This window comes from Flavobacterium bomense (assembly GCF_003970355.1).
Genome location: NZ_RYDJ01000009.1, coordinates 57,672 through 115,006 on the forward strand (window position 1 = coordinate 57,672; position 57,335 = coordinate 115,006).

Genomic DNA, 57,335 nt, shown 5'->3' on the forward strand with positions numbered 1-57,335 from the left:
AAAGCATAGCACCCTCAAAAACAGCGGCTTTAATTCTGGTATTTCCCACATCAACTACTAAAATCATAATTTCTTTTTTGATGGGACAAAGGTACGAATTGATTTTTTTTTAAAATTGTTTTGGATAAACTAAAAATCATACTATATTTGCACCCGCAAACAAGTTCATCGAACTCCTACTAAAATAAGAGCAAAGTGAGATAATAGCGAGGTACCTTAGCTCAGATGGTAGAGCAATGGACTGAAAATCCATGTGTCCCTGGTTCGATCCCTGGAGGTACCACAAAACCCACTCAAACGAGTGGGTTTTTTGTTTTTATACAAAATCAAAAACAACTTTGTTCAAGACTTGATCTAAAACACATTCCTTTCGTCCTTGCTCAAAGCAGTATTGCAAGAAACAAAATACTCGTACAGCAATAAAATTCCCTTCAAAAGACCTCAAAAAGCGCCTTCGTTTCTGGAATCAGTAGTTCCCTCTTGTTCCCAAAAAAATATTTTATTCCGTGTACAAACTCCATAAAAACAGCCCGCACTCTCGTTTAATGCATTGCCTTCATATTCTTTATAATTAAAAACAAATAGGCCTAATTGCAAAAAAAACAATCGCACACGAACCCTTTCCTATATTTTTAATAATTTTCATATAAAAACATTCCGCTTCTATGTTTGCAAAAAACACTTTTTAAATAAGTAGGAAAACCAGGCTCATAAAAGGAATAACACATACCCCTGAAAAATAAAGACAGAGTAAAAAGAGGTCCTTTTACAATTTAGCTTTGCATTTTTTTTTCCGGCAGCAACAGCTCCCACAGTCGCTTTATCTCCCACATTTGTATTGAAAGAAAAAACAGGTATTCCAATACGGATTTCAAAAATCATACCGAGCATCGCCCAGTGGCCATGATACAACTACAACTGGTCTTGGCGTCTTGTAAAGATTTATTTCTTGCTTTCCTTACAAAAAAGGTTCTCAGAATTATCAAAGAGTACTGACAACAAGGAGAAGAATACTCTTATTTTGATGTTTTTATCGGACTACACTGTTCTTTTTTCCTATATTTACTAAAAACCAAACTTCCTCTTTTGCCGGAACAAGCAAATTATGACCAATTGTAACACCAAGAATTAGTTGCCTGTATGCCTTTTCTCTTGAATTAAATAAAAATTAGCGATACCATTACACTATGAAAAAAATTTCCCTGTTACTGCTTTTTATTGCCACGCTGCAAGCCACTATTGCTCAAAACGGAACAGAACCCGTACACCTTACAGATCTGCTAAAAATTAAAACCATCAACAACGTCACACTAACTAAAGACGGAACAAAAGTGGCCTTTACCCTGACCACTATCGAGCCTGACCAGACTAGTACGCTGGATTATAAGTATCGAACCCAGATATATAGCGCATCCACGGCAAACACAGCCACTCCGTTGCAGTTGACCACTAGCAAAGAAGGTGCTGCAAAACCCGCATGGAGTCCAGACGGAAAGCAGCTTGCTTTTACGCGCTCCGTAGAAGACAAATCTCAAGTTTTTATTTTATCCCTAGATGGAGGAGAATCCATGCAATTGACCAGCCATAAGTACGGCGCAAACAACCCAAAATGGTCTCCAGATGGCAAAAAAATACTTTTTTCATCAAGTCTTTCTCTACAAGAATTAATTGCAGACTCTACCCTAAACAAATCACATGACATACCAACTTGGGCCATGGAAAAACCTGGTTTTACCAATAATGAACATTTGTTACCCAATAGCGACAAACCTAACCCAAATGGGAGCTTATCCCAGATAAGAGCCTATCTTGAAAAAAATGCCGTGGATAAAAAAGCAATCGTCCTAAACAAATTAAACTTTCAAAGTGAGTCGGCTATCTCATCCGAAATGACTTATAACCATTTCTTTGATATCAATGTGACTAAAGATGCTGCGCCACGACTGCTCACAAAAGGATTTTATAGTTTTACCAATGCTGACTATACTCCAGACGGCAAACAACTCATTTTCTCGGGCGATATGGACACCGCAGAAAATCCGGATCGCTCTTTAGAAAGCGAAATTTATTTAGCGGATAGTGATGGGACTAATTTAAAAATGATCTTAGGCGAAAAGGACAAAAGATACAGCAATGCCTCCGTATCGCATTCCGGAAAATGGCTTGCCTTTCTTTTTAGTTCTACTTCTTTCGTCTCAGTCCCTACCTTAGCAATAATGCCAATAAACGGAACCGAAAAAGACATTATAACGATCCCATTTGATCGCAATAAAACAAATCTCATTTGGAGTACTGATGACAAACACCTCTACTTCACTGGACAAAGCAATGGTGGAAATGTCCTGAACAAAGTCACTATAGCTACAAGAAAAGTAGATTCTTTATCGAGCAGTGAGATTGGCATTACCAGTTTTGACATTGCTAACAAAACTCTTGTTTATTCTAAAACAGCGATTTCAAATCCATCCGAACTGTATTTTTCCACTACGGATTTCAAAAAAGAAAGAAAAGCCAGTACTTTTAATGATTGGGTGCAAACTAAAAAATTATCCTTCCCTGAAAAGAAAACGTTTGTCAACGATTTAGGGATGACCATTGAGTATTGGGTAATGAAGCCTGCCAACTACCAAGCAGGAGAAAAATACCCTTTGTTGCTGGAAATTCATGGAGGGCCATCTGCTATGTGGGGACCAGGTGAAGAAAGCATGTGGCACGAATACCAATATTTTTGTAGCAAAGGATATGGTGTCGTATATAGCAATCCTAGGGGTTCCGGCGGTTATGGTTTAGATTTTTTACGGGGTAACATCAATGACTGGGGCAAAGGTCCTGCAAGCGATGTGCTGACCGCTTTAGATAAAACTATCGATCAAGGCTGGGCTGATCCCGATAAACTATTGATAACCGGAGGTTCTTATGCTGGTTACCTGACGGCTTGGATTATCAGCCATGACAATCGATTCAAAGCCGCCTGCGCACAACGTGGCGTATACGACCTGAACACCTTTTTTGGCGAAGGGAATGCCTGGAGACTGGTTCCTAATTATTTTGGTGGCTATCCGTGGGAAACCAAAGTAAAAGAAATTCTGGCGAGAGAATCCCCTTTGACATACGTTGAAAACATCAAGACCCCTTTTATTATTTTTCACGGGGGCAATGACCGTCGTACGGGATTCGTTCAGGGAGAAATGATGTATCGCAGTCTCAAGGTTCTGGGGCGTCCTGTTGAATATGTAGTCCATCCGGGAGCAACACACGAAATCACTCGCAATGGCGACAACAGACAGCGAATGGATCAAATGTTGCGAACCTATGAATTCTTTGAAAGATGGATTGCTAAAAAATAAAAAACTAAATTTTAAAATTACGTAGAATAAAAAAATTAAATTAAGTACGTTTATATAAGTATTAATACTTGTATTTACGTAACAATACTTAATTAATTGGATTATGATTAAAGTAACAGTAGTCGGAAACGGCATGCTAGGATACAAGTTTTGCGAAAAATTTATTGCAAAACCCGGACAGGAAAAACATCAAATTACCGTATTTGGAGAAGAGCCCAGACGCGCGTATGATAGCGTTGACTTATGTAAAAACTTGGTTCAAGGCCAGAAAAACAAGCGGTTTTCCAAGCAATAGAGGCGGTTGCCTCAAATACAAAGACAAGCAAATTGCCATCATCAACTTTGAATGCAAAAAAGAATGGTATGCTTGTCAAAACGCCTGCCCTAATAAAATGAAAATGGCTCTTTCCAGAGGAATGTTGAGTTCTATGGGAGATATTCCCAAAATAGCCTGCCCTTTGCACAAAAAAACTTTTTCACTTGTGGACGGTACCAATTTAAATGGAGACGATCTAAAAATTGCGACTTATCCTGAAAAAATTATAGGTAACGAGGTATTCGTTGGCTTTTTGGATTAATTATGTATCTTTGATTTTAAACCTTTCAAATGACAATCTTACAATTCCAAAATGCCAGCGCATGGATTGATGCAGAAAATGCACAAGATCCAAATCATGAAATAGACCACTCTGTTTCGCAGCCAAAGGAACTATTGTACTCTAATCGAATGTACGAAAGGCTGATGGATTTTTATCCAAATGCATCCGAAGCTGTTCAAATTTCGGCCAAAGCACAACACATTTGCCGATGGAAAATGCCCCGAGAATCCTATCCAATGGATCGAGTGGGCTATTTAAAATGGCGCGAAGATTTGAAAAAATTTCACGCTAAAACCACTGCTGAAATTTTAGAAAAAGCAGGATATTCCACAGCATTTATTGCACGGGTTTCTTTCCTTATCGAAAAAAAATTACTCAAAAAAGATATCGAAACACAACTCCTTGAAGATGTAATTTGTTTGGTGTTTATGGAATTTTATTTGGATCCTTTTGTTCAAAAACACGACCGAGAGAAAATGAAAAATATTATCTTGAAAACCTGGAATAAAATGTCTGAAAAAGGACAACAGGAAGCCCTAAAAATAAAATTTAGCGCTGAAAATTTCGATTTGATAAAAGAAGCGCTTGGTTTGTAAATCGACATGCTTATGAAAAACAGAGCCACAGCATCTGTTGACAAAGACACCTTCAAAAATCTAAGACGATTCTATCTATTTGCCTTATTGACTATTGTGGTTACGGTTCTGTTAAGTCAACTTCTAATTCAGTCCAACCTCAACCGTCAGTTGAGCGATTCTAAAATAATCAATATTTCGGGTAAACAAAGAATGCTGAGCCAGAAATTGACAAAATAAATTTTAATTTTGGGATTTATTGCTGATCCCAATACTAAAACCACGAACATTTAGCAGAAGTTGGATTGATACACATGAACGGTCGTTTGTACGATCCTGTTTTACGTTCTTTTTTAATGCCCGATAATTTTATCCAGCAACCGGAGAATACCCAAAACTACAACCGCTATGCGTATGTGTTGAACAACCCACTAATGTATACCGATCCTAGTGGGGAATTAGGAATTGAAATAGGTATTTTGGGATTAATAACCGGAAATCCAGTGGCATTAGGAGCTGGTATAGCAATTATGGTAGGCTCTGTACTTGCTGCTAAGTGGGATGATTGGAAGATTAAAGATTTCTTCAATGACAAAGTTAGTAATGCCGTTAAAGACACAACAAAGTGGCTTAGCAAACAAGGAAAATCAATTGGGAAATTTGTCTCTAATATGTTTAAAAAGTCATCTAAATTTGATGAGTCAAAAGTAACATCTTTAAATTATGCATCCGTAAACACAACCAATACTATTAGTAATAGCTTTACTGCTGGTAGTACGGTTGCCTCTGGAGGGTTTCAAAGTAATTATAGGGGAAATGGTGCTGCTACCGGTCTTGTCGTTAGTGGGCTCAATCACGCGATGCATCAGATGGATAGTTATGAGGGTCGTAGAGATAGTGAAGATGGGATTGATACGCCTAGAAAAAAGAGCACTTCGACTTTAAAAGATTTACCTACAGTAGAGCCCACAGAATTTGGAATGGGGCTTATGGAGTATATAGAAGGTGGAGCTCCTCTCAAAGGTGTTAATTGGCTTAATAAGATGGTTGGAAAATATGGCCCTGAAACAATAGCAACAGTTGAAAAAGTTGGTTCAAAATATTATAAATATTCTGCGGAAGTTGCTGGAAGAAATGGCAGAACTATTTATACAAAATATTTAAATATGGAAGGAAAGACAATGAAGTTTTTTCATGATTCATACAATAGTTCAAATAAATTTACGCATAGGGGATGGACAGAAGGTTCCACAAAAGTACATCAATGGTGGAGCGGAGTAAAACAGCATGGTCAACATTATTTTCCAAACAGATAGCGTATGAAATATAATTTTGAAACATTAGAAGAAGTCCTTACAGCTGTAATGAATAGTAATTTTAATCGTAATTTCACATCGATAATTGCAATGGCTTATATCTTTGAAGAAGATGATAGTATTCTTTTTAATGAAGAAAATTTTAAGGGATTAGGTTTCTTATTTGATTTTTTTAATCTTGAACAATTTGATTTATCTGACCAAGAATTTAAAGAAATAATAACTAATTTATTGAGCTTAAAAGGGAAAATCAATATAGTTGAAATAAAAAAAATTCTGTATCATAAACAATTGAAATTATATGAAGAAAAGTTTAATGGAAATTTAATTTCTAATGAAACTTATAAAATTTTACTTGGTAAAATCTTAGAATAAAAAAGAATCTAACTAACACCTTTTTTAGGGTAGTGTTAAAAAAAACAGGCAAATTGCCTGTTTTTTTGTTTTATAAAGTTGCTACATTTTTAGCGAAGAAGTCTTTAAATTTTTTATTGGTAAGCATTTTATCAATGAGTTTAAAAATCGTTTGTTTGTCTTCTTCTTCAAGTTGTTGTATTAATCTAATTTGTTCAACGGCTGTTTTATCTTCCATCACGACTTCGGTTGGAATTTTACCATCGTAATTAATAATTTGGTCAGTAGTTAAATTAAAAAGTTGTGACATTTTTTGGAGTTTATCGACTGTTAAGGCTCGTAATCCTTTTTCAATCTTACTATACGCAGATTTATCTGCGCCAATATGTGTAGCTACTTCAATTTGCTAGAGGTTATTCAAACTGGCTCTCGTTTGAAACGAGTGCCTACTTACCTTATAAAAACAAGTCGAAGCGTTTGCAACGCGCCTAGCTATAAAAAGTGTAATAAAAAAAGCACTTGCTCAAGCCAAAATGGACTAGCCATAGAACGCCGTCATTTTGATGCTTGGGGAAATTTAGCTAAATTGCAACAAAATGGAGTAGCAATAGTTTTACCTACAGATGGTACCGCTGCAAAATTGCTTTTCTTTGATCGTGGTTATACGAGTCATGAACACCTTTCTGAGGTAGGCTTAATTCATATGAACGGTCGTTTATATGATCCTGTTTTACGTTCTTTTTTAATGCCAGATAATTTTATCCAGCAACCGGAGAATACCCAAAATTACAACCGCTATGCCTATGTGTTGAACAACCCATTAATGTATACCGATCCTAGTGGGGAAATAATTCCTTTTTTGGTTGCAGTTGCTATTGGTGCAGCTGTTTCTGCTACCGTTTATACTTTAACTGCTCTAATGAGCGATGTACCTTTTAGTGTTGGTGGCTTGCTAAAAGCCACTTTTATAGGAGCAGCTAGTGCAGCAGTAACTTTTGGTATAGGTAGTGCTTCTACAGCATTGTTTACTAATTTCTTTTCAAAAGCAGCTTTTCAAGCTGTTGCTCATGGCACTTTTCAAGGAACAGTGACGGCTATAAGTGGTGGAAAGTTTTGGTCTGGTTTTGCAGCCGGAGCACTTAGTAGTATCGCGAGTAGTTTGTATAGCGGTGGACAAAGTATGGATGGACTAGGTAAAAATGCAAGCGCTATTGCTGGCACAGGGTTTAATAGCATTGGAGATAACCTAGGAGATGTTGGAATGATTGCTTTTGGAACAGTTGCTGGCGGTGCTGGTGCAGCATTAACTGGAGGAAACTTTTGGCAAGGCGCAGTTACGGGTTTAGTGGTTAGTGGGTTGAATCATGCGGCGCATGAGATGGATGACAGCCAACAACCTGATCCTAATGATAATGGGGAATTGGCAAAAAGGATTGCAAATCAATATGGTGGGGATGTAAGTGAAATTCGTGAATGGTTAAACAATCATCCGTTTGAACTAGTGAAAGGAAGTAGTGTTAGATTTAAAAGGATTAGATATAGAAGCAAAATATAAGAATCCTTCAGGGACAAATGTGAGAAATTTAATTGGTAAATTACCTCAGATGGCAGGAGAAGAGTCGGGAACTTGGTTGCTAGAACTTATATTTAAAGGAGGTCCTGTTGGACAGCTTTTGGGTGATGGTGGTCTAGCAAATGCTCCGTCACCTTCAGATAGAGCTCAACAACAAATGAGAATAGTAGGAGCTAAAAATGCTTTAATTGAACATGTTTTTATGCCACGAGGACCACAATATCCAAGTAGGTATAATTTGTTTTATAAAGCTAAATAGACATTAAAATGAGAAAGTTTTATTTGTATATTATTTGCACAATGATTGTTTCGTATTTTGATGTGAAGTACAATTTGAAAAGTATTTTTCTTTTTACGTTTTTTGTAATTTCAGTACCATTTTTTAATGATGTAAAAAATTATTTCAAGATTTCAATTTTAAAAATAAATAAGATATTTGCCATATATGTAATAATATTTTCTTTAAGTTTTACCATTCTCTTTAGTTTATTGCCACACTTGATTTTTAGAGATTACAGTATTAATAAGATAGAAGATTTTACTAATTATGGTATTTTAAAAGTTTTTTTATTATCTCCAATATTAGAAGAGTTAATTTTTAGAGGAAGTTTATTGTCTTTATTGGTAAAAACAGAATCCCCAAAAAAAGCGATTTTTTTATCATCGTTGGGATTCTCTTTGGCTCATTATCTTTCTGATTCAAGTTTATTTGCAGTTTTTGTATTAGGAGTTTTTCTTGCTTATGTTTATTTAAAAACTGAAAATATTTTTTTATGTATCATTGTTCATGCTTTAAACAATTTTTTAGCTTTAGTTTTCTCCCCTTTTTTAATATCTATATTAAAAATTAAAGAGACTGGTTGTTATCTGTTAGAAATTATCGTTATGAGTAGCGTAATAATGTCGTTATCATTGTTTAAGATTTATAAACAAAGTAAAAATTGAATTATAAAAATGGATATAAATAAGGAATCTCGAAACAAAAATTGGCTGAAAATATTAGTTCATTTTTTGTTTAGGTTATTTCTAAGGCTTTGAAAATACCCAATAGCTTAGAATTGCATTCTATTCCCACAGACATGAGCATTTTTTAGTTAATAAGTATTACGGTGGATTCAAGTAGCTAAATTTTAAATACCATCTGACTCAAGCAGAAATTTTTTCAAATGTTAGCATGATGTTTACCCTAGTGTAGAGAGCAGATATAATCAAATCGGTTAATATGATCATCCATATCAAAAATATCTTAAACTAAATAATTTTTTATATTGGGATTTTTCCAAAAGTCTTTTGTAAAATTATTTGTGTAAAATTCAAAAGTAATGTTACATTTTAGTCGTTTTCCTAACACGACTTTCTAACGTGTTAAATTTTTTCAATTTTTCTAACACGTTTACATAACGTGTTAAATTTTTAGCATTTTTCTAACACGTTGTTTTTATGCGGTAAATTTTCAATGGTTTTTTACCATATTTAACTATAGCAATCGATTCTGTAAAGTCTTTAGGCGGTAAGGATTGCAAAGTAAAATTTTCTGTCATTGTATGTGATTGATTCACAAAGTTAGAAAACTTATTTTGATATTGTAGTGATTTCAAAAAATACAATTTCTTGAAAAAAATTAAATTCATACCCCCACAAGAACCACCAAAAAGAAAAGTTACCGAGGTAAAATATTTTTTTTGAGGTACTCCCCATCTTTTATTTAAGAACGGAAACCACCATAATAAAGTGATTTACACAGAAAACGAAACAAAGACATTTATTTACGGACAAAAAAACAAACTGCTAAACTTTGATTATTTCAAGTTAAGACTATAGAAACAGACAAAATAATGTTATAAAGATACTGTTTAACAGTTTTTAACTTATTGTATCAATCTAATTCAATTACATTAAAATACATTCATTTTAGTCCCACAATATAAAACGGGGTTGTTTTTAGGGGAATATACAAAATAAAAAGACTTAAAAAACTGATTAACAGCTATTTAAGTCTTAATGTTTGTGCGGATAATAGGACTCGAACCTACACGCCTTGCGGCACCAGATCCTAAGTCTGGCATGTCTACCAATTTCACCATATCCGCGAAATTCTGAGTGCAAATATAAGCATTACTTCTTAAGTTCAAAGGAATTTCTTAAAAAATTATTTACTCAGTTTTTTGTACTTTTGAGATTATAAAATAATTAAATAATGGAAAATATTAAAGCATACATTCAAGAACACAAAGACCGCTTTATCAACGAGTTAATCGAATTATTAAAAATGCCCTCCGTGAGCGCAAATCCTGCTTTCTCACTAGATATCATCAATACTGCTGCTGCCGTAAAAGCAAGTTTGGAAAAAGCAGGCTGCGATTTCGTTGAAATCTGTGATACCCCAGGCAACCCAATCGTGTATGGCGAAAAAATAATCGACCCAAATTTACCAACCATTTTAGTGTATGGCCATTATGACGTACAACCCGCAGATCCTATTGAATTATGGACTTCGCCGCCATTTGAACCCGTAATTAAGAAAACCGAAACTCATCCCGACGGCGCTATTTTTGCCCGTGGATCCTGTGATGACAAAGGCCAAATGTACATGCACGTAAAAGCATTGGAATATATGATTCAATCGAATACTTTGCCGTGTAATGTGAAGTTTATGATTGAAGGTGAAGAGGAAATTGGCTCCAAAAGCTTGAGTTGGTTCGTAGAACGCAATCAGGAAAAACTAAAAAATGACGTGATTTTAATTTCGGACACCGGAATGATTTCTAATCAACAACCGTCAATTACAACAGGATTACGTGGATTGAGTTACGTAGAAGTCGAAGTAACGGGACCAAACCGTGATTTACATTCCGGATTATACGGTGGAGCGGTTGCCAACCCAATCAATATTTTAGCCAAAATGATTGCTTCGCTTCATGATGAAAACAACCACATTAACATTCCTGGTTTTTATGATAATGTAGCAGAATTATCCTTGGAAGAAAGAGCCGAAATGGCCAAAGCGCCTTTCAACTTAGACAATTACAAAAAAGCATTAGACTTAAATGACATTTACGGCGAAAAAGGCTATAACACAAACGAAAGAAACTCCATTCGCCCTACACTGGACGTCAACGGAATCTGGGGTGGTTACACCGGTGAAGGTGCCAAAACCGTTATTGCAAGCAAGGCTTTCGCTAAAATTTCCATGCGTTTGGTTCCTAATCAGGATTGGGAACAAATCACGGAACTATTTACAAAACATTTCATAAGCATTGCTCCTGCCGGCGTTACCGTAAAAGTAAAACCACATCATGGCGGACAAGGTTATGTAACGCCAACAGACAGTATTGGCTACAAAGCCGCGAATATGGCGTATACAGAAACCTTTGGCGTTCCCGCAATTCCCGTGCGCTCCGGAGGAAGTATTCCTATCGTGGCGTTATTCGAAAAAGAGCTGAAAAGCAAAACTATTTTGATGGGATTTGGTCTGGACAGTGATGCCATTCACTCGCCAAACGAACATTTCGGAATCTTCAATTACCTGAAAGGGATTGAAACCATTCCGTTGTTTTACAAATATTTTGTAGAACTTTCTAAATAATAGTTGGCGATACCGTCCGTTCGAGTTTTTTTGTAAAGAGAAACGGAAAAAAAAAGTATCGAGAACCTACATCCGCTCTAAACAGGGCGGATTTTTTTTGGGCGTTCCCACGCTTCCACTATCGTTCCAGCGTGGTCAGGCTGTCCGTTCTCAATCTTTTTATTTTTTGAAACAAAAAAATAAAAAGGATTTCCACTCCCATCCTTAACGCAAACCGCTGACTACCACAATATTTTTCATAAAAATTTGTTTATTTCAATTTATATTCTACATTTGTAGAGCTAACTCTATTTTCGTAGAACAAAATCATTTTATGCGACAAACTGTTATTGTAATCGGCTTGTTATTTTTGGTTCTTGGTTGCAAAACCAATCAAATGAAAAATAAACTTAGAGAAGGACTTTGGATTGAACAATACTCACAGGATAGTTCCCATTATAAATCAATTGGAAAATACAGAAAAGGTGATCCCGTAAAAAAATGGAGTTATTTTTTAAATGGCAAAATTATTAAAAGAGAAAAATACAAAGACAACATCTGCAACACTACTTTTTATCATGAAAATGGAAAAATACAGTCCAAAGGAAAAACAAAAATGGAAACGAGCGATAAGTACGCACATTGGTTTTATTTTGGTGACTGGAAGTTCTTTAATGAACATGGAAAACTAATAACGATAAAGAAATACAATAACGGAGAATCAGTTTCCGAAATAGAAATTAAATAACATGCAACAACTAACAAACTCAGAAGAACAACTCATGGAACACCTTTGGAAACTCGAGAAAGCCTTTATGAAAGACTTGCTGGAAGCTTATCCAAAACCAAAACCGGCAACCACAACCGTGGCTACTTTATTGAAAAGAATGATTGACAAGCAATTTGTAGCGTATACTGAATTTGGGAACTCCCGGGAATATTATCCATTGGTCAAAAAAACGGATTATTTCTCCAAACACGTCAACGGATTGATAAGTAGTTTTTTCAATAATTCGGCGTCGCAATTTGCTTCTTTCTTTACCACCGAAACGAATTTGTCTCAAACGGAACTGGAAGAACTCAAGAAAATAATAGACAGTGAAATTCAAAAAAAGAAAAAATGAGCGACTTTCTAATCAAATCAACAATTACTCTATTCGTATTACTGGCAGTGTATTATTTGTTTTTAGAAAAGGAAAAAATGCATGTATTCAATAGGTTTTACTTGTTGTTCAGCCTTGTTTTTTCCATGGTGATTCCCTTTATTACTATTGAAGTTATTCAGGAAATAGCACAGCCTGCAGTCAATCCAGGAAACATCCAAATACTGCAAGGAAGCGTTATTGTACTTGAGGAAACTAACTATTTGGCAATAGGATTATGGAGTTTGTATGCGGCAGTAACACTCGTTTTGGCGATACGTTTTCTCAGTAATATCAATACCATTTCGACTAAAATGAAGTCGAATTCGCCAATTGATTATAAGAATGCCAAATTGATTTTGCTACCCGAAAAAACATTGCCGCATACTTTTCTGAATAGGATTTTCATCAACGAAACGGAGTACAACAACCGTCAAATTGAAGCTGAATTGTACACGCATGAACTTACGCATGTAACCCAAAAACACACTTTGGATATTTTATTCATCGAACTATTGAAAATCGTTTTTTGGTTCAACCCAATTTTTATTTTTTACAAAAAAGCAATACAACTCAATCACGAATTTCTTGCTGACGAGAAAGTAGTGACCTCCTACAACAATGTTCCGTTTTACCAATCTTTATTATTATCGAAAGCAAACGAGAATCAAACTTTTTACTTGGCCAGTAATTTGAATTATTTAATAACTAAAAAACGATTACTTATGATGACAAAAACCACATCAAAAAACATTTCAATACTTAAGAAAATGGCGATTGCTCCAGTACTTGCAGTACTATTATTTTCTTTATGTACAGAAACAGTTGCAAGAGAAAAGAACGATCCTATCGTTGTTCAGCAACCAATTTTAAATGAGAAGATTGCCATTGCCAAAAGTGCATTGCAACAAATTGAAAAGTCAGAAAAACGAAGTGACACTATAAAAAGAAAAAAACTAGAGGTCGTGAAAATTAAGAATGAAGAGTATACCAAAATTGGTAGTCTTTATTTTAATGATAAAGGATCTGTAGACATTAACGGTAATCCTGTAAATGACGGTTATATTTCTATCAACAATGAGGTTCATTTTTATGTGACCAAAGGTAAAGAAAGAGAATACTACGACAGATATGGATTTAGAGTAAACAGCCAAGGAGTAAAAATAAATAATGAAACAATTACTGTTTTAGAAAAAGACTATCAGGCAGAAGCTTCAAAATTGATCGCCAGCGATGAATTTGGAGACGTTTATAATACTGCAGGAATAACTAACAAGCCTGATTTTCCTGGAGGAATTGGCGAATTTTATAAATTTGTGGGAACCAATTTTAATATTCCTTTAGATGCTGAAAAAAATAAAGTTAAAGGAAAAGTCTACGTTACATTTATAGTTGAACTTGATGGCAGACTTACTAATATCAAAATCATAAGAGATATTGGATACGGAATTGGCACAGAGGTGGTTCGTGTTTTAGGTATATGTCCTAATTGGATTCCCGGTAAAATGAACGAGAAAACCGTGAGAGTAATGTATAGTTTACCAATAACTATTCAATCTGGAAAGGCATAATTATAAAAAAAGAAATCCGCTTCAAAGAAGCGGATTTATTAAACTAACGTTTTATGGGTTGTAGATGGTGTGTGTTTAAATTAAGTCTTATCTATGGTTTGCCACCTGAGCGATAGTGAGCAGGCAAAGCAAATCATCCCAATTACAAAATCAACTTTCTTTTAAGTCAATTGCCAAAATCCCTTATAGTGACGGTTACCTGCTGGCGTCCCTCTATCTGCTATGTTTTTAGTTGTTGTCAATTAAAATATGTTGTCAAAAATATGATACTTAAATATGTCCAAAGTAACGAAAATATTATGTGCATAAATGTTTCAAATTTCTTTCCTTTCCAAAGGTCAGTCGAATAACCAAAAAACTGAATGATGAGTCTAACAGTCCAGAATAAGCCAAGTCCAAGTGATATTTTTTTGCCAAGATTGGTTTCAATTAATTCGGCAGAAGAGGTCAAGCAAAGTAAACCTATAAGTAATATAGTCAATGCGATGAAAAATGTATGTACGGTCATCATTTGCCGATTGATTAAACTCAAAGATTTAAGCTCTTTGTCCCAATTAAAGTACCTTGGAAAAACAATGTGTACCAATGCTAAAGCAATTAATAAAACGCCAATTATTTTAAAATGTATTTCCATTATTAGTTGCAGTTAAAGATTGACATAAACGGTGTAAACTTTGTTTCTTTGAATGAGTTAAACCCGGCTTCTTCAAATGCCTTTTTCCAAGTTGATTTTGAGAAAAAATGTGTGAAGCCGATTGTAAAGGCTAGAAAATTTGGAAAATCTCTCAAGTGTTCCACCATAATCACATTTCCGTTCGGCTTACAAACTCTACGACATTCTTTTAAAAATTGTACTTTTTCATTTTGTATGCGAATTTCGTGAATTGCTGATAGTAAAAAGATATTGTCAACGGAATTGTCATTTAAAGGAATTGAATTTGAATTGATCTGTTGAGTATTTGGATAAAACAAACTTACTTTTCTAGCTCGGATAATTGCTGGTTCTGTATGCTGTTTCTCGTTGTAGAAGTCATACACTTGAAGTTTAGAATTTGGCAAAATACTTTCTATAATAAAACTTGTTTCGTCAAAGCCTGCATTGATGTTCAAATTGAATTTGTTTTTTGTATCCTCTATTTTCATTTTCTTTAACCAGTCAAAATTATAAAAGCCAGAGAAATCATAAACATATGCAGAAACAAATAATGGCATTGTTAATCCATAAATGAATGCCAAAATAACCATCCAAAACAAACCGTTATGCCAATTCAAAATAAATTTACTCCCTATAATTAATGCCAAAGCAATGAACCCAAGAACATAAAAGTGTCGGTTGAAACTTAAAATATTTAATACTCCTTGAAAATTTCGCCTCTTTATTTCCATTGTTCAATTTTACCTTTTTTCCAATAGTATGGAATGTTTTTAATTATGAAAGCATTTGCCAATACTGGATTTTCAAGTTTTATAGTACTAAAAAAATCGAAATTATAATCAATCACTTTTACTGGATTTGGTGTCCAGTTTTGTCTTACTCCTTCAATGATTAAAACTTCTTTGGTTTCATTGTTATAGGTAAATGTAAAAGGTAAAGGGCCCGCAAATCTTCTAGCTTCTTTCCAGTCTGTAAATGGTGAATGTTCTGGTAAAGAAATTTGCTCTTCCGATTTGTCTATTGTTATTTTGAACTTTGATTTAATAGAGGATACTTCTTTTGTGTTTTTTTGCTCTATTTGCCTTATGTCTGTAGTTGTGTAGTTATAATGGGTAAATATGTTTCCGAAAAACTCCATTTTCTTTTTATCTGTCTCTGATTTAAGAATATATAAACCACGTAAACTTTTCCCTGCTTTATTTGTGTAGCGGACAAAAACACGATAACCAATAAGAAAAAACTCGTTGCCCATAAATTTCGGAAAACCTTTCGGTCGCAAGTCTTTTGTATGAACCATCGCGACTGCTACAAAAGCCCATTTGTCTTGAAATATGTCAAGCTGCAAACATTCTGGAATAAGATTTTGTAATTGTTCTTTTGGAACTGCAAAAGTCAAAACAAGTGAACTTTCAAAATATGCTTCAACTGCAAATAGATGGTCTTTTAAAAATGATAGCATTGAGTTATTTGAATTGTTTTTTGTTAAGATAAAATTCGTTAGAGTAAACTACTATAATAAAAATAAATGCAAACATTGAATTTAGTTTCCCCCAAAGCAACAAGTCTGGAACAAACATAAATTCAAGTGTGTTCATTGTACCAACTACTGCCATTTGAGCAATAGCATTTAACCTTGTTTTATAAGCACTTAAAATCCATACAGCCATAATGATTTCTGAAAGTCCGATTAGAATTGTCAATGGTCTGGAATAGTCGTCACCTAATATTCTAGCTACAATTTGTTCGTGTCTAGGAACAAGATTTAGAACCTTACAAAAAAGTCCGTTTGCAATCCATACTGTAGCAATGCAATAGGACAGTATTTTGTAAATTTTTGTCTTTGTCATTGTTGGTTGTGTCATCCGCTACGCTTGCAGGTAATTAGTTTATTGGCTAAACAAACCTTCGTTAATACATTTAAAACTGGGTAGATCAGCTAAGGTTTGTTTCGCTTTATTGATTTCCAAATATATTAAAATTTTCTTACAATTAATTAAAAAAAAACGGCGTATCATTGGAATGCGTTGCGTGAGGGATGGCAGCGAAAATCCTTTGTGTTTTTTCTTTAAAAACACAAAGATTGCAGCGAACAGCCCGACCCGAAGTTGCAAGAAGGAACGACGAAGCAATTTGCAGGGTCACGCCCAAAAATATTTCTCCAAAAAAAAAGGGCCCAAATCCTCTTCTTAATCTAGCTAACCTTTTTACGAAAACTCCATAGTGTTGACCAACATACAATCGATTTTCCTACATATTAAAACCAGGTTTGATGTTCGTATTGCCTACGAGGCGAATGTCTAGCTATCGTGCCAAGTATTAATTTATATCTGTTTCGCAATACTTATTTTATTGTCAATTGCGTCAAAATACTCAACATAGTCTGTCAAATCTGCATCAATCCAATTCAGCATTTCATATATTTCATTTTTGATATTTTCTGCATATGAAAAATCAATTGCATTTCCATAAAAGCAAACAGGTTCGTTATGATAAACTCTATTTCTAAATTCTCTTATTCTGTTTAGTTTCTGACTTATTGCACTTCTATTAATTCCGGCTGGTTTATTACTAAATGAATGTATAACAATTCCACCTATGAGCCGGTAATGGTGCGTATCGAATAAACTAGTCCAAAAGCCGAAAGATTGTTCAGCAACAACTTTTCCAGCTGTTACTAACCCGCCTTTTCGTTTTATGGTTCTTTCAGCAGTTAAGATTGAATTTTTAAGAAAGAATCTAGACGAATGTAATGAATGGTCGTTCATAAAACCATTTTTCTCTGTAATAATCCAGTTTGGATTTGCGAAATGTGCAGATACTTGATTGTTGAAAATATTTCTTAGGAATATTTCAAATAAGTTTAAAACTGGATAAAAAGATTGTGCAACTCTTAAGTTTGCTCTGTATAATTTTTGCGCTTTTGTTTTTGAGTTACCTGAAGCTAATAAAAATCTGTTTAATCTAGGTTGAGAAAGATAGTATTCAAGCTTATTATATTCCATTAATTTTTTCCTAAAAAGATTGATTTTACAAATATATGCCGTATCTTTACACTGTAATGCTTAATCAAGCCTCTTTTCTCCTAAAGAAAACGTAATTAAGTGAAAGATTTTACTTAAAGCTCTTTGGTTTTTCCGAGGAGCTTTTTTAATATTAACCACCACTGCTACACAAGTGGAAAAACCTTCATATATACTCCTAAATCTTTTTAGATTAAAGAAGGTCTATTTCGCTTTACATTTTCCAAATATATTAAAATTTTCTTACAAGTCATTAAAAAAAAGACGCGTCATTGCCATGTCTTGCGTGAGGGATGGCAGAGAAAATCCTTTATGTTTTTTCTTTAAAAACATAAAGATTGCAGCGAACAGCCCGACCCGAAGTTGCCAGGAGGAATGACGAAGCCAACTGCAGGGTCACGCCCATACTTCGGCTACGCTCAGCATAAATAAAGAATTTTAAAAAACAAATCCGCTTCAAAAGGAGCGGATTTATCAAACTAAAAATCTAAAAACAAACTACTAACTAAACTCTTTATCAGGATTGTATCCTAAATACGGCATGGATTGTTCTTTGAAAACAACACCGTATTCCTCTAATTCTTTTAAAATAGGCACATACACTTCCTTACGAATGGGTAATTGAACTCCGGGAGTTGTAATTTTACCATTCAGTATTAATAATGTTGCCATTGCAACAGGCAAGCCTACAGTTTTTGCCATGGCTGTATAGGTTTGATCATCCCCAATACAAACCATTTTGGAATCTATTTGTTCTTTTTTGCCATTTAATTCGTATCCAAATTTGTGATACATGACAATCATATCTTTATCATCTTGCTGAAGCGTCCAACTATCAGTCAAGATCTTTTCCAGAATTTGTGCCGGAGTGGCATTCTTCAAGCCTACAATTTTATTGCGATTGAACAAGTCCAATTCCAACAATTTGTCCCACATGATATCGTCCTGATCAATCTTAAGAATCAAACGAGTCTTGATTTCCACGGAATCCGTGGGATGATACGGCAAGAAAGAATTCACGTATTCTCTGTAACTCATGTTCTCCGAATCCTCCATTACGTAACTATCGTCTGTCATTCCTAATTGTACAAACATATTCCAAGCTTTAGAAAAACCAACTCTACGTATCGTTCCTCGGTATAAAGTCAGTACATTATCTAAACCATACACACTGCGGTATTTCAAGGAATCCCGATTGGAATAGGCTTCAAATCGGCCAAACTCTTCCACTTCTAGAAATTCCGTTCTGCGAAACAAATTACAATACGGAATGTATTTATACGTTCCTTCCTGAATAAATTTGGCAGCGCCTCCTTGTCCTGCCAAAACCACATTGCGTGGCGCCCAGGTAAATTTATAATTCCAAAGATTCGTGTCGGATTCCGGCGCTACGAGTCCACCACAAAAAGATTCAAAAAGAAGCATTTCTCCGCCTTTTTCTTTAATTTCATCAATCACTTTCATCGCACTCATGTGGTCAATACCTGGATCAAGTCCAATTTCATTCATGAAAATGAGATTGTTTTCTTTGGCGGCAGCATCTAATTCCTGCATGGCATCGCTCACATAAGAGGCGGTAACCAGATGCTTTTTATATATTATACAATCTTTAGCCACTTCGATATGCAAATGAGCCGGCAACATCGAGATGACAATGTCAGCATTTTCAATTGCTTTTTTTCGTTGCTCATTATCGTAAATATCTAAAGCAATTGCAGTTGCGTTTTTATGATCATTGGTTTTACGCTGAGCTAAAGCCAAAGACAAATCACCAATAATTAAATGCAAGTTTTCTTTTTCTGATTTACTTAAAAGATAATGTATCAAAGAGGAAGCTGATCTTCCCGCCCCGATGATTAAAATTGTTCTCATTTTTATTTATTTACAACACAAACATACAAAAATGTTGTATTTATAACAAATAACTCAAAATAATTTACTGAGAAAGCTTTTATTCTTTTAGTTCTTTCTTTTACGTTTTAAAAATAAAAACAATAGTCTGCTTAGTGTACCGTTAAATTAAGTTCATTTGAAAGTATCGTGCCAAATACTTTTAAAGTTAGGAGATATGAAATACTTTTGCATCAAACATCATTATCATGGACAAAAAGATACTTACAACGGGAACTATTCTGGGAATGATTGCAATAATTTTTGGTGCTTTTGGCGCACATGCCCTAAAAAAAGTACTGTCTATTGAGCAATTAAATACTTTTGAAACAGGCGTACGCTACCAAATGTACCATGCACTGTTTTTATTGTTTCTTGGACTCCTGAAAGACCTCTCTCAAAAAACAAAAAAAACGCTCTATAATTTAGTGCTTTTCGGTGTAATTCTATTTTCTGGCTCCATTTATCTATTGGCAACAAACACCCTTACTTCGTTTGATTTTAGCATCATTGGATTTATAACTCCTATTGGCGGACTCCTATTAATACTGGCCTGGGGCGTTTTATTGATAAATATTTTAAATAAAAAGTCACAAATTTAGACGAAACAAATTCTATCTGAAATTTAATATCTACTTTTGCAGTCTATAAAAACAAACTACACAACAAAATATTTATGGACAATAACACACTTTTCACGCAATCGATTTCGTTAAAAGAATTAGGAATTGAAAATGCAAAAATTCATTACCAGTTATCTCCTGATGAATTACACGACATCACCATCAAATCTGGTCAAGGAATCGAAGTATCAAGTGGATCATTAGCGGTCAACACAGGAGAATACACAGGCAGATCTCCGCTGGATCGTTTTATCGTGAAAGACAGCGTCACTGAAAACGAAGTGTGGTGGGGAAAAGTAAACATCCCTTTCTCGACAGAAGCTTTTGAAAAATTATACAACAAGGTTACCGCTTATTTATCCGGCAAAGAAATTTTTGCGAGAGATTCTTATGTGTGTTCAGACCAAAATTACAGATTAAATGTCAGAGTAGTGACAGAAACCGCTTGGGCCAACTTATTTTGCTACAACATGTTTTTAAGACCTGAAATGGAGGAATTAGCAGACTTCGACCCCGAATGGACTTTACTTTGCGTGCCTAGCTTTATGGCAGATCCAATTATAGACGGAACACGTCAAAGCAATTTCGCAATTCTTGATTTTACACGAAAAGTAGTTTTAATAGGCGGAACCGGATATACAGGTGAAATAAAAAAGGGAATTTTCTCTGCCTTGAATTTCATTTTGCCAGTTTTCAAAAACACCTTACCAATGCATTGCAGTGCCAACGTTGGTAAAGATGGTGATACAGCTATCTTCTTTGGATTATCAGGAACCGGAAAAACAACTTTATCAGCTGATCCTAACAGAAAATTAATTGGCGACGATGAACATGGTTGGACGAATGAAAATACCGTTTTCAATTTTGAAGGAGGGTGTTATGCAAAAGTCATCAACCTTTCTGAAGAAAATGAACCTGACATTTTTCGCGCTATAAAAAAAGGAGCAATTCTGGAAAATGTAATTATCAATAAAGATACGAATGACGTTGATTTTGAGGATATTTCCATTACACAAAACACGAGAGTAAGTTATCCTATTTTTCATATTGATAATATTCAGCAAGGTTCCATTGGAGAAAATCCTAAAAATATATTCTTTTTGACCGCGGATGCGTATGGTATCCTGCCTCCCATTGCACTACTAACTCCGGGACAAGCAGCGTATTATTTCATCTCAGGATACACAGCAAAAGTTGCCGGAACTGAAGCAGGAATCACAGAACCTCAACCCAATTTCTCGACGTGTTTTGGAGCGCCATTTATGCCATTACACCCAACAAGATATGCTGAAATGTTAACTAAAAAAATGAAAGATGCCAATGTAAAAGTCTGGCTTATCAATACAGGATGGACTGGTGGCCCTTACGGAGTAGGAAGCCGAATGAAATTAAAATACACCCGTGCCATGATTACCGCTGCATTAAACGGAGAATTGGACGATGTACCGTATGAGAACCACCACGTTTTTGGAATTGCAAAACCGCAAACCTGTCCAAATGTTCCCAGCGAAATTCTAAATCCCAGAAATACATGGGAAGATCCAGAACTTTACGATAAAAAGGCAATAGAATTAGCTCAAAAATTTAAAGCCAACTTCACCAAATTTGAAGAATTTGCCAATGCCGAAATTATGGCTGGAGCACCAATCGCATAAGGTATTATTAATTCAAAAACCAATAGAGCCGTTCGTAAAGAGCGGCTCTATTTTATTTAGGACAAACCGTAACAAAAAGCCATAAATAAATACCTATCAAGTATTTATACCACAATCCATTTTTTGTCGTTAAATTAGTAATCATCAATCATCCGAGCTGGAATAGCAAACCGGCGAAGCAATCAAAAATCAATTATGTTAAAACAATTTTTCATTCTGTGTTCCGGCTCAGACAAAGACCTACTCGTAGGCTGTTCCGAAGGCGAACAAACCAAATATGTAGGTATTGGCGCCACTGTTTTCTTTACTGCGGTCATGGCTTTTCTTGCCAGTTCGTATGCATTGTTCACCGTCTTTGACAGTATGTATCCCGCAATCGCATTTGGTATCGTTTGGAGTTTACTCCTATTTAATTTGGATCGTTTTATTGTTTCCACTATTCGAAAAAGAGATAAATTTGGAAGTGAATTTCTGCAGGCAACTCCCCGAATTATTTTGGCGGTAATCATTGCGATCGTCATTTCGAAACCATTAGAAATTAAAATCTTCGAGAAAGAAATCAACACCGTTTTATTGAAAGAGAAAAATGCGATGGCTTTAAATAACAAAAAGGAAGTGGCCAATTATTTCAAATCGGATTAAACAAAAAAGTTACCGAAACCCAACCTATTATTGATGGATTTGACGGTCTAATGGCACGAATCAATGCCTTGGATAAATTACCGTGGCTGCCTTCGTTCTTTATCACACTCTTGTTTTTAGCCATTGAAACTTCTCCTATTATTGCTAAACTTTTATCTCCAAAAGGGGAATACGACTATAAATTAGAAGATTTAGAAACAGCGTTGAAAGCAACAATCGAGCAAGACAAATACCAACGTTCTTTATTGGTAAAAACTAGTGCGATGATGCACGATAAAGTCTATGGAGACATTGCTCAAGACAAACAGTTGTATGATTTACAACGAAAAAACGCTGCCGATTTGCTCGAATTACAATCAAATAATTTTGTAGAAAAGCAGAAAAGAACACTTTAAGTCTAAAGTCGAAAGTCCTAAAGTCAAAAGGAAGTAAATATCTTTTGACTTTATAACTTTCGACTTTAATATTAATTACATAAAACTTAAAATTTCTTTTTTGAAAGCGTCATATTCGCCTTGCAAAATCAATCCGTTATCTAGTAATTTTTTATAATTCTGCAATTTTTCAAAAAGTTCGTCTTGCGATAAATCGCTTAAAGATTTGTCTTTTGATATTACTGTAGACTCTTCAAAATCTTGGTTTTCAGCAGTGAAATTAGGTGGTGAAACAGGCATTAGTTCAGCAAAATTAGTCACTTCTTCCGTTTCCATTTCTTCAATAATTTCATCTTCTGCCATTGGTGAAAACGGAATTGCATCTACAAGTGTTGCATTTAATACTCCTCCTGTTTTCAATATATCCAATTGTTCTTTGGCATACGTAAAAATTTTACGCGCTTGGATTTTAGGAATATAATCAATAGAAACTTCCATATTTGTTTTGGTTGTAAATGAAAACTCAGAACCCAAAATATTTTCTTTTACAAAAGTTCCTTCAACCTCATCCCAAGTGTAATCAATAAAATTCATTGAAAGTCCCAGATTTTTAGGCTGACAAATGATAATTCTTTTATTCGTCATCACAATACTATCCGGCAAAACAGTAATCGCTGGTTTTTTTTGAACAGCAATATATCCGATTTCTTCATTTTTCATCAATAAGTCACTCAGTTTTGAAGCGATTTTTTCAATGGCTTTTGGGTCTTGTTCTTCGTTTAAAAACTTTTTAAATTGTTCTTTCATGTGATATGCTGAATTTATCTCAGTAAGTATTTATAATTTTAATCTAAATATATTCGCAAAAGTAATGCCTAATTGACTAATTCTTGAATTTCACTCTGCAATTTCTTTGTTAAACTTTTGAAAACCAAATCATAGGAATGATCCACCAACTCTTTTATCAGCGCATCCGCAACTGATTCATTTACAGCAACTGTATTCCAATGGGTTTTACTCATGTGAAAACCCGGTTGAATGTCAACGTATTCAGCGCGCAATTCCTGAGCACGCTCTGGATCACATTTTAAATTAACTGATGGCTGTCCTTTCTCCCACTGACTTAAAGAAGACAATGCAAACATTTTTCCACCCACTTTAAACACCAATGTATCTTCGTCAAAAGGAAAGTGTTCCGTTACTCCTTTTTTAGACAAGCAATATTCGTAGTACGTTTCCAGGTTCATCTCTTGAAATTATTTTTCATTCAATCATTTAAAATAGCGTACAAAACCGGCTTACTCGGACTCGCATCATTTTCAAAAGAGGCAATTTGTAAATTCAACAAATAACCGCCATCTTTCACTTCATCAGCCACAAAAATCATCTCCGTAATCGTACAATTCAATCTGGCTTCTGCATTCAGATTGTTGACATCGGTCACATTCCAAAAAGCTTTGTGTGCCAATAATTTCCTTTCATCATGCTCTTTATCCACGCTGGGCAAATCAATTAGCAAGTGCTGAATCCCGCTTTCGCGAATGAATAACGCAGCATCTTCATTTAGATAAGGCGGATTCGTATTCGAATATTTTAAAGATTTTTTTATTTTAAAATTAGGAAGTGTTCTGATAATTAAGGCTTCTTTTGGAACACCTAATTTCAGTATCACATCGAGCGCAGTCGAGATGTTATCCAGTGTAATCACTAAATCTCCTCCTTGCATTTCCGGCACAACCGAAATCAACTCAGCTAAAAAAATAAACTGTTTTAAAGATTGATTAACACTGTAAAATTCACGTGTAATATGTCCCAAACATTCCGTATGCGTTCCGTGTCCGTGTGGATTGAAGAAAATATTATTGAAATTAGTAGACGACTTTCCTTCCGAAACTTTCCCTATCCAATCCCCAAAAATAACGGGTTCAATGACTGGTTTCTCGATATACCAAGCAATTGGATTCTCGTCTGTATTTGTTAATGGAATCGAAATATCAATGGGTTTTGATAAATCGACTTCAATGGCTTGGTTGTTATGTTGGATTGTTGCTAACATTTACGCTGAATTTATTTCAGCATCTCATCTGGAGATACTTTATAAGTTCAAATATAAATCTTTTAATTCAGGATTTAAAAGTTTTGCAACATTCCATTTCCAGTCTTTATGCCAATTTTTAAGTTGTTTTTCTATTTTAAAGATAGCACTTAAGTAGCAAGAAAGATATATTGTCGCAATTATTAAAATACGACATTAAATTTTAGTCATCACTTAAATCTTCCAAATCTTCCAAATAGATTAAAATTGTAGCATTCTATTTTTTTGTAAAAACTGCGCCGGTACCATTTCTATGACAATCAATTCTGTTTTTTAAATTTTTTGTGGCACCCACGTACAAAACAGTACTGTTTTTATTCGTCAAAATATATGTAAATCCTTTTTCCATACAAAATCAATTAAAATTAAATAGATCCTGAAACTAGTTCAGGATAAATAAATCTGAAGCAATTCCATCTGTCAAAAATTTTCCTTTTTTGGTTGGCTTTAAAATCCCATTTTCAATAAAAAGCAAATCATCATCAAGAAATTTTCGAGATTGATTGTTCAAATATTCCAAATACCCACTTCCGAATTCGCTTTCAATTTTATCCAAAGAAACACCCCAAATCGTTCGTAAACCCGTCATAACATATTCATTATATCGGTCCATAACAGAAAGAATTTCGATTTCATTGGGTATTTTACCCTCTTGAATGGATTTTAAATACAGCGCATTATTCGACACATTCCAACTTCTGGAAACTCCATCATAACTGTGTGCTGAAGGACCAATTCCAATGTATTTTTTTCCCAACCAATACGCTGAATTATTCTTCGAAAAATAGTTTTCCTTCCCAAAATTTGACAATTCGTAGTGAATAAAATCATTGGCTTCGAGCATTTCGATTAAAATAGCAAAGTGCTCTTGCGCGACATCATCTTTAGGCGCTGCAATTTTCCCTGTTTGAATGAGTTTATTCAACGCTGTTTTAGGCTCTACCGTCAAAGCATAACTCGAAATATGCGGAATCCCAAAACTCAATGCTGTTTCAATATTTTGTTTCCATTTCTCATTGCTCATTTGCTGCGCCTGTTCGCCATTTTGGCTCGAGTCCGGAATTCCGTATATTAGATCGAGAGAAATGTTGTCAAAATACTGAGTAGCAACTTCTAAACATTTTCTGGCTTCCGCCGAATTATGAGCTCGGTTCATCAATTGTAAATCGTCTTCAAAGAACGACTGAATCCCAATACTTAGCCGATTAATTTTGCTTTTAGATAATTCGATTATTCGTTCACTTGACAAATCATCTGGATTGGCTTCCAGTGTAATTTCAGGATTATCTGAAACAGAATAGTATTTGTACACTTCCGCAATCAGGAAATTAATTTCTGCTGAAGTTAAAACACTTGGCGTTCCTCCGCCAAAATAAATGGTTTCGACAATTTCGTTTTTAAATTCGCTTTTACGCATTTGAATTTCTTTGGCAATAGCCAAAACCATTTCTTCTTTCTTCTTCATCGATGTTGAAAAATGAAAATCGCAGTAATGACACGCCTGCTTGCAAAAAGGGATATGGATGTAGATTCCGCTCATTTAGTAGTGGTCAGTTTTAAGAAAGTGGTCAGTGGTCAGATTTTTAGTGTTCAGCCTTAAGAAAGTGTTCAGTGAGCAGTTATTTAGTAATCATATATGTACTGAATACTAAAAAACTGAACACTAATCACTCCTTTTTAACTCCAAACTTTTCAGGGTTCAATATCATATAATTAACAAGTTTTCCAATTTCTAAACTTTCAGAGATAAATTCCTGATAAATAGCTTCAGAAATATATTTACAAGACACAGAAAACTCTAACCACACTTGTGTTTCTGAATTTTCTCCATCAGAATCGGTCAACTTACTATAAAAATGTTTAGGGTAAATCCTCTTTCTATAGGCTTCGGCAATAGTTGCAGGAACACTCCTTGAAGAACGCCGAATTTGATCCGTTAATGAATAGGTTTCTTCCTTTGGAAATGATTTTTTATAGGCTAATAAATCTTGGAATCTCATATGATACAATTTAAAAAACGGAATACTCTTACTTAATTAAAACTGCTGAAAACTGACTACTCATCCCAGTCCAACACAACTGAACACTAAAGCACTGAACACTGATCACTTTTTTATTCGTTCTTCGTTTTGTTTCACAAAAGCATCCCAACCCGTATAACTTTTCTCTCCCACCACTTTCCCGGAATTGAAAAAATGACAAACCGCAGCTGCTAATCCATCTGTACTGTCAAGATTTTTAGGCAATTCTTTTAATCCTAAAAGTTGCTGTAGCATTTTGGCAACTTGTTCTTTGCTGGCGTTTCCATTTCCGGTAATCGCCATTTTTATTTTCTTAGGTTCGTACTCCGTAATGGGAATATCTCTCGAAAGTCCCGCTGCCATAGCCACGCCTTGCGCGCGTCCTAACTTCAGCATCGATTGTACGTTTTTACCAAAGAAAGGCGCTTCAATCGCAATTTCGTCTGGATTGTGGGTATCGATTAACTCAATGGTGCGTTCAAAAATGATTTTGAGTTTTTGATAATGATTGTCGTATTTGGACAATTGCAATTCGTTCAGTTGCAAAAACTCCATTTTTTTATTGACAATTTTTATCAATCCAAAACCCATAATCGTCGTTCCGGGGTCAATTCCTAATATGATGCGCTCGTTTGCCAAAAGTTTTAGTTTTTTATTACACAAAGATACTCAAAGGGAACACAGAGGTACACAAAGATTAATTTTACAATCGACCAAACAAAAAACTTTGCACTGCTTAGTAATTTCTTTGTGAATCTTTGTGAAATAGCTTTTTCAAAATACTTTTTCTTTTCTTTGCGGTATGATTACAATTCCACACAAAACTAAGCAATTCCTCGTACTTCTAATCAAAGTTTTGATTGTGTGCGGTGCGTTTTATTTTATTTACAATCAATTGGCTAATAATGACAAACTGGATTGGCAGAAATTCATCGTTTTATTCCAGAAAAATCAGTCTATTGGCGGAATCGCCTTTATTTTACTACTGAGTGTTTTGAATCGGTTTTTTGAAATTTTGAAATGGCAAAATTTAGTTGAATTCATTCATGAAATCTCAGTAGGAACAGCAACCAAACAAGTTCTTGGCGCATTAACCGCGGGACTTTTTACACCCAATGGAGTTGGAGAATATGCCGGAAAAGCGTTATTTTTTGATAAATTAAACACTAAAAAAGTCATATTCTTAAATCTGATCTGCAACGGAATCCAAATGATATTGACCGTTATTTTTGGGGTTTTCGGATTGCTATTTTTTAATGCGCAGTACCATGTGATTACCACAAAAACAGTAGCGTTACTTTTTGGATTTCTGATACTTCTCTTCATTGTTTTATTTTCGGCCAAAAAAATTACTATCAAAGGGTATTCGATCGAAAAACTGATCCATAAGATTAATGAAATTCCAAAACCCATTCATCAAAAAAATATCTTTTTGGGTATTTGTCGCTATCTTGTTTTCTCGCACCAATACTACTTTTTGTTTCTGGCTTTTGATGTTGATTTGCCTTATTTTACCCTAATTGCCACCATTTCCTCTGTTTATTTCTTAGCTTCTTCCTTGCCTACTTTTCAATTTTTAGACTTTGCCGTAAAAGGAAGTGTTGCGGTTTATTTCTTTGGGATTTTAGGTGTAAATGAATGGATTGTTATTTTCATTTCGACTTTAATGTGGTTTTTGAATGTGGTTTTACCCGTAATAATTGGCACTTATTATGTGTTGAACTTTAAAATCCTCTCTCCTCCCGGAGCTTCGGGACTCCCTAAAGGTGAGAGAGATAAAACTTATTAAAATAATTATGATTACAAATATTTTATTTTTGGTACTTTTGATTTATGCCGTTTTTATTGGACTTTTGATTTATGGTCTCATTAAAGTGAATACAATTGATTATATTGGCTTACAGCCAAAAACAAAATTCTCAATTATCGTTCCTTTTCGGAATGAAGCTGAAAATTTACCCATTCTATTAGACAGTTTGTCGAAGCTGAATTATCCGATGGAATTGTTCGAAGTGATTTTGGTCGATGATGAATCGGAAGAAGTGTTCAGTGTCCCGTGCTCATTGTTCCGTGTTCGGATAATAAAGAACATTCGGATTTCAAACTCACCCAAGAAAGATGCAATTGTAAATGCGATGCAAATTGTAAATGCAGACTGGATTATCACCACCGATGCCGATTGTGTAGTTGATAAAAACTGGTTATTGACCTTGGACAATTACATTCAGCTCCATGATGTGGCGATGATTGCCGGGGCAGTAACGTATGATTGTGGCAATTCATTTTTGCATCATTTTCAGCAATTGGATTTGGCGAGTTTACAAGGCGCAACCATTGGGAGTTTTGGTATTAACAAAGGATTTATGTGCAATGGCGCCAACTTTGCGTACACGAAATCCTTTTTCCAAAAACTGAATGGCTTCGAAGGAAATGACAGCATTGCCAGTGGCGACGATGTGTTCCTGTTGCAAAAAGCGATTGCAAAATCCCCTGAAAAGGTGCATTATCTAAAATCTCGAAATACTATTGTCACCACAAGGCCATTGAACAATTGGAAATCATTATTCCATCAGCGCGTTCGCTGGGCCTCTAAAACAAGTTCGTATCAAAGTACTTTCGGGAAAGGATTGGGACTGTTAGTATTTGCGGGGAATTTGTGTTTGGTGATAGGCGCTGGGTGTTGGGTGTTGGGCGTTATTCCGTTTCTAAATATAGTTTTACTGTTCCTTTTAAAATTTCTTGTTGATGCTGTTTTGATATACGAAACCAACTCTTTTTTAACCAAAACCAAAATACGTTATTTGATTTTGAGCAGTTTGTTTTATCCTTTTTTTAGTACAAGCGTGGCTTTGTATTCTGTGTTTGGAAAATACGAATGGAAAGGCAGAAGATTTTAGAATCCTGATCCGAGCCAAAAAGTAAATACTAACGTAATCTGAAATCAAAAATAGCTACTCTTCATTCGAAAATCCTTTTAAGAACTACTCTACTTTGAGAATCACCGGAAGAATAAATTGTATTTTTACGGGAATACCGCGCTTTATAGCTGGGTTAATTTTTGGAAAATCAACTAAACGAACTTTAAGAATACTGTCAATTTTGATTTTGTCATAAGCCACGGAATCTTTGGGAAACTGCGGCTCAAATTGCATCGTTGCATTTGGAAAAACCGTGACCTTAACTTCAATCGTATCCAGTTCCGGATAAAGAATTGCAAGGGTATCCACACTCAATTTCTCCTGAATCAGCTGGGTTAAAACATCAAAAAAACACTGTTGGCGTTGCTTTTTATCTTCTATTTTTTCACAATCTACTACTGATGGGTATTCATCGACTTCTTTCCAGTTGATGGATTTCAGTTCCTTTTGCAACAATTCTTTTTCCGAGGGAATTTGCTTGTCTAAGTATTGACAGGAATTAAAAAATATAAATACTAAAAAAAGGTAATTCTGCTTCAAGGTTTTGTGTTTGAATTGGACTAATATTCTATAAAAATACAATTATTTTTTTTGAGATGCTTTCGAAAGCAAATAATCTTCGTAGTTTTCAGCAAACCATTTCTTTTTGATCGCAGCGGCAATTTCTTTTTGATCGGAATACGAAGCCACCAATCGATCTGGAAGAACAGCAGTTTGGATTGTATATTTATAAAATTCCTCCTAATTCAATACCGAGTTTGGGTCTGATTTTTTATCGAAAAAATCAAAAAAAGCGCATCAAACTCTTTCAAATAAAAATTCAATACTTTTGAGTGTTCAAAATTAGTAAAAATAAATTTATGGATGTACTGCTTTTGGTTCTTGGTTTTATGTGTATGATTTTAGGCGTTTTTGGTAGTTTTTTACCGGTTCTGCCCGGACCTGGCATCAGTTGGGTTGGATTGGCATTACTGTATTTCACAAATGCTGTTCCGGTAAATTATTGGATTTTAGGAATTACTTTATTGATCACCGTGATCTTGTCGGTTTTAGATTACGTGATTCCGGCAAAGGGAACTAAGCGATTTGGCGGAAGCTCCTATGGTATTTGGGGCACTAACATCGGATTGATTGTGGGTATTCTTGCTCCTGTCCCTTTTGGATTCATTATCGGCCCTTTTGTTGGTGCGTTGATAGGTGAACTTATTTATGATTTTAAAGGCCATAATCGAGCTTTGAGAGCGGCTACAGGTTCCTTTATAGGGTTTCTGGCATCCAGCTTTATGAAATTTGTGGTTTGCGTGATGTATTTAGGATTGTTTGTGTGGATTGTCTGGAATTATAAATCTGAGTTATTTTAAGGGAAATACGAAATGAAAGGCATGTATGCTAACCCACTGAACTCCCAAACCTGCTACATTTAAATCAAAAAAGCTATCCACAAAGTGGAAAGCTTTTCATTGGTCTAACTACTAAACCCGCTACGAGTTACAAATTCGCAGCAAACAACACAACTAACGTTAAAAACCTTTTAGGGGCAAAAAAGCCTTTCTGTTACGAAAGGCTTTCCCCAATATTGCGGTCTGGACGGGACTAATCTATGTGTTTTGTTATCAGTGATCTAAGTTGTTTTACTTTTTTATGTTTCCGAATTGTATGTCTATTTTATTGATTTAATAATGGCTATATCTTTTTGTTTTAATCAAAAACTACATCTTCATCAATTATTTCTGCAACATTCGTTGTGGGTAAAATATACTGATTAAAGGGTGTGTCTTCTGTTTTAGAGTGTAAAACTCCTCTAGTTGTACCAATTGTAAGCATTGCCATATGAGCGACAAAATTTTTTGGAAAAATCATTTTACCTTCCTTGGCAAAACTTTTCCATGCGGAATTATCAATTTGAAAAAAACAACTTACCTGAATACTCATAAATGGTTTTTGCTTCATTTCAAAAGTAAATTTCGTTGTAACTGAAAATCTTTTGTCATCCGAATTTAAGCCAAAAGTTAAGTTGGTATTCAGTTTAATTTTACCTTTTTCAGAATGATTTTCTGGAAATAAAGCAAACTGCTCAGTTTTTATCTGAATTAAGCTGAAACTAATTTTATTATTATCTTCCATTACATTGCCTTTTCTAAAGGTTGAAAAGTTGTTTGATTTAATATGTTATAAACAACTTTCATATTTGAACCTTCTTTTTTCTTAAAATTACTCAATGGTTTACTATATGAATTGCCAGTTGAAGCCAAATCTTCCGACCAACTTTCTTGAATTGCTTTTATATTTTCTGCTTTAATTTCAATTTCATTTACTGACTTGTAATCAATAATTTCCATCAAGACAATTCCTAATGCGGTTTCTAACTTATCAACCGTTTCAAAAGTCATGTTTTCTTGGCCTTTGACAATTTTATTCACATGCTGTGCAGAAACGTTCATTTTTTCTGCTAAATCTTTTTGTGACCAACCTTTGTCTTTTAATGCTTCAAGAACATTAACTGCTACTTTTGCTGATTGATCTAATCTTTTTTTGTTGGTTTTATAATGGTCCAACTTTGCAAGAAAATTAGATGGTTCATTACTTACTAATTTTGCAAATTTTTCTAATCTTTCGTTTTGTGTCATGGCTTTAAATTTCAAACGTTTCAAAATCATCTTGGTCTAGAATTCCTTCTTCTTTTAGATAATTTCTAACGTCATTCAATTTTAGTAATTCTTTTTGTAAATGTGGTCTGTCATTCATCGTGCCTACGAGCTTTATTGCTCCTCCGGTAACTATGAATGTATTAGGTGCTATTCTAATGGCGTATATACGTAACCATTTCTTCTGGCTGTTTGTTTTGGCTTTTTCTTGTTGAAGTTCTTTTTGAGAATAGTCACCGTCTCGTAACGGTTTAAAAGCTAATGATAATGTTTCGTCATTACTTTTTGTTCCAGAAATTGCCAATTCTTTGAGTCTTTCAAATAAAAATAAGGCTTCATCCCTTGTGTATGAAATTGCTTGTTGAATGCTGATAGTTTTTCCATAATAACCACTATTCAAATCGTTTTGATGCAAAGTGAAAAAATCGTGTAAATATTGAGGGTCTAATAACCATTGGTCGATACATTTAGTTGCTTCATCTTCTGGTTCTCCTGGAAGGTGAATAGAAAATAATCCCTGCTTATTTTCTTGGGCAAATATAGGAACTATTTTCATAAAATCAACTTATAGGTTTATTTTTTAGCAAAATTATATGATTTTACAATACTATGGAAACTTAGTTATTAACATAAAATCTTGTTTCTTCCTCAATTACATCTTATGTTATTCGCAAAGACTTTAAAAACAATAGGTTGTAGGCTATTTGTAACATCCTCTTTGTTTTCCTAAAAAGGTTATTTATTTCTATCTGCTTTACCCGATCATAGCATTCTCACTGATTTTTTCTATTATGCTGATTACTTTATGAGCATCGCCATCATCAAAAACCCCTAATAAACCATTGTCATTTGCATTTGTAAATGGTGATTCAAAGAGCATACTAGGCTCTATGGTGCCGTTTTTAGTAAGGTACGAAATGATGTTTTGAATAAAGGTTTTTGGTCTGCTCTTAAGTTTCCATTGCTTAGAAAGTCTGCAAAAGCATCTTGTGCTGCTTTTACATCTAGACCAATAATACTTCTAATGAATATGCCAAGTGGTTCTTGTCCGTACTCCTTAACAAAATCCTCTCTTGTACCTCTTTCCACGCCATCAAAAAGTAAATCTTCTAATAGGATGCACACCTAAAAGTGAGCCTTTTTCCTCCTGAGATTGAGAAATTTTAGCCGTTAAGAAACAGCCATTAAATCAAAAAAGCTATCCACAAAGTGGAAAGCTTTTCATTGGTCTAACTACTAAACCCGCTACGAGTTACAAATTCGCAGCAAACAACACAACTAACGTTAAAAACCTTTTAGGGGCAAAAAAGCCTTTCTGTTACGAAAGGCTTTCCCCAATATTGCGGTCTGGACGGGACTCGAACCCGCGACCCCATGCGTGACAGGCATGTATTCTAACCAACTGAACTACCAAACCTCTGCGTTATTGCGGTGGCAAAGATACAATAGATTTCCGTTTACGCAAGTGTTTTTTGAAAAAATAATTGATAAAAAACCGTACTATCACCCAAAGTTTTGTTTTTCAACCAAGTACGTCAGTACTATTTTTTCAAAACTTTCATTCACACTCACCGGAATGTACTTTATTCGGTTTTGAGAGCACGTTAAAGCCAACTTCTTGAAGTACATTTCTACTTGTTTTTCATATTCCTCCTTCACATTATCGGCAAAAACTGCTACTTCCTCTCCTGTTTCTATATCAATAAACTTTCGCGGGGCGTTATCAAAGTCAAAATTAAGCTCTGTTTTATTGTCAACAACATGAAACAAAACCACTTTATGCTTGTTGTGTTTCAAATGTTGTAAGGCATCAAACAGCGCTTTTTCATTACCGGATTGAAACATATCGGTAAATACAATAATCATCGAACGGCGGTGGATTTTCTCGGCTATTTGATGCAAGAAAGTAATTGCATCCGTACTTTTAGTAGTCGCAGATTTCTCTAAAAGTCCTTCAAGCGCATTCAAAATCATTCGATGGTGGCGATCACTGCCTTTTTCAGGCGCGTAGTACTCGTAACTGTCCGAAAACACACTTAGCCCCACAGCATCACGTTGCTTCTTCAAGAGATTCATTAATACTGCCGAAGCCAAAACTGAAAAACCAATCTTATTCTCAAAAAAATTCTGATTCTCTTTCAATTTCGGATAATGCATCGATGAGGAATTATCAATGATAATATGACACCGCAAATTTGTCTCTTCTTCAAATCGCTTGACGTACAAGCGTTCCGTTTTGGCAAACAGCTTCCAATCAATATGTTTGGTACTTTCGCCTGCGTTATACACTTTATGCTCCGCAAATTCAGCCGAAAATCCATGAAACGGACTTTTATGCATTCCAGAAATAAACCCTTCCACCACTTGATGCGCCAGCAATTCCAGATGCTGGAAACTAGAAATTTTCTCTATTTGCGATTCGATCTTCATATCCCAAATATATTAAAAGATTGAACGATTTAAAAATTAAACTATTACAGAAACTCAATTTAGGAACTGAAATAAATTCAGCTTAAACAAAAAAAAGGCTTGACTCTCGCCAAACCTTTTCTCTGAATCCAGTACAGATCCTATATAAATCATAATCTACTGATTACAACAATGCGTCTAAACTATCCGCGTAGGTTTGCTTTGGAGCAACTCCTACTTGCTTTCCTACTACTTCTCCGTTGTGAAAAACCAAAACAGTTGGTATATTTCTTACTCCGTATTTGGCAGCAAATTCTTGATTTGCATCCACATCTACTTTTCCTATCACTACTTTTCCTTCGTATTCCGTACTCAATTCATCAATGATTGGTCCTACCATTCTACACGGCCCACACCAAGCAGCCCAAAAGTCCACCATTACCGGTTTGTCAGATTTCAAAACCAATTCTTCAAAATTCGCGTCTGTTATTGCTAATGCCATACTATTTTATTTAAAGTTTATCGTTTGAATTTTTAAAATTCAAAACTAGAATACAAATTTAGAAATTAAAAACTAATCAAACACTATTCCTGAATTAGTTTTGACTATTAACACATTGCCAATTCTTATTCAACACATTCAGTGTACCTCCATTTATTACTTATTTGGAGCTATTTCCTGCTGTACGCTGTATTCCAGATTAACAAAAACTACGGCTAAAAAAGCCTTGTTTTTCTAAATCGGGAGATGCCGCTCCCATCAGGGCTAGGGGTTTCCTGAAAACTAGAATATTTATTCCTAAAAAAAGACCGTCATTTCAGATAGTCTTTTTAAAAAATCTAACTTTTTGTGTTTATAAACTGTATTTTACTCCAAGTGTTAATCCCAATCCGCTGATTCCAACATAAGAACTCAGCTCATCCGTAGGTCTGGAAGTATCCACGGTATTAAACTGAGCGTTATTAGAGTTACTGTCTAAACGGTCTGAATAATTCGAATGTATCTGAGATATTGTACGCGTATTCAATCGATCTACTCCATTAACCGTAAATTCCGTTGTTTCTTTATCTTTTCCATGAACAGTAAAGTTACGGTATTCCAATTCTGCAAAAGCCGAAAGGTTTTTGGCCAATTTATACGAAGTCCCTAACGCCGCTTGAAAACCTACTGTAGGATTTGGCTTGATGACATCCTTGCTAAATACATTTACACCAGCGCCAGCAACGGCATTTGTTTCAATCGTCAAATCCCCGTGAACAGGCACAATTACCCCAACTTTAGAGTAGGTTTCAAATCCTTTTACTTCTCCCAGAAAAAACACAATTGCAGGAGCTAAATCAAAAGCTGTAATTTGCCCAACGGATCGCAGTGTTGTAGCGCCATCATCGACTCTTTTGACCATTGTTTTATCCGTACTATTATAATAATTGATTCCCATTTCCAGACCCAAACGATCCGTAAAACGGTATCCAACACTGCCAGATGTGCGAAAACCTTCTCCAAAAGACCCCGTAACACTCTCCTCTGAAACTAAATCGCCTCCTACATAAACTGTACTTAGTGCAGACTGGCCTCCAACAGTAGGGAATTCAGTTGCGGCTGTCTGAAGAAAATAGGATCCTCCTAATTTAAAATACCAACTTTCCTTTTTTTCCGTTTGCCCTATCACAATCATAGAACAAAACATAAATCCAAATAAAAATAAATTCTTTTTCATGATTATTGTTGTTTAATTCACACAAACATAATGTAAATTTACCCAACGATTCCGGGCTTTTTAGGCCGTAAAAAGCGCAAACAACAGTTCTGTCAAACGCCAAGCTAAATTTTTACTGTGCGCGCATAATTTTAACAAAAACAACACTAAAAAAAATTAAATTTAACTGTTAAAAAATCAGTTTAACTTAAAATTAATTTGCATTTTTTCCAGTTCAACCAACAATTCATTTGAAATTTTCACTTTCAATTTTCTGCTTGGCATGGTCAGTTTAGTCACTACTTTTATTTCTTCTACTTCAGTTGCCGTACTAATTTCGGGATTTCCTGATTCTAGAGAATCGGTTTCCTCATTTTCGTCTACAAAAACGGCTTCTTCATTTTCCGGAAGTACCACTACATTTTCTACTAATCGCTTTATTTTTTCCAACTCCATAATTTCAAAAGCTACAGTATTATCGCCTTTGTTTTCTTGAAAAATATGATTTAACTTATGGATAAATTCCGCCTCTAAATCATTAATATTCAACAGTAAAATTAGCTTTTTAGCAAATGTAGTCAGCACATCCTGCAGGTATTGCACCAGCACAAATTGTAATCTTGGATCCCCTTTTTTTCCAGTATCCCGATCCGTCCAGCCTTCCTTGACCATTACTTTCATGAACGTAAAATTATTCTGAATCAGAAAATGGCGAAACTTCAAATACTCCTCCCCAAAAATCCGAAACTCATAACTTTCATCGTACCCTTCTAATGTAAATATGCCCCAGCCTTTTCCGTTTTTGGCAACACGATGTTGTACATTATTGATAATCCCCCCAAAAGTCAAATTTTTACTGACATGCAATTCCATGTTCTTGAGTGCTTCTAACTTGGCATTGCAAAAATATTTCATTTCAAATTTGTAATCGTCCAGCGGATGCCCAGAAATATAAATCCCCACCACTTCCTTTTCTTTGGCTAATTTTTCCATTGTGCTCCAATCCTCACAAGGCGGAACAACAGGTTCTTCAATTTGCACATCACTACTTTCTCCAAACAAACTTACTTGAGCTGAATTTTCATTTTCCTGAAATTTAGCTCCGTACCGAATTGCTTTTTCGTAAAAGGTAATTCCATCGCCATCATCATGAAAATATTGTGCTCTAGTAGTTCCTAAAAACGAATCGAAACCACCCGCCAAAACCAGATTCTCCAATGCTTTTTTATTGGCCGCACGCAAATCAATCCGTTTGGTCAAATCAAAAATAGATTTGTATTTTCCGTCTTTTCTATTTTCCACAATCGTAGCCACAGCGCCAGAACCTACACCTTTTACAGCTCCCATCCCAAACCGAACCGCATAATCATCGTTTACCGTAAATTTATAAAACGATTCATTCACATCCGGTCCTAAAACCTGTAATCCCATGCGTTTGCATTCTTCCATAAAGAAAGAAACTTGCTTGATATCACTCATGTTATTGGACAAAACCGCAGCCATATATTCAGCCGGATAATTCGCCTTCAAAAATGCCGTTTGGTAGGCAATCCAGGCATAACAAGTCGAGTGTGATTTATTAAACGCATATTCTGCAAAGGCTTCCCAGTCTTTCCAGATTTTCTCCAGTTTATCTTCAGGATGCCCTTTGGCCGCAGCCTGACTGATAAATTTAGGTTTCATTTTATCCAAAACATCCTTTTGTTTTTTTCCCATCGCTTTACGCAAAACATCCGCATCCCCCTTTGAGAAATCCGCTAGTTTCTGGGACAAAAGCATTACTTGTTCTTGGTAAACGGTAATTCCGTAGGTGTCTTTTAGTAATTCTTCGCAGGCGTCAAGGTCATAAATAATTTCCTCTTCACCGTTTTTTCGCTTGACGAAACTTGGAATATAGGCAATTGGCCCCGGACGATACAAGGCATTCATGGCAATCAAATCGGGAAATACTGTAGGCTTTAATTCCTTCATGTATTTTTGCATTCCCGGACTCTCATATTGAAAAATTCCTACAGTTTCTCCTCGCTGGAAAAGCTCGTAGGTTTTCAAATCATCAATAGGAAACTCATCCGGGTTCAGGTCAATTCCAGTTCTGTATTTTACTAATTTAACCGTATCTTTTATCAGAGTAAGGGTTTTCAAACCCAAAAAGTCCATCTTTAACAAACCGGCACTTTCCACCACCGAGTTATCAAACTGGGTCACATACAAATCCGAATCTTTGGCGGTTGCTACAGGAACAAAATCAGTAATATCACTTGGCGTAATAATGACACCACAGGCGTGAATTCCTGTATTTCTAAGATTCCCTTCTAAAACTTTGGCTTGCTGAATGGTTTCTCCGCCCAAATCATCTTCATTAGCAAGTCCTATTAATTCCTTTATTTTATCATACTCTTCGGGACGAACGGCCTTCTTAATTACATCGTCCTTTTCATTTAAAAAACGAGCTAAATTCCACTTAGAAGGCATCATTCCCGGAATCAATTTGGCTATTTTATCGGCTTCAAACAAAGGTAAATCCAACACACGAGCAGTATCTCGAATCGCTGATTTGGTAGCCATTTTACCATACGTGATAATTTGCGCCACCTGTTTCGAACCGTATTTACGGATCACATAATCCATTACGCTACTGCGTCCTTCATCATCAAAATCGATATCAATATCGGGCAAAGACACCCGATCCGGATTCAGGAAACGCTCAAAAAGCAGGTTGTACATCAAGGGGTCAATGTTGGTAATCTTCAAACAATACGCCACCACCGATCCCGCCGCAGAACCCCTTCCCGGCCCTACAGAAACGCCCATGCTTCTCGCCTCAGCAATTAAATCCTGCACAATCAGGAAATATCCTGGATATCCTGAATTAGATATCGTCAACAATTCAAAATCAAGTCGTTCTTGAATTTCTTCGGTCATTACGGGATATCGTCTTGTTGCTCCTTCAAAAGTAAGGTGCCTCAAATACGCATTTTCTCCTCGCACCCCACCATCAACAGCATCTTCCGGATTATTAAATTCAACCGGAATTTCAAATTTTGGCAATAAAACTTCCCGTGCCAAATCGAAAATTTCAATTTTATCCACAATCTCCGAAATATTTGAAATTGCTTCGGGCAAATTTGCAAAAAGTTGTTTCATTTCGTCTCCCGACTTGAAATAATATTCCTGATTGGGCAATCCGTACCGATACCCTCGACCACGACCAATAGGCGTGGTTTGCTTTTCGCCATCACGCACACAAAGCAAAATATCGTGCGCATTCGAATTTTCCTTATCTATATAAAAGGTATTGTTTGTCGCTATAATCTTGACATCATGCTTTCTGGCCAATGAAATCAAAGACGCATTCACCCGATTTTCATCTTCCTGATTGTGACGCATCACCTCAATGTAAAAATCTTCCTTGAATTCGTTTTTCCACCAAAGCAAAGCTTCTTCAGCTTGGTTTTCACCAATATTTAAAATCTTATTTGGAATTTCACCATAAAGATTTCCGGATAAAACAATAATATCTTCTTTGAATTCCTGGATGACTTTCCTATCGATTCTTGGCACATAATAAAAACCTTCGGTATACGCAATGGAAGACATTTTAGCCAAATTATGGTACCCTTTTTTGGTCTTCGCCAAAAGTACTATCTGGTAACCATTGTCTTTAATTTTTTTGTTTTTATGGTCCTCACATACAAAAAATTCACAACCTACAATAGGTTTCATCGGAACTTCAGTAGGTTCATCCCCATTTTCAATCGCCTCTTTATTCTTGGCTTCAGCCACTTTATTATGGTATAAAATATCGCGGACAAAATGAAAAGCACCCATCAAATTCGCATGATCGGTCATGGCAACTGCCGGCATTTTTTGTTGTGCCGCCGCTTTTACCAATGCTGCAATACTGATCGTCGATTGCAATACCGAAAACTGCGTATGATTATGCAAATGCACGAAAGGCGCATCAATAAGTACTTTTTTATTCTCTGAAAGTTCTGCTTTCGAAACTGTCGGCGCTTGTTTTTCGCCAAACTGCTGACGAATTTTATCGGACGCTTCCTTTAGATTAATATGTTTTAAACCTATGAGTTTAATCTCACTTGGATTCTTGCTTTGAAAATCTTGAAAATAACTGCCCGGAACGTCTAGTTCCTCTTTTGTAAAAACATCACGACGAATTAACTCTAAGAAACAACGCGTAGTTGCCTCCACATCGGCAGTGGCGTTGTGCGCTTCACCGAAAGGTTTATTAAAAAGATACGAATGCAATTCCGTTAGCGTAGGCAGTTTAAATTTACCGCCACGGCCACCTGGTAATTTTAATAACGAAGCCGTAACTTCTGTACAAGTATCCAGAATTGGCATCGAGCTCATTTGGCTCTCCACTCCCATTCTGTAAAATTCGCACCCCATAATATTGATATCAAAACCTAAATTCTGACCCACTATAAATTTAGCTTTACCTAAAACAGCATTGAACTTTTCTAGCACTTCTGCCAACGAAATCCCATCGGCTTCCGCCAATTCTGTAGAAATACCGTGAATTCGTTCGGCATCAAACGGAATATTAAACCCTTCGGGCTTGATCAAATAATCCTGATGCTCAATCAGTTTACCCATATCGTCGTGCAACTGCCACGCGATTTGAATACATCGTGGCCAGTTATCCGTATCTGAAATGGGTGCGCCCCAACGTTTTGGTAATCCTGTGGTTTCGGTATCGAATATTAAGTACATAGCTGGATTTGAAGAGTTTGTGATTTTAAAAAATCGCGAAAAATGAATTTCAAATTTAGTTTTTTTAGAGTAGAATAGAAGTAAATTATCAACAAAAAACAAAATTATTTTCCAAGGCTATTCTCCTATTAAAACTACGATCACTTTCAACAAATCAGTTTGATTGCATCTTATTAAAAGATAAAAAGACGACATATTGCTTTTTTGGATGTCGTAGTATTTCATCAAAAAAAAACAATGAAATACCGCTAAAAAAAATGTTGTTTACTACGAAAACCATTTTGAAAAACAACTGTCACAAAAGTGAATTAGTGAATTTAAAATTAAAAAAAAGTTACTTTTCATACCATTTAATTAAATATTCGTAAATATAACTGCATTTAAGAAGCCTAATTTAACGATTCAATAAACATCAAAAAACTCAACAAATTGATTTTTTATTAGATCTAAATAAAAAAGTACCGTACAAAAAAAAAGTAAAAAGACAAAAATCAACAAAGAAATATCCGAATGGGATTTTGGGTATCGTATATAATGGAATATTGATACGTAAAGCCTTGATTGTTTTTTTAGCTTTGTCTTTATTGTTATCATCGTAGCCTTTTGGGCTATAAACAAAACACATTAAAACATATTAAAATGAGTACTACATTATTTGACAAAGTATGGGATTCGCACGTGGTGCGCAAAATTAAAGACGGACCAGACGTATTTTTTATTGACCGTCATTTCATCCATGAAGTTACTAGTCCTGTAGCTTTTTTAGGTTTAAAAGAAAGAGGCATTTCAGTATTATACCCAGAGCGCACTTTTGCTACTGCAGATCACAACACACCAACTATAAATCAACATTTACCGGTTGAAGACGCATTGTCTGCCAATCAACTCAAAGCATTAGAAGAAAATGCTGCTGAATACGGCATTAGCCATTGGGGTTTAGGAAATCAAAAAAATGGAATTGTTCATGTGGTGGGTCCTGAAAACGGAATTACCTTACCCGGAGCAACCATTGTTTGTGGTGATTCACATACATCAACTCACGGAGCTTTTGGCGCCATCGCTTTCGGAATTGGGACGTCTGAGGTTGAGATGGTACTTTCTACCCAATGCATTATGCAACCTAAACCTAAAAAAATGCGCATTAATGTTGCCGGTAATCTTCAATTTGGGGTTACTCCCAAAGATGTGGCACTTTATATTATATCTAAATTATCGACTTCAGGGGCTACCGGCTATTTTGTGGAATATGCAGGTGAAGTTTTTGAACACATGACCATGGAAGGCCGTATGACCGTTTGTAATTTAAGTATCGAAATGGGTGCTCGTGGCGGAATGATCGCTCCAGACCAAACTACTTTTGATTATTTAGAAGGACGTTTGTATACTCCAAAAGGGGATGATTGGAATAAAGCAGTAGCCTATTGGAAAACATTGAAAACAGATACTGATGCCAAATTTGATGAAGAAATCAACTTTGAAGCATCGGATATTGAGCCTATGATTACCTACGGAACAAACCCAGGAATGGGATTGGGAATTTCTAAAAGCATTCCAAACTCAAAAGACGTTGCCGAAGGAGAAGAAACATATGCAAAATCTTTAGGATACATGGGATTTCATCAAGGAGAAGCCATGATTGGAAAACAAATTGATTATGTTTTTTTAGGAAGTTGTACCAATGGTCGAATTGAAGATTTCAGAGCTTTTGCCTCCATTGTAAAAGGACGCCAAAAAGCGGATAATGTTACCGCTTGGCTGGTTCCAGGATCACATGTCGTAGAAGCACAAATTAAAGAAGAAGGAATTCTTGAGGTATTAACCCAAGCTGGTTTTGTTTTGCGTCAGCCAGGATGTTCCGCTTGTTTAGCAATGAATGACGACAAAGTTCCTGCCGGAAAATATGCGGTAAGTACTTCCAACAGAAACTTTGAAGGACGTCAAGGACCTGGCTCAAGAACGTTGTTAGCAAGTCCGTTTATGGCTGCTGCTGCCGCTGTAACTGGAGTTTTGACAGATCCTAGAGAACTTCTTTAAAAGAATTCAGATTGAAGATTAACGATTTTTGATTGCAGATTTCGTTAGTGTCAAAATCCAATTTGAATTTTTAAAATCAAGATTAAAATAGTAAAAAATAAAAACAGTAGCGATTAAACATTTATTTTCAAAACAGGAAATCTAAAATCTAAAATCGTTAATCAAAAATCAAAAATCAAATGGCTTACGATAAATTTAATATTCTTACCAGTAGCGCAGTTCCGCTTTCTATCGAAAATGTAGATACGGATCAAATTATTCCCGCTCGATTTCTAAAAGCAACCGAACGTGTTGGTTTTGGCGACAACCTTTTCCGTGACTGGAGATACAATAATGACGGAACTCCGAAAGCTGATTTTGTACTGAATAATCCAATCTACAGCGGAAAAATTCTTGTTGGAGGCAGAAATTTTGGTTCGGGTTCCTCAAGAGAACACGCTGCTTGGGCGGTTTACGATTATGGTTTTAGATGTGTGGTTTCTAGTTTTTTTGCTGATATTTTTAGAAATAACTGCCTGAATGTTGGTGTCTTACCAGTTCAGGTTAGTGCTGGATTTGCAGAAAAAATATTTAAAACTATCGAAGAAGATCCAAAAACGGAACTAGAAATTAATCTTCCAGAACAAACCATTACCATTAAAGCAACTGGCGAAAAAGAATTTTTTGATATTTCGGGTTATAAAAAAGACAATATGATCAATGGTTTTGACGATATTGATTATTTGCAAAATATAAAATCAGAAGTGGTGGAATTTGCCAATCAACTTCCTTACTAAACATAATCCGAAAAGGTATTGGCTAAAGATTTTCTTTGGGTTCTCCCCGAAGCAACTGTTTTTAGTTTTTGATAAAAACAAGATATCCCGATTTCTGATTCATGAAATCGAAATCGAATCCCATTTATAATGAAAAAAAGAAAAATTGAAATAATGGATACGACGCTCCGTGATGGTGAACAAACCTCCGGAGTCTCCTTTTCTGCTGCAGAAAAATTAACCATTGCACAATTATTACTGGAAGAGCTTCATATTGACCGAATCGAAGTTGCTTCGGCTCGTGTAAGCGAGGGTGAATTTCAAGGAGTGAAAGGAATTATGGCTTGGGCCGAAACAAAAGGATACAGCAGCCGAATTGAAGTTTTAACCTTTGTAGACGGCGGCCTTTCTATTGAATGGATGAAAAATACCGGAGCTAAAGTTCAGAATTTACTAACCAAAGGATCGCTCAACCACTTAACCCACCAGTTAAAAAAAACACCCGAACAACATTTTTCTGAAATTGCGCAAGCCATAGCCTTAGCTCAGGAAAATAATATTGAAACCAATGTATATCTGGAAGACTGGAGTAACGGAATGCGTAATTCCCCTGAATATGTATTTCAATATTTAGACTTTCTAACTAAGCAACCGGTCAAAAGAATCTTATTACCGGACACTTTAGGGGTTTTAATCCCTTCTGAAACTTTTGAATTTATTGCAAAAATTATAACGAAATACCCTGATACTCATTTTGATTTTCATGCGCACAACGACTACGATTTAAGTATCGCCAATGTAATGGAAGCCGTAAAAGCTGGTATTCAAGGGCTTCATGTAACTGTTAACGGGATGGGAGAACGGGCTGGAAATGCACCCCTTGAAAGCACTGTTGCGGTAATCAATGATTTCTTACCCGAAATAGAAATTGGCGTAAAAGAATCTTCGTTATATTCTGTTAGCAAATTAGTAGAAACGTTTACCGGATACAGAATCCCTGCAAACAAACCTATTGTGGGCGACAATGTATTTACACAAACTGCTGGTATTCATGCCGATGGTGACAATAAAAACAACCTGTATTTTAACGATTTACTACCGGAGCGTTTTGGCAGAAAAAGAAAGTATGCCCTTGGTAAAACCTCTGGAAAAGCCAATATCGAGAAAAATCTTCAAGAATTAGGCCTTCAATTAAACCCCGAGGATTTAAAGTTAGTTACCCAAAGAATCATTGAATTAGGAGATAAAAAAGAAACCGTTACTAAAGAAGACTTACCCTATATTATCTCTGATGTTTTGGACAGCCAAACCTATCAGGAAAAAATTGTTGTTGAGTCCTATATATTATCTCATGCAAAAGGCATGCGTCCATCGACTACTTTATCTTTAAAAATAGATGGTGAAATCATTGAAGAGCATGCACAAGGAGACGGACAATTTGATGCTTTCATGAATGCATTGGCAAAAATATATAAAAGCAAAAACTTAGAATTGCCAAAACTGATTGATTATGCCGTACGAATTCCACCAGGAAGCAGTTCTGACGCCTTATGCGAAACCATAATCACCTGGACAAATAATGAAAAAGAATTCAAAACCAGAGGGCTGGACTCTGACCAAACAGTTGCCGCAATTATAGCAACCCAAAAAATGCTGAACGTAATCCCAGCCCCAGCCCTCCACGAAGGTGAGGGAGCCAAGCCGAAATTGGAGCTTGAAAATTTGAAATAAAATTAAAGAAATACAACACAAACTACAAACCCAATCCTTCAACACCCAGTCTCCCTTTCCTTTGGAGGGAGCTGGGAGGAGGAAAACACAATTAATATGAAATTAAAAATAGCCCTTTTAGCCGGAGACGGAATTGGACCAGAAGTAATCCATGAAGCCGTAAAAGTTTCGGATGCGATCGCTAAAAAATTCAACCATGAAATCATCTGGACTCCTGCACTTACAGGAGCTTGTGCCATTGACGCCGTAGGAGTTCCTTATCCTGATGAGACTCACGAAATTTGTATGGCAGCTGATGCTGTTTTATTTGGAGCCATTGGCCATCCAAAATACGATAATGATCCAAGCGCTCCAGTTCGTCCAGAACAAGGTTTGTTATTAATGCGTAAAAAACTAGGGCTGTTTGCTAATGTTCGCCCAACATTTACATTCCCCTCTTTGATTGACAATTCTCCTTTAAAAAGAGAGCGTATTGAAGGAACTGATTTAATCTTTTTAAGGGAACTTACCGGCGGAATTTATTTTGGAGAAAAAGGAAGAAAAGACGGTGGTGAAACAGCGTTTGACACTTGTACCTATACCAGATCAGAGGTAAAACGTTTAGCTAAAAAAGGTTTTGAACTAGCAATGACTCGTACTAAAAAACTATGTTGTGTAGACAAAGCCAACGTAATGGAAACTTCTCGTTTGTGGAGAGAAACCGTACAAGCAATGGAAAAAGACTATCCCGAAGTTACGGTAAGTTATGAATTTGTGGATGCCGTAGCGATGCGTTTAGTACAATGGCCAAATTCATATGATGTCTTGATTACAGAAAATTTATTTGGAGATATTTTGACTGATGAAGCTTCAGTGATATCCGGATCAATGGGATTAATGCCTTCTGCATCCGTTGGAGAACATACTTCATTGTACGAACCCATTCACGGATCCTATCCACAGGCCACAGGCCTAAATATTGCCAATCCATTAGCGACCGTATTATCTGCTGCAATGATGTTTGAAGATGCCTTCGGCTTAAAAGAAGAAGCGGCTGCGATTAGAGCTGTAGTCAACAAATCACTCGAACAAGGAATTGTAACTGAAGATTTAGTTGCTAAAGGGACTAAGGCACACAAAACTAGCGAAGTAGGTGACTGGTTAGTTGCTAATTTGTAAAATCCAACCCCCTTTCCTCTGGGAGAGGGCTGGGGTGAGGAAACAAAAAAGGTGTCAATTTACATTGACACCTTTTTTTATAGTTGTAGAGAAAAATATTAATATCCACCTCTGTTTCCACCACCACGGTTTTCTCCACCACGGCTGTTTCCACCACCATAACCACCGCGAGATTCTCCACCACGACTGTTATTGTTAAAACTTCTTCTTTCACCTTCTGGTTTAGGCTCCGATTTGTTTACAACGATTGCACGTCCTTGAACAGTAGCACCATTCAATTCATCAATAGCCTTTTGAGCTTCTTCATCATTTGGCATTTCAACAAAACCAAATCCTTTACTTCTTCCAGTGAATTTATCAGTAATAATTTTAACTGAATCAACTGCTCCATAAGCCTCGAAAGACTCTCTTAAATCTGCTTCCTCAATACTGAATGGAAGACTTCCAACAAAAATATTCATATGTTCTTATTTAAATAATAAAACAAATGTACTGCTATTTTTTTTGCAATCTACTATAGATTAGCTTATTTATGTTTTTATTTTAAATTCAAAAAGAAAATGAAGTTACTAAAATACCCAACTCCTGCAATTTAAGAATCTTAACCGTGTGAATTTAGGGAACCCGCAGACTTACCGGAACCTTATAAAATACGCCTTGTTGAAAATTCAAAACAGTCCCTGCTGATGGGTTGCCATTTGCATTTTCTGCACTAAATTTAAAAGTACCTGTAACCGTAAGACCCTTCTCATCATAATCAGTAATTACTATTTGCCCGCTACCCATGTCAATACCTGTTGCAAATGAAAAATCGCTTCCTCCAGTCAATACGTAAACAGCTGTCTTGGAATTACTGGTTCCCAATGGATACACTTGAGGTGATATGGAGGTTGTCTTCAAAGTCAAAACCTCATTTCCAGTAAACCCTTCAATTACTAGTGAACCATCAGAAGCTAAAGTCGCTTTGGAAGCTGTCGCTCTCCAAAACACATTGTCTTTCCTTCCTTGTAAAGAAGGAGTATTAAAACTCACCTCTTCCGCACATGAAATCATTAAAAAAAGTACCCCTAGAAATATCAAATATTTTTTCATAAAACCTTCTTTTACTAACAAAAATAGGGCATTAATGCTAAAAAAAAAAACATAACAGGACAAAAAAACACGAATCAAAACCACCTACAGCGCACTGCCACAGATTAAAACCACAATCCAATTAGTATTTATCAATAAAAAAGGTATCTTTGCACCCTTAATTAACAGAGGTCGAGTACCTCAAAATTTAATCACAAGATTATGTCAGTAAAAATTAGATTACAAAGACACGGTAAAAAAGGAAAACCTTTTTACTGGGTTGTAGCTGCAGATGCGCGCTCAAAAAGAGATGGTAAATACCTAGAAAAAATTGGTACTTACAATCCAAACACAAACCCAGCAACTATCGACTTAAACCTTGATAGTGCAGTAAAATGGTTGCACAATGGTGCTCAACCAACAGATACTGCTAAAGCGATTCTTTCTTACAAAGGAGCTTTATTGAAACATCACCTTGACGGTGGTATCCGTAAAGGAGCCTTAACTCAAGAACAAGCTGATGCTAAATTAAATGCTTGGTTAGAGGCAAAAACTGGAAAAGTAGATGCTAAAAAAGACGGCTTAACAAAAGTGCAAGCGGATGCTAAAGCTAAAGCTTTCAAAGCAGAACAAGATGTAAATGCAAAACGTTTAGCTGCAGCTGCTCAAGCAGAAGCTGACGCTATCGCTGCTGCAACTCCAGCTGTTGAAGAAGAAGTTGCTGAAGCTGAAGAAGCTCCTGCCGCAGAAGAAAATAACGAAACAACTGAAGCATAATTTTAGAAGGCGACTATGCGTAAAGAAGATTGTTTCTATTTAGGTAAAATCGCTAAAAAATTTAGTTTCAAAGGGGAAATTCTAGCCTATTTAGACACGGACGAACCTGAGTTATATGAAAACTTGGAATCAGTGTTTGTTGAATGTAACAAACACTTGGTTCCTTTTTTTATTGAAAGTAGTTCGCTGCACAAAAACGATTTACTTAGAATTCGTTTTGAAGACATGACTACCGAAGAAGAGGCAGACGCCATTATAGGCAATGCCATCTACCTTCCTTTGAAGATGTTGCCGAAACTTAGCGGCAATAAATTCTATTTCCACGAAGTAATTGGTTTTGAAGTTGAAGACAAACGTCTTGGTGTTGTTGGAAAGATCGAATCCATTAATGATACTACTGCCCAACCCCTTTTTGAAGTCCTCAACGGTGATGTTGAGATTCTTATCCCCATGATTGATCTTTTCTTGGTTAAAATTGACCGTGAAAACAAAAAAGTTATCATGGATCTACCAGAAGGACTTATTGAAATGTACCTTTAAATTAGTGTTCAGTATTCAGTTTTTAGTGTTCAATTCCTCAAAAATCGTTAATCTACAATCTGAAATCAAAATTCCCTATGTTTAGTTTCAAGCAATTCTCAATCCAGCAAGATCGTTGCGCCATGAAAATTGGAACCGATGGCGTTTTACTTGGTGCATGGACTCCTATTGAAAACAATCCTATTAGTATTTTAGATATTGGAGCCGGAACAGGAGTAATCGCACTAATGCTGGCACAAAGAAGTAACGCGGAACAAATTGACGCTTTGGAAATAGACGAAGAAGCGTATGAACAATCCGTAGATAATTTTGAAAACTCCCCTTGGAGTGATCGCTTATTTTGTTTTCATGCCGGTTTAGATGAATTCGTCGAAGAACCGGAAGACGAGTATGATTTAATTGTTTCCAATCCTCCATTTTATACTGATGATTACAAATCTGATAACGAACAACGTGATTTAGCCCGTTTTGCTGACGCGATGCCTTTTGAGGATTTAATCGAGGCTGCTGATTTATTGCTTTCAGAAAACGGAATATTCACAGTTATAATTCCTTTCAAAGAAGAAGAAAATTTCTTGGCTCTTGCCAAAGAATACGAATTGTATCCAATTAAAATTACACACGTAAAAGGAACTCCAACTACCGAAATTAAACGCAGTTTATTGGCCTTTAGCCGAGAAGAAAGCTCGAACTATCCCGTTGACGAATTGATTATCGAAACTGCAAGACACATTTATACTCCCGAATACATTGCATTGACTAAAGAGTTTTATATGAAGATGTAAGTCCAAAATGATTCTAAATAACACCTAAACCATTCCGTAATCTTATTTAAAACACCTTTGATCTCTGCTAAAGTTAATTTTTATTGTAATTTAGAGGAAAATACCTTTTTTAATAAAATCTCGTATATAAAAGGACTTATTTGTTAAAAAATAAGCTAAGTAATAACCATGGTATAATGTCGTATTTTAAAATCAGGATAAAATCATGTAAAAATCTGATTTAAAACTGTTTTACTTAAAGTTAATTCTTTTGACTTTACGACTTTTAAACTTTCGGCTTACTTATTTCTATTTCAAATAAAAAAATATAACATTTGTTAATGCTTTTGTTATATTTCTTTCTGTAAATTTGTTCCATAAAAATTAATAACCATGAGACCAGACTTATTTCAAGCTCCAGATTACTACAACCTTGACGATTTACTAACAGAAGAACACAAACTAGTACGTGACTCTGCTCGTGCTTGGGTAAAACGTGAAGTATCACCTATTATAGAAGAATATGCTCAAAAAGCCGAATTCCCAAAACAAATCATTAAAGGTTTGGGCGAAATAGGCGGTTTTGGTCCTTACATCCCAGAAGAATACGGCGGTGCGGGTCTAGACCAAATATCTTATGGTTTGATCATGCAAGAAATAGAACGCGGTGATTCTGGAGTTCGTTCCACTTCATCTGTACAATCTTCTTTGGTAATGTATCCTATTTGGAAGTACGGAAATGAAGAACAACGCGTAAAATATTTACCTAAGTTAGCCACTGGAGAATACATGGGCTGTTTTGGTTTAACGGAACCTAACTATGGTTCAGATCCAGGAAGTATGATTACCAACTTCAAAGATATGGGCGACCATTATTTATTGAATGGTGCCAAAATGTGGATTTCAAATGCTCCGTTTGCTGATATTGCCATTGTTTGGGCAAAAAATGAAGAAGGAAGAATTCACGGTTTAATTGTAGAACGCGGAATGGAAGGTTTTACCACTCCGGAAACGCACAACAAATGGTCGCTTCGTGCCTCATCAACTGGAGAATTGATTTTTGACAATGTGAAAGTTCCGAAAGAAAATTTATTACCCAATAAATCTGGATTAGGAGCGCCACTTGGTTGTCTGGATTCAGCACGTTACGGAATTGCCTGGGGCGCTATTGGCGCAGCCATGGATTGTTACGATACGGCTTTGCGTTACGCCAAAGAACGAATTCAGTTTGACAAACCCATTGCAGGAACCCAATTACAACAAAAGAAATTAGCCGAAATGATTACTGAAATCACAAAAGCGCAATTATTAACATGGAGATTAGGTGTTTTAAGAAATGAAGGTAAAGCGACAACGGCCCAAATCTCAATGGCCAAAAGAAATAATGTAATGATGGCTGTGGAAATTGCCCGAGAAGCCAGACAAATGCTAGGCGGAATGGGAATTACTGGAGAATATTCGATCATGCGTCACATGATGAACCTGGAATCTGTAATCACCTATGAAGGGACGCACGATATACACTTGTTAATTACCGGTATGGACATCACTGGAATTCCTGCTTTCAAGTAGTGGTAAACAGTTATTAAACTATTAATAAAATTGATAATAAAAGCTTCTTGATACCAAGAAGCTTTTTTATATTTACACAAAAATACTCTTTATGAATATCCAAACCATCAACAATAGTATTCAGCCTCAAAAAGAACTGTTGTTACACCATCCTTTATATAAGAAAGTAAAAACTATTGAGGATTTACAGTGTTTTCTAGAAAATCATATTTATGCTGTTTGGGATTTCATGTCTTTGTTAAAAGCACTACAATACAAATTAACTTGTACAACAACGCCTTGGTTTGCAACGCAAAATCCACAAACCCGATATTTAATAAACGAAATTGTCCTTGCTGAAGAATCTGACTTAACAATAGACGGACGTCGTTTGAGTCATTATGAAATGTATATTGAAGCCATGCAATCCTGTGGAGCAAATACTGAAGGTATTGAACATTTTTTAACTGAAGTAGATTCCCTTCAAAACATATTTGTCGCTATAAAAACCAGCACTTTACACCCCAATATCAAAGCATTCCTGGATTTCACATTCAGGGTTATTGAGGAAGGAAAATCCCATGAAATTGCAGCGGCTTTTACTTTTGGAAGAGAAGATTTGATACCGAGTATGTTTACCGCTATTTTGAAAAACTTTCAGGAGAATTTCCCTGAAACGGATTTGAGCAAACTGATTTATTATTTTGAAAGACACATCGAATTGGATGCGGATGAACATGGGCCAATGGCGATGAAAATGATAACAGAACTTTGCGGTACAGATGCTCAAAAATGGTCTGATGTTGAGGAAGTATCAAAATTAGCTTTAGAGAAACGCATTGGTCTTTGGGATGCCATCGAAGAAACTATCTTAATGAATGTTGAATTGGCATAAAACTAATACTTTCAAATAACGCAACACTTCTTTAGAAAATACCCTTAAAAAAAGCATCTTGTTTTAGTAACAAGATGCTTTTTTATTAATTTTCAGGAGCCAATTCGAGTTCTAATCCCTCGAGGCTTTCGGTAATTGGAATCTGACAGCCCAAACGACTGTTTGCTTTTACATAAAAGGCTTCTGAAAGCATTGCTTCTTCATCATCGCCCATTTCTGGCAAGGCAACATCATTAAGAACATAACATTGACAGGAAGCACACATGGCCATACCGCCGCAGGTTCCTTCTACAGGAAGCTCATAGGCTTTGCATAATTCCATGATATTCATGGCCATATCCGTGGGAGCCTGTAACTCATGCACGACTCCTTCTCGATCTTTTATTTTTATTAATACATCCATATGATTGTGGGTGTTTGGTTTTAGGCAATCGGTGTTGGTTATTAAATACGGACTGCGTGAGGGATAGAAGCTGGCTACCGAAGTAGCGCGGATAGCCCGACCGTTTTAAGAAAAAAGGCCTATACCCGTTAAAACAAGTAGCCTTTTTTCTTAAAAGGGGCAAGCCCTGTTAAATTTATAGGATATTTACAACAGTTTCTATTTGTGGTGCAAACTTTTTGATGGTTGTTTCTACTCCGGCACGCAATGTCATTTGATTTACGCTGCAACTGGTACAGGCTCCTTCGAGACGCACTTTTACGTGTTTCCCGTCCTCTATGGAAATAAGGGTAATGTCACCACCATCTGAATTCAAAAAAGGTCTTATTTCTTCTAGCGCTTTTTGAACTTCTAGGGTTAATTGTTCTGTTGTCATTGTCTTTGTTTAAAGATTCAAAAGATTAGAAAATTGAACGATTGAAAATTATTTTCATGCGTTCTAATTTTTTATTTTTTTACTGCGGAACAACCTGCCATAGTTGTAATTTTCACAGCTTCGGTAGCAGGTAAATTTTTATTTCTGTTGACGGTTTCCTGCACTACATTTTTTGTGATTTCCTCAAAAACTGTTTCGATAACTGAACCGGTTTGCATGGCTGCAGGACGACCGTAATCACCTGCTTCCCGAATCGATTGTACGATGGGCACTTCACCAAGGAATGGAACATCTAAGTCTTCGGCAAGATTCCTGGCCCCTTCTTTTCCAAAGATATAGTATTTGTTTTCAGGAAATTGCTTCGCCTGTTCGCTTTCGCTCGAGTCTTCCGGTGTAAAATACGCCATGTTTTCTATAATTCCTAAAACTGGTACATTTATAGCTTCTGAGAGGAACATTGAAACTCCTTTTTTGGCATCGGCCAAAGCTACGGCCTGAGGAGTACTTACGATGACAACTCCTGTAATTGGCAAGGATTGCACGATAGAAAGGTGAATATCTCCTGTTCCTGGTGGCAAATCGACTAACATAAAATCTAATTCTCCCCAATCTGCATCAAATATCATTTGGTTCAAGGCTTTAGAAGCCATGGGTCCTCGCCATATTACTGCTTGACTTGGTGCTGTAAAAAATCCTATCGAAAGAATTTTTACCTCATAACTTTCTACGGGCTTCATTTTTGATTTTCCGTCTACCATGACAGAAATGGGCTTTTCACTTTCTACGTCGAACATAATAGGCATGGACGGACCATAAATATCCGCATCGAGAATCCCTACTGAAAATCCCATTTTAGCTAATGATACTGCAAGATTTGCAGTAACGGTAGATTTACCTACACCGCCTTTACCAGAGGCTACTCCGATAATATTTTTTATACCTGGAATTTGTTTCCCTTTGATTTCTGGTTTGTCCGGCACTTCCACTTTACTATTAATTTTGATTTTAGCCTCCGGAGATACTAATTCAAGAATTGTTTTTCTGATGTCGTCTTCCGCACGTTTTTTGATGTGCATTGCTGGGGTATGTAATACTAGATCTACCACTACTTCATCGCCAAAAGTGACTACGTTTGCAATTGCTCCGCTTTCAACCATATTTTTCCCTTCTCCGGCTATAGTAATTGTTTCTAAGGCTTTAAGAATTTCTTTTCTTTCTAATTTCATTTTTAGTTTACTGTTTCTATTGGCTTATACCACCAGAATATTATCTTTATTTAAACTGATTTCAGATTACAAAGATACTATGAAAAGTTCTTATTATAAAGGATTTGCATCGCATTTATTGATGCACAGATTGCTGGTCGTTATTGAGTATTTGTTGAGATTAGAACCCCGGAATCTGAACTATTATAAATCATTCTGTCCTGACTTCCGGTTGCCAAAAATATTTTTCTAAATCTACAATTTGATTGTTGGTCACGATTATTCCCTCGCTTTCCAATAATTGCTGCATCAGATTGGTGCCGTCAAAATGTAATTTCCCCGTAAGCAAACCGTTCCTGTTGACTACACGGTGTGCCGGAACATCCTCCAGACCATGGGAGGCATTCATTGCCCAGCCTACCATTCTGGCAGAGCGTGCCGTTCCTAAGGCCTTTGCAATAGCGCCATACGAAGTAACCTTACCGTATGGAATTTGCCTGACGATGTCATACACGCGTTCAAAAAAAGTATCGTTTGACATGATTTTAAATCTAGTGAAAAAAGGTTTTATGGGAGACCCGGTGAGCCAATTACCCCATATAATAACGGACAATATTAATCAAAGTAACTAATGATATAAACCCGGTTATGCTACCAATAATTGTATTCATGTTTCGCATAATATAATCCGACTTCTCTTGTATTTTTTGAAAAAAAGTAATGTACAAATAAAAACCCAAAAAAGAGCCCAACACTACGCCTGTCACAAAAACAAAAACATTTGAAAAATCAAACAGAAACAAATTATAAGAAGCCAAAGTAATGCTTGCAAAAACATAATAAGGGATCGGGAAAAAGTTAAGAGAGGAGAGCAAAACTCCTAAGAAAAAACGAGTGGAAGTACTCTTCTTTTTTATTTTGCCTTTTTTAATTTTGGGGGTTTTAGCAACCAACAAAAAAAAAATAGTCAACGCAGTAAAGATGACAAATCCTACTTCTCGCAATAAAACAATCACATCCGGGCGCACTTCGATAAATTGTGCAAATAAAATAGCGAGATAGGCTTGTACAAAAATTACGATTACTGCTCCCAAAACAAACCAAAAAGCGCTTTTCTTCCCTTCTTTCAGATTTACTTTAGCAGCTGTCATATTTAGAAGTCCCGGGGGAGTAATCCCCACAAAGGCAGTAACAAAACCCAAAAACAAGGAAGTGATTAAATTCATAAGCAAACGGTACCAGTATTCAAAAAAACAATCCCAAATATAAAACTATTCTTTAATTTTAAATCGAATATACGTAATTGCTTTATTAACTTCCAAATATTGTTTTTCATAAAATGTCTGAAAAGCAGTTACTTCCTCGGGACTTCCTTCATTTACATACACATTATGATTGGCATATAAAACTTCGTGCCCTTCGCCATGCAGCAAACCTAAGGTATATCCATGCATGAATTCACTGTCTGTTTTAAGATTTACAATACCGTCTTTTTTAAGTACTTTTTTATACAATTGCAAAAACTCGGAATTTGTCATTCTGTGTTTGGTCCGTTTGTATTTTATTTGGGGATCGGGGAAAGTAATCCAGATTTCGTCTACTTCATTTTCATCAAAAATATGATTGATCAATTCGATCTGAGTTCTAATGAAAGCCACATTATGCAATCCGGTATCCACAGCAGTTTTAGCACCACGCCAGAAACGCGCGCCTTTGATATCAATTCCGATAAAGTTTTTATTGGGATACCTTTCTGCCAGACCTACTGAATATTCTCCTTTCCCACAGCCTAGTTCCAGCACCAATGGATTTTCATTTTTGAAAAATTCTGTATTCCATTTCCCTTTCAACGGAAATAAATCACCTACTACTTCTTCCCTCGTTGGTTGAAAAACGTTGTTGAATGTCTCGTTTTCCTTGAATCTTTTTAATTTGTTTTTGCTTCCCACTTTTTTAGTATATTTTGGCAAAATTAAGGAAATATATAAGACGGAGCGAACTAGGGACCAAAAAATGAAAAACGTTTTAAAAACAACATTTAATGCACCCTTTAAACTATTATTTAATTAAAGATGGCTTTTAAACAACAGTACATTTTATGAAGAAATTTTAAACTAAGTAATGACTCAAATTTAATGTCATATTTTAATAAAGCACTAAATTTCTTTGCCACAGATTAGCACAGATTAATTCGTTATGTAATTTTAAAAATCTTTTTAATCCTTACAATCTGTGGCAAAAACTCTTTTTAATAATTGCGACAATATATCTTTCTTGCTACTTAAGAATAAAACAAAAACTAAAAATTTTATTGCTTTGCTTGTAATTTTTTGATCATGGCATCTTCGATAAAAGTTTTAACTTTAATCACTTCACCTGAATTATCATTTGGGATTGTCATAGACAAAACGTATTGCTTTATTTTCCATTTTTGCCCTATTTTGACTAACACGCCTGAGCCGCGACAAATTTTCATTTGAGTATTCAGTAATTCATCAAACCAAGCTATTTTACCTGTTTTGTCAAAATGAATATGACGTTCTAAAGCTGTAAAACTCCATGCTTTTCCTTTATCGAAATGTGGTTTTGCATAGGCCTGAAAAGCTGTTTTATTCC

At 35.7% G+C, this 57,335-nt stretch carries 60 protein-coding genes, 3 tRNA genes and 2 pseudogenes (2 of these 65 cut by a window edge); 29 read left to right on the plus strand and 36 right to left on the minus strand.

The window, feature by feature from the left end:
• Nucleotides 1-67, minus strand: the 5' portion of a protein-coding gene (locus tag EKL98_RS09190) for a type III pantothenate kinase (RefSeq protein ID WP_126562118.1). Its footprint begins 668 nt before the window's first position; only the first 67 of its 735 coding nucleotides appear in the window; it begins with the start codon at nt 65-67; its stop codon lies beyond the left edge, outside the window.
• Between the two features lie 143 nt (nt 68-210).
• Between EKL98_RS09190 and EKL98_RS09195 the strand changes: the two genes are divergently transcribed.
• The 7 genes and pseudogenes from EKL98_RS09195 (at nt 211) to EKL98_RS09230 (ending at nt 6,212) form a co-directional block, all read left to right on the plus strand.
• A tRNA-Phe gene (locus tag EKL98_RS09195) sits at nt 211-283 on the plus strand.
• Nucleotides 284-1,187: 904 nt separating this feature from the next.
• Nucleotides 1,188-3,347: a S9 family peptidase gene (locus tag EKL98_RS09200; protein ID WP_126562119.1), complete on the plus strand. Its 2,160-nt coding sequence runs from the start codon at nt 1,188-1,190 to the stop codon at nt 3,345-3,347.
• A 227-nt stretch (nt 3,348-3,574) separates the two neighbouring features.
• Nucleotides 3,575-3,925, plus strand: a complete 351-nt coding sequence (gene nirD / locus EKL98_RS09210) for a nitrite reductase small subunit NirD (RefSeq protein WP_126554910.1) — start codon at nt 3,575-3,577, stop codon at nt 3,923-3,925.
• Between the two features lie 29 nt (nt 3,926-3,954).
• A complete protein-coding gene (locus tag EKL98_RS09215; RefSeq protein ID WP_126452893.1) occupies nt 3,955-4,542 on the plus strand; it encodes a DUF4202 domain-containing protein in 588 nt (195 codons plus the stop codon).
• 12 nt (nt 4,543-4,554) lie between these two features.
• Nucleotides 4,555-4,761 carry a type IV pili methyl-accepting chemotaxis transducer N-terminal domain-containing protein gene (locus EKL98_RS09220; RefSeq protein WP_126562120.1) on the plus strand — a complete coding sequence of 69 codons (207 nt, stop codon included), beginning with the start codon at nt 4,555-4,557 and terminating at the stop codon, nt 4,759-4,761.
• Between the two features lie 38 nt (nt 4,762-4,799).
• A pseudogene (locus EKL98_RS18560) lies at nt 4,800-4,982 on the plus strand (RHS repeat domain-containing protein); the annotation flags it as partial.
• 858 nt (nt 4,983-5,840) lie between these two features.
• Entirely contained in the window at nt 5,841-6,212 is a 372-nt protein-coding gene (locus EKL98_RS09230; RefSeq protein ID WP_126562121.1) for a hypothetical protein, read from the plus strand.
• Between the two features lie 70 nt (nt 6,213-6,282).
• Here the strand turns inward: EKL98_RS09230 and EKL98_RS09235 are convergent, their stop codons facing one another.
• On the minus strand, nt 6,283-6,594 hold the full coding sequence (locus tag EKL98_RS09235) for a helix-turn-helix domain-containing protein (protein ID WP_262706919.1): 312 nt from the start codon (nt 6,592-6,594) through the stop codon (nt 6,283-6,285).
• A 39-nt stretch (nt 6,595-6,633) separates the two neighbouring features.
• Between EKL98_RS09235 and EKL98_RS09240 the strand changes: the two genes are divergently transcribed.
• The 3 genes from EKL98_RS09240 to EKL98_RS09250 are packed head-to-tail and all read left to right on the plus strand — an operon-like array spanning nt 6,634 to nt 8,709.
• Nucleotides 6,634-7,746, plus strand: coding sequence for an RHS repeat domain-containing protein (locus tag EKL98_RS09240; protein WP_233589416.1), 1,113 nt, complete (start codon nt 6,634-6,636; stop codon nt 7,744-7,746).
• A 49-nt stretch (nt 7,747-7,795) separates the two neighbouring features.
• A complete protein-coding gene (locus tag EKL98_RS09245) occupies nt 7,796-8,023 on the plus strand; it encodes a hypothetical protein (protein ID WP_126562124.1) in 228 nt (75 codons plus the stop codon).
• An 8-nt stretch (nt 8,024-8,031) separates the two neighbouring features.
• Entirely contained in the window at nt 8,032-8,709 is a 678-nt protein-coding gene (locus EKL98_RS09250) for a CPBP family intramembrane glutamic endopeptidase (protein ID WP_126562125.1), read from the plus strand.
• 1,063 nt (nt 8,710-9,772) lie between these two features.
• On the opposite strand, the gene EKL98_RS09255 is transcribed toward EKL98_RS09250, so the two are convergent.
• Nucleotides 9,773-9,854: transfer RNA gene (locus EKL98_RS09255), tRNA-Leu, on the minus strand.
• 107 nt (nt 9,855-9,961) lie between these two features.
• Between EKL98_RS09255 and EKL98_RS09260 the strand changes: the two genes are divergently transcribed.
• The 4 genes from EKL98_RS09260 to EKL98_RS17600 all read left to right on the plus strand — a co-directional run bounded on the left by EKL98_RS09260 (nt 9,962) and on the right by EKL98_RS17600 (nt 14,042).
• Nucleotides 9,962-11,350: a dipeptidase gene (locus tag EKL98_RS09260; RefSeq protein ID WP_126562126.1), complete on the plus strand. Its 1,389-nt coding sequence runs from the start codon at nt 9,962-9,964 to the stop codon at nt 11,348-11,350.
• Nucleotides 11,351-11,726: 376 nt separating this feature from the next.
• On the plus strand, nt 11,727-12,077 hold the full coding sequence (locus tag EKL98_RS09265) for a toxin-antitoxin system YwqK family antitoxin (RefSeq protein WP_233588610.1): 351 nt from the start codon (nt 11,727-11,729) through the stop codon (nt 12,075-12,077).
• 1 nt (nt 12,078) lies between these two features.
• Nucleotides 12,079-12,453, plus strand: coding sequence for a BlaI/MecI/CopY family transcriptional regulator (locus tag EKL98_RS09270; RefSeq protein ID WP_126457489.1), 375 nt, complete (start codon nt 12,079-12,081; stop codon nt 12,451-12,453).
• Nucleotides 12,450-14,042, plus strand: a complete 1,593-nt coding sequence (locus EKL98_RS17600; RefSeq protein WP_158618324.1) for a M56 family metallopeptidase — start codon at nt 12,450-12,452, stop codon at nt 14,040-14,042. Before EKL98_RS09270 ends, EKL98_RS17600 begins: the two co-directional genes overlap by 4 nt.
• A 238-nt stretch (nt 14,043-14,280) precedes the next feature.
• Here EKL98_RS17600 and EKL98_RS09280 read toward each other — a convergent pair whose 3' ends face one another.
• The 6 genes from EKL98_RS09280 to EKL98_RS09305 all read right to left on the minus strand — a co-directional run bounded on the left by EKL98_RS09280 (nt 14,281) and on the right by EKL98_RS09305 (nt 19,589).
• Nucleotides 14,281-14,676, minus strand: coding sequence for a hypothetical protein (locus EKL98_RS09280; protein ID WP_126562128.1), 396 nt, complete (start codon nt 14,674-14,676; stop codon nt 14,281-14,283).
• Between the two features lie 2 nt (nt 14,677-14,678).
• The gene (locus EKL98_RS09285) at nt 14,679-15,428 is read right to left on the minus strand and encodes a class I SAM-dependent methyltransferase (protein ID WP_126562129.1); all 750 of its coding nucleotides are present in this window, start codon (nt 15,426-15,428) and stop codon (nt 14,679-14,681) included.
• A complete protein-coding gene (locus EKL98_RS09290) occupies nt 15,419-16,156 on the minus strand; it encodes a DUF2071 domain-containing protein (RefSeq protein ID WP_126562130.1) in 738 nt (245 codons plus the stop codon). Before EKL98_RS09290 ends, EKL98_RS09285 begins: the two co-directional genes overlap by 10 nt.
• 4 nt (nt 16,157-16,160) lie before the next feature.
• Nucleotides 16,161-16,544, minus strand: a complete 384-nt coding sequence (locus EKL98_RS09295; RefSeq protein ID WP_126562131.1) for a DoxX-like family protein — start codon at nt 16,542-16,544, stop codon at nt 16,161-16,163.
• A 474-nt stretch (nt 16,545-17,018) separates the two neighbouring features.
• Nucleotides 17,019-17,699, minus strand: a complete 681-nt coding sequence (locus EKL98_RS09300) for an Abi family protein (RefSeq protein ID WP_126562132.1) — start codon at nt 17,697-17,699, stop codon at nt 17,019-17,021.
• 519 nt (nt 17,700-18,218) lie between these two features.
• The gene (locus EKL98_RS09305; protein WP_126562133.1) at nt 18,219-19,589 is read right to left on the minus strand and encodes a saccharopine dehydrogenase family protein; all 1,371 of its coding nucleotides are present in this window, start codon (nt 19,587-19,589) and stop codon (nt 18,219-18,221) included.
• 227 nt (nt 19,590-19,816) lie between these two features.
• Between EKL98_RS09305 and EKL98_RS09310 the strand changes: the two genes are divergently transcribed.
• From EKL98_RS09310 to EKL98_RS09320, 3 genes and pseudogenes are all read left to right on the plus strand, one after another.
• Nucleotides 19,817-20,209, plus strand: a complete 393-nt coding sequence (locus EKL98_RS09310) for a DUF423 domain-containing protein (RefSeq protein WP_126457494.1) — start codon at nt 19,817-19,819, stop codon at nt 20,207-20,209.
• A gap of 74 nt (nt 20,210-20,283) precedes the next feature.
• Complete coding sequence (gene pckA, locus EKL98_RS09315) at nt 20,284-21,885, plus strand: phosphoenolpyruvate carboxykinase (ATP) (RefSeq protein ID WP_126562134.1); 1,602 nt, start codon at nt 20,284-20,286, stop codon at nt 21,883-21,885.
• 195 nt (nt 21,886-22,080) lie between these two features.
• Nucleotides 22,081-22,922 (plus strand): annotated as a pseudogene (locus EKL98_RS09320) (DUF4407 domain-containing protein).
• A gap of 75 nt (nt 22,923-22,997) precedes the next feature.
• Here EKL98_RS09320 and EKL98_RS09325 read toward each other — a convergent pair.
• The 7 genes from EKL98_RS09325 to ruvC all read right to left on the minus strand — a co-directional run bounded on the left by EKL98_RS09325 (nt 22,998) and on the right by ruvC (nt 27,656).
• Nucleotides 22,998-23,708 (minus strand): PH domain-containing protein, encoded by a 711-nt coding sequence (locus EKL98_RS09325; RefSeq protein ID WP_126562135.1) that lies wholly within the window; start codon nt 23,706-23,708, stop codon nt 22,998-23,000.
• Between the two features lie 68 nt (nt 23,709-23,776).
• Nucleotides 23,777-24,148, minus strand: coding sequence for an MmcQ/YjbR family DNA-binding protein (locus EKL98_RS09330; RefSeq protein ID WP_126562136.1), 372 nt, complete (start codon nt 24,146-24,148; stop codon nt 23,777-23,779).
• 20 nt (nt 24,149-24,168) lie between these two features.
• Entirely contained in the window at nt 24,169-24,957 is a 789-nt protein-coding gene (locus EKL98_RS09335) for a cyclase family protein (protein WP_126562137.1), read from the minus strand.
• Nucleotides 24,958-25,213: 256 nt separating this feature from the next.
• On the minus strand, nt 25,214-25,345 hold the full coding sequence (locus EKL98_RS18565) for a GIY-YIG nuclease family protein (RefSeq protein WP_126562138.1): 132 nt from the start codon (nt 25,343-25,345) through the stop codon (nt 25,214-25,216).
• A gap of 33 nt (nt 25,346-25,378) precedes the next feature.
• Nucleotides 25,379-26,536 (minus strand): radical SAM family heme chaperone HemW, encoded by a 1,158-nt coding sequence (gene hemW, locus EKL98_RS09345; protein WP_126562139.1) that lies wholly within the window; start codon nt 26,534-26,536, stop codon nt 25,379-25,381.
• Between the two features lie 127 nt (nt 26,537-26,663).
• On the minus strand, nt 26,664-26,996 hold the full coding sequence (locus EKL98_RS09350) for a four helix bundle protein (RefSeq protein ID WP_126553859.1): 333 nt from the start codon (nt 26,994-26,996) through the stop codon (nt 26,664-26,666).
• A gap of 105 nt (nt 26,997-27,101) precedes the next feature.
• On the minus strand, nt 27,102-27,656 hold the full coding sequence (gene ruvC / locus EKL98_RS09355; RefSeq protein ID WP_091203117.1) for a crossover junction endodeoxyribonuclease RuvC: 555 nt from the start codon (nt 27,654-27,656) through the stop codon (nt 27,102-27,104).
• Nucleotides 27,657-27,819: 163 nt separating this feature from the next.
• Here ruvC and EKL98_RS09360 point away from each other — a divergent pair, with 163 nt between their 5' ends.
• A complete protein-coding gene (locus EKL98_RS09360; RefSeq protein WP_126562140.1) occupies nt 27,820-28,806 on the plus strand; it encodes a lysylphosphatidylglycerol synthase domain-containing protein in 987 nt (328 codons plus the stop codon).
• 7 nt (nt 28,807-28,813) lie between these two features.
• Entirely contained in the window at nt 28,814-29,914 is a 1,101-nt protein-coding gene (locus tag EKL98_RS09365; protein WP_126562141.1) for a glycosyltransferase family 2 protein, read from the plus strand.
• A gap of 84 nt (nt 29,915-29,998) precedes the next feature.
• On the opposite strand, the gene EKL98_RS09370 is transcribed toward EKL98_RS09365, so the two are convergent.
• Nucleotides 29,999-30,475, minus strand: a complete 477-nt coding sequence (locus EKL98_RS09370; RefSeq protein ID WP_126457504.1) for a hypothetical protein — start codon at nt 30,473-30,475, stop codon at nt 29,999-30,001.
• 320 nt (nt 30,476-30,795) lie between these two features.
• Here EKL98_RS09370 and EKL98_RS09375 point away from each other — a divergent pair, with 320 nt between their 5' ends.
• The gene (locus EKL98_RS09375; protein ID WP_126562142.1) at nt 30,796-31,296 is read left to right on the plus strand and encodes a DUF456 domain-containing protein; all 501 of its coding nucleotides are present in this window, start codon (nt 30,796-30,798) and stop codon (nt 31,294-31,296) included.
• Nucleotides 31,297-31,633: 337 nt separating this feature from the next.
• Here the strand turns inward: EKL98_RS09375 and EKL98_RS09380 are convergent, their stop codons facing one another.
• From EKL98_RS09380 to dnaE, 10 genes are all read right to left on the minus strand, one after another.
• Nucleotides 31,634-32,059 carry a hypothetical protein gene (locus tag EKL98_RS09380; RefSeq protein ID WP_126457506.1) on the minus strand — a complete coding sequence of 142 codons (426 nt, stop codon included), beginning with the start codon at nt 32,057-32,059 and terminating at the stop codon, nt 31,634-31,636.
• Nucleotides 32,059-32,562 (minus strand): helix-turn-helix transcriptional regulator, encoded by a 504-nt coding sequence (locus EKL98_RS09385; RefSeq protein WP_158616371.1) that lies wholly within the window; start codon nt 32,560-32,562, stop codon nt 32,059-32,061. The genes EKL98_RS09380 and EKL98_RS09385 overlap by 1 nt, the downstream gene beginning before the upstream one ends.
• Nucleotides 32,563-32,566: 4 nt before the next feature.
• Nucleotides 32,567-33,136 (minus strand): hypothetical protein, encoded by a 570-nt coding sequence (locus tag EKL98_RS09390; RefSeq protein ID WP_126457508.1) that lies wholly within the window; start codon nt 33,134-33,136, stop codon nt 32,567-32,569.
• A 198-nt stretch (nt 33,137-33,334) separates the two neighbouring features.
• Nucleotides 33,335-33,511: a hypothetical protein gene (locus EKL98_RS17860; RefSeq protein ID WP_233579263.1), complete on the minus strand. Its 177-nt coding sequence runs from the start codon at nt 33,509-33,511 to the stop codon at nt 33,335-33,337.
• On the minus strand, nt 33,469-33,705 hold the full coding sequence (locus EKL98_RS17865) for a hypothetical protein (protein WP_199739561.1): 237 nt from the start codon (nt 33,703-33,705) through the stop codon (nt 33,469-33,471). Before EKL98_RS17865 ends, EKL98_RS17860 begins: the two co-directional genes overlap by 43 nt.
• A 218-nt stretch (nt 33,706-33,923) precedes the next feature.
• Nucleotides 33,924-33,997: transfer RNA gene (locus EKL98_RS09400), tRNA-Asp, on the minus strand.
• Between the two features lie 86 nt (nt 33,998-34,083).
• Nucleotides 34,084-35,010: a DUF58 domain-containing protein gene (locus tag EKL98_RS09405; RefSeq protein ID WP_126457509.1), complete on the minus strand. Its 927-nt coding sequence runs from the start codon at nt 35,008-35,010 to the stop codon at nt 34,084-34,086.
• Between the two features lie 163 nt (nt 35,011-35,173).
• Entirely contained in the window at nt 35,174-35,491 is a 318-nt protein-coding gene (gene trxA / locus EKL98_RS09410) for a thioredoxin (RefSeq protein ID WP_126454285.1), read from the minus strand.
• 352 nt (nt 35,492-35,843) lie between these two features.
• Nucleotides 35,844-36,707: an outer membrane beta-barrel protein gene (locus EKL98_RS09415; RefSeq protein WP_126562144.1), complete on the minus strand. Its 864-nt coding sequence runs from the start codon at nt 36,705-36,707 to the stop codon at nt 35,844-35,846.
• Between the two features lie 177 nt (nt 36,708-36,884).
• A complete protein-coding gene (gene dnaE / locus EKL98_RS09420; RefSeq protein ID WP_126562145.1) occupies nt 36,885-41,420 on the minus strand; it encodes a DNA polymerase III subunit alpha in 4,536 nt (1,511 codons plus the stop codon).
• A gap of 639 nt (nt 41,421-42,059) precedes the next feature.
• Between dnaE and leuC the strand changes: the two genes are divergently transcribed.
• From leuC to leuB, 4 genes are all read left to right on the plus strand, one after another.
• Nucleotides 42,060-43,454 (plus strand): 3-isopropylmalate dehydratase large subunit, encoded by a 1,395-nt coding sequence (leuC, locus tag EKL98_RS09425; RefSeq protein WP_126562146.1) that lies wholly within the window; start codon nt 42,060-42,062, stop codon nt 43,452-43,454.
• A 179-nt stretch (nt 43,455-43,633) separates the two neighbouring features.
• Nucleotides 43,634-44,230 (plus strand): 3-isopropylmalate dehydratase small subunit, encoded by a 597-nt coding sequence (gene leuD / locus EKL98_RS09430; protein WP_126457513.1) that lies wholly within the window; start codon nt 43,634-43,636, stop codon nt 44,228-44,230.
• A 129-nt stretch (nt 44,231-44,359) separates the two neighbouring features.
• Nucleotides 44,360-45,940, plus strand: a complete 1,581-nt coding sequence (locus EKL98_RS09435; RefSeq protein ID WP_231507411.1) for an alpha-isopropylmalate synthase regulatory domain-containing protein — start codon at nt 44,360-44,362, stop codon at nt 45,938-45,940.
• A gap of 96 nt (nt 45,941-46,036) precedes the next feature.
• The gene (gene leuB, locus EKL98_RS09440; RefSeq protein WP_126562147.1) at nt 46,037-47,098 is read left to right on the plus strand and encodes a 3-isopropylmalate dehydrogenase; all 1,062 of its coding nucleotides are present in this window, start codon (nt 46,037-46,039) and stop codon (nt 47,096-47,098) included.
• Between the two features lie 98 nt (nt 47,099-47,196).
• Here the strand turns inward: leuB and EKL98_RS09445 are convergent, their stop codons facing one another.
• Nucleotides 47,197-47,559 carry an RNA recognition motif domain-containing protein gene (locus EKL98_RS09445; protein ID WP_126454296.1) on the minus strand — a complete coding sequence of 121 codons (363 nt, stop codon included), beginning with the start codon at nt 47,557-47,559 and terminating at the stop codon, nt 47,197-47,199.
• A 154-nt stretch (nt 47,560-47,713) separates the two neighbouring features.
• A complete protein-coding gene (locus EKL98_RS09450) occupies nt 47,714-48,190 on the minus strand; it encodes a DUF6252 family protein (protein ID WP_126562148.1) in 477 nt (158 codons plus the stop codon).
• A gap of 201 nt (nt 48,191-48,391) precedes the next feature.
• On the opposite strand from EKL98_RS09450, the gene EKL98_RS09455 reads away from it, so the two are divergent.
• The 5 genes from EKL98_RS09455 to EKL98_RS09475 all read left to right on the plus strand — a co-directional run bounded on the left by EKL98_RS09455 (nt 48,392) and on the right by EKL98_RS09475 (nt 52,696).
• The gene (locus EKL98_RS09455; RefSeq protein ID WP_126454300.1) at nt 48,392-48,946 is read left to right on the plus strand and encodes a 30S ribosomal protein S16; all 555 of its coding nucleotides are present in this window, start codon (nt 48,392-48,394) and stop codon (nt 48,944-48,946) included.
• A gap of 15 nt (nt 48,947-48,961) precedes the next feature.
• The gene (gene rimM / locus EKL98_RS09460; protein ID WP_126457515.1) at nt 48,962-49,486 is read left to right on the plus strand and encodes a ribosome maturation factor RimM; all 525 of its coding nucleotides are present in this window, start codon (nt 48,962-48,964) and stop codon (nt 49,484-49,486) included.
• A gap of 77 nt (nt 49,487-49,563) precedes the next feature.
• A complete protein-coding gene (locus tag EKL98_RS09465) occupies nt 49,564-50,271 on the plus strand; it encodes a tRNA1(Val) (adenine(37)-N6)-methyltransferase (protein WP_126454304.1) in 708 nt (235 codons plus the stop codon).
• A 372-nt stretch (nt 50,272-50,643) separates the two neighbouring features.
• On the plus strand, nt 50,644-51,822 hold the full coding sequence (locus EKL98_RS09470; protein WP_126562149.1) for an acyl-CoA dehydrogenase family protein: 1,179 nt from the start codon (nt 50,644-50,646) through the stop codon (nt 51,820-51,822).
• A 91-nt stretch (nt 51,823-51,913) separates the two neighbouring features.
• Nucleotides 51,914-52,696: a DUF3050 domain-containing protein gene (locus EKL98_RS09475; RefSeq protein ID WP_126562150.1), complete on the plus strand. Its 783-nt coding sequence runs from the start codon at nt 51,914-51,916 to the stop codon at nt 52,694-52,696.
• Between the two features lie 85 nt (nt 52,697-52,781).
• Here EKL98_RS09475 and EKL98_RS09480 read toward each other — a convergent pair whose 3' ends face one another.
• The 7 genes from EKL98_RS09480 to EKL98_RS09510 all read right to left on the minus strand — a co-directional run.
• Nucleotides 52,782-53,099, minus strand: coding sequence for a 2Fe-2S iron-sulfur cluster-binding family protein (locus EKL98_RS09480; protein ID WP_039110363.1), 318 nt, complete (start codon nt 53,097-53,099; stop codon nt 52,782-52,784).
• Between the two features lie 175 nt (nt 53,100-53,274).
• Nucleotides 53,275-53,514 carry a NifU family protein gene (locus EKL98_RS09485; protein ID WP_126454312.1) on the minus strand — a complete coding sequence of 80 codons (240 nt, stop codon included), beginning with the start codon at nt 53,512-53,514 and terminating at the stop codon, nt 53,275-53,277.
• 71 nt (nt 53,515-53,585) lie between these two features.
• A complete protein-coding gene (locus EKL98_RS09490) occupies nt 53,586-54,740 on the minus strand; it encodes an Mrp/NBP35 family ATP-binding protein (RefSeq protein ID WP_126562151.1) in 1,155 nt (384 codons plus the stop codon).
• 190 nt (nt 54,741-54,930) lie between these two features.
• Nucleotides 54,931-55,260: an MGMT family protein gene (locus tag EKL98_RS09495; RefSeq protein ID WP_126457518.1), complete on the minus strand. Its 330-nt coding sequence runs from the start codon at nt 55,258-55,260 to the stop codon at nt 54,931-54,933.
• Nucleotides 55,261-55,309: 49 nt separating this feature from the next.
• Nucleotides 55,310-55,945, minus strand: coding sequence for a LysE family transporter (locus EKL98_RS09500; RefSeq protein ID WP_126457519.1), 636 nt, complete (start codon nt 55,943-55,945; stop codon nt 55,310-55,312).
• Nucleotides 55,946-55,990: 45 nt separating this feature from the next.
• Nucleotides 55,991-56,668: a tRNA (guanosine(46)-N7)-methyltransferase TrmB gene (gene trmB, locus EKL98_RS09505; protein ID WP_126459008.1), complete on the minus strand. Its 678-nt coding sequence runs from the start codon at nt 56,666-56,668 to the stop codon at nt 55,991-55,993.
• A gap of 359 nt (nt 56,669-57,027) precedes the next feature.
• Nucleotides 57,028-57,335 carry the 3' portion of a nuclear transport factor 2 family protein gene (locus tag EKL98_RS09510; RefSeq protein WP_126562152.1) on the minus strand. The gene runs 202 nt beyond the window's last position, so 308 of the gene's 510 nt are visible here — the last part of the coding sequence; its start codon lies beyond the right edge, outside the window — the gene reads right to left on this strand; it ends in the stop codon at nt 57,028-57,030.

What these genes read in the sequence shown, in the direction of transcription:
- EKL98_RS09335 (WP_126562137.1), bottom strand. Translation starts at nt 24,957, where the DNA reads ATGTTAGCAACAATCCAACATAACAACCAAGCCATTGAAGTCGATTTA.
- EKL98_RS09415 (WP_126562144.1), bottom strand. Translation starts at nt 36,707, where the DNA reads ATGAAAAAGAATTTATTTTTATTTGGATTTATGTTTTGTTCTATGATT.
- EKL98_RS18565 (WP_126562138.1), bottom strand. Translation starts at nt 25,345, where the DNA reads ATGGAAAAAGGATTTACATATATTTTGACGAATAAAAACAGTACTGTT.
- EKL98_RS09450 (WP_126562148.1), bottom strand. Translation starts at nt 48,190, where the DNA reads ATGAAAAAATATTTGATATTTCTAGGGGTACTTTTTTTAATGATTTCA.
- EKL98_RS09305 (WP_126562133.1), bottom strand. Translation starts at nt 19,589, where the DNA reads ATGAGAACAATTTTAATCATCGGGGCGGGAAGATCAGCTTCCTCTTTG.
- dnaE (WP_126562145.1), bottom strand. Translation starts at nt 41,420, where the DNA reads ATGTACTTAATATTCGATACCGAAACCACAGGATTACCAAAACGTTGG.
- EKL98_RS09455 (WP_126454300.1), top strand. Translation starts at nt 48,392, where the DNA reads ATGTCAGTAAAAATTAGATTACAAAGACACGGTAAAAAAGGAAAACCT.
- pckA (WP_126562134.1), top strand. Translation starts at nt 20,284, where the DNA reads ATGGACAATAACACACTTTTCACGCAATCGATTTCGTTAAAAGAATTA.
- leuC (WP_126562146.1), top strand. Translation starts at nt 42,060, where the DNA reads ATGAGTACTACATTATTTGACAAAGTATGGGATTCGCACGTGGTGCGC.
- EKL98_RS17600 (WP_158618324.1), top strand. Translation starts at nt 12,450, where the DNA reads ATGAGCGACTTTCTAATCAAATCAACAATTACTCTATTCGTATTACTG.
- EKL98_RS09300 (WP_126562132.1), bottom strand. Translation starts at nt 17,699, where the DNA reads ATGGAATATAATAAGCTTGAATACTATCTTTCTCAACCTAGATTAAAC.
- EKL98_RS09465 (WP_126454304.1), top strand. Translation starts at nt 49,564, where the DNA reads ATGTTTAGTTTCAAGCAATTCTCAATCCAGCAAGATCGTTGCGCCATG.
- EKL98_RS09350 (WP_126553859.1), bottom strand. Translation starts at nt 26,996, where the DNA reads ATGAGATTCCAAGATTTATTAGCCTATAAAAAATCATTTCCAAAGGAA.
- EKL98_RS09245 (WP_126562124.1), top strand. Translation starts at nt 7,796, where the DNA reads ATGGCAGGAGAAGAGTCGGGAACTTGGTTGCTAGAACTTATATTTAAA.
- EKL98_RS09220 (WP_126562120.1), top strand. Translation starts at nt 4,555, where the DNA reads ATGAAAAACAGAGCCACAGCATCTGTTGACAAAGACACCTTCAAAAAT.
- EKL98_RS09495 (WP_126457518.1), bottom strand. Translation starts at nt 55,260, where the DNA reads ATGTCAAACGATACTTTTTTTGAACGCGTGTATGACATCGTCAGGCAA.
- hemW (WP_126562139.1), bottom strand. Translation starts at nt 26,536, where the DNA reads ATGAGCGGAATCTACATCCATATCCCTTTTTGCAAGCAGGCGTGTCAT.
- leuD (WP_126457513.1), top strand. Translation starts at nt 43,634, where the DNA reads ATGGCTTACGATAAATTTAATATTCTTACCAGTAGCGCAGTTCCGCTT.
- EKL98_RS09480 (WP_039110363.1), bottom strand. Translation starts at nt 53,099, where the DNA reads ATGGATGTATTAATAAAAATAAAAGATCGAGAAGGAGTCGTGCATGAG.
- EKL98_RS09470 (WP_126562149.1), top strand. Translation starts at nt 50,644, where the DNA reads ATGAGACCAGACTTATTTCAAGCTCCAGATTACTACAACCTTGACGAT.
- EKL98_RS09260 (WP_126562126.1), top strand. Translation starts at nt 9,962, where the DNA reads ATGGAAAATATTAAAGCATACATTCAAGAACACAAAGACCGCTTTATC.
- EKL98_RS09230 (WP_126562121.1), top strand. Translation starts at nt 5,841, where the DNA reads ATGAAATATAATTTTGAAACATTAGAAGAAGTCCTTACAGCTGTAATG.
- EKL98_RS09485 (WP_126454312.1), bottom strand. Translation starts at nt 53,514, where the DNA reads ATGACAACAGAACAATTAACCCTAGAAGTTCAAAAAGCGCTAGAAGAA.
- EKL98_RS09215 (WP_126452893.1), top strand. Translation starts at nt 3,955, where the DNA reads ATGACAATCTTACAATTCCAAAATGCCAGCGCATGGATTGATGCAGAA.
- EKL98_RS09375 (WP_126562142.1), top strand. Translation starts at nt 30,796, where the DNA reads ATGGATGTACTGCTTTTGGTTCTTGGTTTTATGTGTATGATTTTAGGC.
- EKL98_RS09325 (WP_126562135.1), bottom strand. Translation starts at nt 23,708, where the DNA reads ATGAAAGAACAATTTAAAAAGTTTTTAAACGAAGAACAAGACCCAAAA.
- EKL98_RS09360 (WP_126562140.1), top strand. Translation starts at nt 27,820, where the DNA reads ATGATTACAATTCCACACAAAACTAAGCAATTCCTCGTACTTCTAATC.
- rimM (WP_126457515.1), top strand. Translation starts at nt 48,962, where the DNA reads ATGCGTAAAGAAGATTGTTTCTATTTAGGTAAAATCGCTAAAAAATTT.
- EKL98_RS09475 (WP_126562150.1), top strand. Translation starts at nt 51,914, where the DNA reads ATGAATATCCAAACCATCAACAATAGTATTCAGCCTCAAAAAGAACTG.
- EKL98_RS09270 (WP_126457489.1), top strand. Translation starts at nt 12,079, where the DNA reads ATGCAACAACTAACAAACTCAGAAGAACAACTCATGGAACACCTTTGG.
- EKL98_RS09385 (WP_158616371.1), bottom strand. Translation starts at nt 32,562, where the DNA reads ATGACACAAAACGAAAGATTAGAAAAATTTGCAAAATTAGTAAGTAAT.
- EKL98_RS09445 (WP_126454296.1), bottom strand. Translation starts at nt 47,559, where the DNA reads ATGAATATTTTTGTTGGAAGTCTTCCATTCAGTATTGAGGAAGCAGAT.
- EKL98_RS09330 (WP_126562136.1), bottom strand. Translation starts at nt 24,148, where the DNA reads ATGAACCTGGAAACGTACTACGAATATTGCTTGTCTAAAAAAGGAGTA.
- EKL98_RS09265 (WP_233588610.1), top strand. Translation starts at nt 11,727, where the DNA reads ATGAAAAATAAACTTAGAGAAGGACTTTGGATTGAACAATACTCACAG.
- nirD (WP_126554910.1), top strand. Translation starts at nt 3,575, where the DNA reads ATGATAGCGTTGACTTATGTAAAAACTTGGTTCAAGGCCAGAAAAACA.
- leuB (WP_126562147.1), top strand. Translation starts at nt 46,037, where the DNA reads ATGAAATTAAAAATAGCCCTTTTAGCCGGAGACGGAATTGGACCAGAA.
- EKL98_RS09200 (WP_126562119.1), top strand. Translation starts at nt 1,188, where the DNA reads ATGAAAAAAATTTCCCTGTTACTGCTTTTTATTGCCACGCTGCAAGCC.
- EKL98_RS09490 (WP_126562151.1), bottom strand. Translation starts at nt 54,740, where the DNA reads ATGAAATTAGAAAGAAAAGAAATTCTTAAAGCCTTAGAAACAATTACT.
- EKL98_RS09285 (WP_126562129.1), bottom strand. Translation starts at nt 15,428, where the DNA reads ATGGAAATAAAGAGGCGAAATTTTCAAGGAGTATTAAATATTTTAAGT.
- EKL98_RS09500 (WP_126457519.1), bottom strand. Translation starts at nt 55,945, where the DNA reads ATGAATTTAATCACTTCCTTGTTTTTGGGTTTTGTTACTGCCTTTGTG.
- EKL98_RS09405 (WP_126457509.1), bottom strand. Translation starts at nt 35,010, where the DNA reads ATGAAGATCGAATCGCAAATAGAGAAAATTTCTAGTTTCCAGCATCTG.
- EKL98_RS09365 (WP_126562141.1), top strand. Translation starts at nt 28,814, where the DNA reads ATGATTACAAATATTTTATTTTTGGTACTTTTGATTTATGCCGTTTTT.
- EKL98_RS09290 (WP_126562130.1), bottom strand. Translation starts at nt 16,156, where the DNA reads ATGCTATCATTTTTAAAAGACCATCTATTTGCAGTTGAAGCATATTTT.
- EKL98_RS09280 (WP_126562128.1), bottom strand. Translation starts at nt 14,676, where the DNA reads ATGGAAATACATTTTAAAATAATTGGCGTTTTATTAATTGCTTTAGCA.
- EKL98_RS09250 (WP_126562125.1), top strand. Translation starts at nt 8,032, where the DNA reads ATGAGAAAGTTTTATTTGTATATTATTTGCACAATGATTGTTTCGTAT.
- EKL98_RS09435 (WP_231507411.1), top strand. Translation starts at nt 44,360, where the DNA reads ATGAAAAAAAGAAAAATTGAAATAATGGATACGACGCTCCGTGATGGT.
- EKL98_RS09310 (WP_126457494.1), top strand. Translation starts at nt 19,817, where the DNA reads ATGGACAAAAAGATACTTACAACGGGAACTATTCTGGGAATGATTGCA.
- trxA (WP_126454285.1), bottom strand. Translation starts at nt 35,491, where the DNA reads ATGGCATTAGCAATAACAGACGCGAATTTTGAAGAATTGGTTTTGAAA.
- EKL98_RS09390 (WP_126457508.1), bottom strand. Translation starts at nt 33,136, where the DNA reads ATGAAAATAGTTCCTATATTTGCCCAAGAAAATAAGCAGGGATTATTT.
- EKL98_RS09380 (WP_126457506.1), bottom strand. Translation starts at nt 32,059, where the DNA reads ATGGAAGATAATAATAAAATTAGTTTCAGCTTAATTCAGATAAAAACT.
- EKL98_RS09295 (WP_126562131.1), bottom strand. Translation starts at nt 16,544, where the DNA reads ATGACAAAGACAAAAATTTACAAAATACTGTCCTATTGCATTGCTACA.